The 47,920-nt window shown below is 39.0% G+C and carries 48 protein-coding genes; 31 read left to right on the top strand and 17 right to left on the bottom strand.

What is annotated here, in order from left to right; genetic code table 11:
* Positions 1-239 precede the first annotated feature (239 nt).
* The 14 genes from urtB to ACSHXM_RS07025 all read left to right on the top strand — a co-directional run bounded on the left by urtB (position 240) and on the right by ACSHXM_RS07025 (position 11,724).
* On the top strand, positions 240-1,889 hold the full coding sequence (gene urtB, locus ACSHXM_RS07090; RefSeq protein ID WP_435688051.1) for an urea ABC transporter permease subunit UrtB: 1,650 nt from the start codon (positions 240-242) through the stop codon (positions 1,887-1,889).
* A complete protein-coding gene (urtC, locus tag ACSHXM_RS07085; protein ID WP_435688050.1) occupies positions 1,889-3,091 on the top strand; it encodes an urea ABC transporter permease subunit UrtC in 1,203 nt (400 codons plus the stop codon). Before urtB ends, urtC begins: the two co-directional genes overlap by 1 nt.
* Positions 3,088-3,897, top strand: a complete 810-nt coding sequence (gene urtD, locus ACSHXM_RS07080) for an urea ABC transporter ATP-binding protein UrtD (RefSeq protein WP_435688049.1) — start codon at positions 3,088-3,090, stop codon at positions 3,895-3,897. Before urtC ends, urtD begins: the two co-directional genes overlap by 4 nt.
* A complete protein-coding gene (urtE, locus tag ACSHXM_RS07075) occupies positions 3,897-4,592 on the top strand; it encodes an urea ABC transporter ATP-binding subunit UrtE (RefSeq protein WP_435688048.1) in 696 nt (231 codons plus the stop codon). The genes urtD and urtE overlap by 1 nt, the downstream gene beginning before the upstream one ends.
* Positions 4,593-4,657: 65 nt before the next feature.
* A complete protein-coding gene (locus tag ACSHXM_RS07070; RefSeq protein ID WP_435688047.1) occupies positions 4,658-5,542 on the top strand; it encodes an urease accessory protein UreD in 885 nt (294 codons plus the stop codon).
* Between the two features lie 62 nt (positions 5,543-5,604).
* Positions 5,605-5,907, top strand: a complete 303-nt coding sequence (gene ureA, locus ACSHXM_RS07065; RefSeq protein WP_435688046.1) for an urease subunit gamma — start codon at positions 5,605-5,607, stop codon at positions 5,905-5,907.
* 37 nt (positions 5,908-5,944) lie between these two features.
* Positions 5,945-6,253 carry an urease subunit beta gene (locus tag ACSHXM_RS07060; protein ID WP_435688045.1) on the top strand — a complete coding sequence of 103 codons (309 nt, stop codon included), beginning with the start codon at positions 5,945-5,947 and terminating at the stop codon, positions 6,251-6,253.
* On the top strand, positions 6,253-7,956 hold the full coding sequence (gene ureC, locus ACSHXM_RS07055; RefSeq protein ID WP_435688044.1) for an urease subunit alpha: 1,704 nt from the start codon (positions 6,253-6,255) through the stop codon (positions 7,954-7,956). The genes ACSHXM_RS07060 and ureC overlap by 1 nt, the downstream gene beginning before the upstream one ends.
* Positions 7,957-7,976: 20 nt before the next feature.
* Positions 7,977-8,474, top strand: a complete 498-nt coding sequence (locus ACSHXM_RS07050) for an urease accessory protein UreE (protein ID WP_435688043.1) — start codon at positions 7,977-7,979, stop codon at positions 8,472-8,474.
* Positions 8,464-9,159, top strand: coding sequence for an urease accessory protein UreF (locus tag ACSHXM_RS07045; RefSeq protein WP_435688042.1), 696 nt, complete (start codon positions 8,464-8,466; stop codon positions 9,157-9,159). The genes ACSHXM_RS07050 and ACSHXM_RS07045 overlap by 11 nt, the downstream gene beginning before the upstream one ends.
* Before the next feature lie 84 nt (positions 9,160-9,243).
* Positions 9,244-9,858 carry an urease accessory protein UreG gene (gene ureG / locus ACSHXM_RS07040; protein WP_435688041.1) on the top strand — a complete coding sequence of 205 codons (615 nt, stop codon included), beginning with the start codon at positions 9,244-9,246 and terminating at the stop codon, positions 9,856-9,858.
* A 40-nt stretch (positions 9,859-9,898) separates the two neighbouring features.
* A complete protein-coding gene (locus ACSHXM_RS07035; RefSeq protein WP_435688040.1) occupies positions 9,899-10,081 on the top strand; it encodes a hypothetical protein in 183 nt (60 codons plus the stop codon).
* A gap of 183 nt (positions 10,082-10,264) precedes the next feature.
* Positions 10,265-10,726: a nuclear transport factor 2 family protein gene (locus ACSHXM_RS07030; RefSeq protein ID WP_435688039.1), complete on the top strand. Its 462-nt coding sequence runs from the start codon at positions 10,265-10,267 to the stop codon at positions 10,724-10,726.
* Between the two features lie 17 nt (positions 10,727-10,743).
* The gene (locus ACSHXM_RS07025) at positions 10,744-11,724 is read left to right on the top strand and encodes an NAD(P)-dependent alcohol dehydrogenase (RefSeq protein ID WP_435688038.1); all 981 of its coding nucleotides are present in this window, start codon (positions 10,744-10,746) and stop codon (positions 11,722-11,724) included.
* 43 nt (positions 11,725-11,767) lie between these two features.
* Here ACSHXM_RS07025 and ACSHXM_RS07020 read toward each other — a convergent pair whose 3' ends face one another.
* Entirely contained in the window at positions 11,768-12,610 is an 843-nt protein-coding gene (locus tag ACSHXM_RS07020) for an HDOD domain-containing protein (RefSeq protein WP_435688037.1), read from the bottom strand.
* Between the two features lie 177 nt (positions 12,611-12,787).
* Between ACSHXM_RS07020 and ACSHXM_RS07015 the strand changes: the two genes are divergently transcribed.
* Both ACSHXM_RS07015 and ACSHXM_RS07010 read left to right on the top strand, forming a co-directional pair.
* Complete coding sequence (locus ACSHXM_RS07015; RefSeq protein ID WP_435688036.1) at positions 12,788-13,588, top strand: alpha/beta hydrolase; 801 nt, start codon at positions 12,788-12,790, stop codon at positions 13,586-13,588.
* Between the two features lie 170 nt (positions 13,589-13,758).
* Positions 13,759-14,529 carry a DUF599 domain-containing protein gene (locus ACSHXM_RS07010; RefSeq protein ID WP_435688035.1) on the top strand — a complete coding sequence of 257 codons (771 nt, stop codon included), beginning with the start codon at positions 13,759-13,761 and terminating at the stop codon, positions 14,527-14,529.
* Here the strand turns inward: ACSHXM_RS07010 and ACSHXM_RS07005 are convergent.
* Positions 14,526-15,476 carry an alpha/beta fold hydrolase gene (locus tag ACSHXM_RS07005; RefSeq protein ID WP_435688034.1) on the bottom strand — a complete coding sequence of 317 codons (951 nt, stop codon included), beginning with the start codon at positions 15,474-15,476 and terminating at the stop codon, positions 14,526-14,528. The genes ACSHXM_RS07010 and ACSHXM_RS07005 overlap by 4 nt on opposite strands.
* Positions 15,477-15,778: 302 nt before the next feature.
* Here ACSHXM_RS07005 and ACSHXM_RS07000 point away from each other — a divergent pair, with 302 nt between their 5' ends.
* On the top strand, positions 15,779-18,982 hold the full coding sequence (locus ACSHXM_RS07000; protein WP_435688033.1) for a glycoside hydrolase family 15 protein: 3,204 nt from the start codon (positions 15,779-15,781) through the stop codon (positions 18,980-18,982).
* 16 nt (positions 18,983-18,998) lie between these two features.
* Here the strand turns inward: ACSHXM_RS07000 and ACSHXM_RS06995 are convergent, their stop codons facing one another.
* The 5 genes from ACSHXM_RS06995 to ACSHXM_RS06975 form a co-directional block, all read right to left on the bottom strand.
* On the bottom strand, positions 18,999-19,853 hold the full coding sequence (locus ACSHXM_RS06995) for a hypothetical protein (RefSeq protein WP_435688032.1): 855 nt from the start codon (positions 19,851-19,853) through the stop codon (positions 18,999-19,001).
* A 105-nt stretch (positions 19,854-19,958) separates the two neighbouring features.
* Positions 19,959-20,924: a biotin-dependent carboxyltransferase family protein gene (locus tag ACSHXM_RS06990; RefSeq protein WP_435688031.1), complete on the bottom strand. Its 966-nt coding sequence runs from the start codon at positions 20,922-20,924 to the stop codon at positions 19,959-19,961.
* Complete coding sequence (pxpB, locus tag ACSHXM_RS06985; RefSeq protein ID WP_435688030.1) at positions 20,921-21,616, bottom strand: 5-oxoprolinase subunit PxpB; 696 nt, start codon at positions 21,614-21,616, stop codon at positions 20,921-20,923. Before pxpB ends, ACSHXM_RS06990 begins: the two co-directional genes overlap by 4 nt.
* Complete coding sequence (locus tag ACSHXM_RS06980) at positions 21,613-22,383, bottom strand: LamB/YcsF family protein (RefSeq protein ID WP_435688029.1); 771 nt, start codon at positions 22,381-22,383, stop codon at positions 21,613-21,615. The genes pxpB and ACSHXM_RS06980 overlap by 4 nt, the downstream gene beginning before the upstream one ends.
* Before the next feature lie 21 nt (positions 22,384-22,404).
* Entirely contained in the window at positions 22,405-23,091 is a 687-nt protein-coding gene (locus ACSHXM_RS06975; RefSeq protein ID WP_435688028.1) for a substrate-binding periplasmic protein, read from the bottom strand.
* Between the two features lie 320 nt (positions 23,092-23,411).
* Here ACSHXM_RS06975 and ACSHXM_RS06970 point away from each other — a divergent pair, with 320 nt between their 5' ends.
* Together ACSHXM_RS06970 and ACSHXM_RS06965 are read left to right on the top strand one after the other, a co-directional pair.
* The gene (locus tag ACSHXM_RS06970; RefSeq protein WP_435688027.1) at positions 23,412-24,005 is read left to right on the top strand and encodes a hypothetical protein; all 594 of its coding nucleotides are present in this window, start codon (positions 23,412-23,414) and stop codon (positions 24,003-24,005) included.
* 17 nt (positions 24,006-24,022) lie between these two features.
* Positions 24,023-24,559: a DUF4403 family protein gene (locus ACSHXM_RS06965; RefSeq protein WP_435688026.1), complete on the top strand. Its 537-nt coding sequence runs from the start codon at positions 24,023-24,025 to the stop codon at positions 24,557-24,559.
* A 58-nt stretch (positions 24,560-24,617) separates the two neighbouring features.
* Here ACSHXM_RS06965 and ACSHXM_RS06960 read toward each other — a convergent pair whose 3' ends face one another.
* From ACSHXM_RS06960 to ACSHXM_RS06935, 6 genes are all read right to left on the bottom strand, one after another.
* Positions 24,618-25,991 (bottom strand): sensor histidine kinase, encoded by a 1,374-nt coding sequence (locus tag ACSHXM_RS06960; RefSeq protein WP_435688025.1) that lies wholly within the window; start codon positions 25,989-25,991, stop codon positions 24,618-24,620.
* Positions 25,992-26,086: 95 nt separating this feature from the next.
* Positions 26,087-26,578 carry a GNAT family N-acetyltransferase gene (locus ACSHXM_RS06955; RefSeq protein WP_435688024.1) on the bottom strand — a complete coding sequence of 164 codons (492 nt, stop codon included), beginning with the start codon at positions 26,576-26,578 and terminating at the stop codon, positions 26,087-26,089.
* A 99-nt stretch (positions 26,579-26,677) separates the two neighbouring features.
* Entirely contained in the window at positions 26,678-27,055 is a 378-nt protein-coding gene (locus tag ACSHXM_RS06950; RefSeq protein ID WP_435688023.1) for a hypothetical protein, read from the bottom strand.
* 42 nt (positions 27,056-27,097) lie between these two features.
* Positions 27,098-27,433, bottom strand: coding sequence for a VOC family protein (locus tag ACSHXM_RS06945; RefSeq protein WP_435688022.1), 336 nt, complete (start codon positions 27,431-27,433; stop codon positions 27,098-27,100).
* 73 nt (positions 27,434-27,506) lie between these two features.
* Complete coding sequence (locus ACSHXM_RS06940; RefSeq protein WP_435688021.1) at positions 27,507-28,715, bottom strand: ammonium transporter; 1,209 nt, start codon at positions 28,713-28,715, stop codon at positions 27,507-27,509.
* Between the two features lie 66 nt (positions 28,716-28,781).
* Positions 28,782-29,120, bottom strand: a complete 339-nt coding sequence (locus ACSHXM_RS06935; protein WP_435688020.1) for a P-II family nitrogen regulator — start codon at positions 29,118-29,120, stop codon at positions 28,782-28,784.
* Positions 29,121-29,307: 187 nt separating this feature from the next.
* Between ACSHXM_RS06935 and lspA the strand changes: the two genes are divergently transcribed.
* From lspA to ACSHXM_RS06915, 4 genes are all read left to right on the top strand, one after another.
* Positions 29,308-29,817, top strand: a complete 510-nt coding sequence (lspA, locus tag ACSHXM_RS06930; protein WP_435688019.1) for a signal peptidase II — start codon at positions 29,308-29,310, stop codon at positions 29,815-29,817.
* A 123-nt stretch (positions 29,818-29,940) separates the two neighbouring features.
* The gene (locus tag ACSHXM_RS06925) at positions 29,941-30,669 is read left to right on the top strand and encodes a 3-keto-disaccharide hydrolase (RefSeq protein ID WP_435688018.1); all 729 of its coding nucleotides are present in this window, start codon (positions 29,941-29,943) and stop codon (positions 30,667-30,669) included.
* A gap of 283 nt (positions 30,670-30,952) precedes the next feature.
* Positions 30,953-32,005, top strand: coding sequence for a hypothetical protein (locus ACSHXM_RS06920; protein ID WP_435688017.1), 1,053 nt, complete (start codon positions 30,953-30,955; stop codon positions 32,003-32,005).
* 149 nt (positions 32,006-32,154) lie between these two features.
* The gene (locus ACSHXM_RS06915; protein ID WP_435688016.1) at positions 32,155-32,841 is read left to right on the top strand and encodes a hypothetical protein; all 687 of its coding nucleotides are present in this window, start codon (positions 32,155-32,157) and stop codon (positions 32,839-32,841) included.
* Between the two features lie 88 nt (positions 32,842-32,929).
* Here ACSHXM_RS06915 and ACSHXM_RS06910 read toward each other — a convergent pair whose 3' ends face one another.
* Positions 32,930-34,282 carry a sensor histidine kinase gene (locus ACSHXM_RS06910; RefSeq protein WP_435688015.1) on the bottom strand — a complete coding sequence of 451 codons (1,353 nt, stop codon included), beginning with the start codon at positions 34,280-34,282 and terminating at the stop codon, positions 32,930-32,932.
* On the bottom strand, positions 34,272-35,738 hold the full coding sequence (locus ACSHXM_RS06905; protein ID WP_435688014.1) for a sigma-54-dependent transcriptional regulator: 1,467 nt from the start codon (positions 35,736-35,738) through the stop codon (positions 34,272-34,274). The genes ACSHXM_RS06910 and ACSHXM_RS06905 overlap by 11 nt, the downstream gene beginning before the upstream one ends.
* A gap of 147 nt (positions 35,739-35,885) precedes the next feature.
* Here ACSHXM_RS06905 and ACSHXM_RS06900 point away from each other — a divergent pair, with 147 nt between their 5' ends.
* From ACSHXM_RS06900 to ACSHXM_RS06870, 7 genes are all read left to right on the top strand, one after another.
* A complete protein-coding gene (locus tag ACSHXM_RS06900; protein ID WP_435688013.1) occupies positions 35,886-37,208 on the top strand; it encodes an efflux RND transporter periplasmic adaptor subunit in 1,323 nt (440 codons plus the stop codon).
* A 70-nt stretch (positions 37,209-37,278) separates the two neighbouring features.
* Entirely contained in the window at positions 37,279-37,959 is a 681-nt protein-coding gene (locus tag ACSHXM_RS06895; protein ID WP_435688012.1) for an ABC transporter ATP-binding protein, read from the top strand.
* A gap of 27 nt (positions 37,960-37,986) precedes the next feature.
* Complete coding sequence (locus tag ACSHXM_RS06890) at positions 37,987-40,500, top strand: ABC transporter permease (RefSeq protein WP_435688011.1); 2,514 nt, start codon at positions 37,987-37,989, stop codon at positions 40,498-40,500.
* A gap of 218 nt (positions 40,501-40,718) precedes the next feature.
* On the top strand, positions 40,719-41,132 hold the full coding sequence (locus tag ACSHXM_RS06885) for an MAPEG family protein (protein WP_435688010.1): 414 nt from the start codon (positions 40,719-40,721) through the stop codon (positions 41,130-41,132).
* A gap of 146 nt (positions 41,133-41,278) precedes the next feature.
* Positions 41,279-42,538, top strand: coding sequence for a DUF418 domain-containing protein (locus ACSHXM_RS06880; protein WP_435688009.1), 1,260 nt, complete (start codon positions 41,279-41,281; stop codon positions 42,536-42,538).
* Between the two features lie 63 nt (positions 42,539-42,601).
* A complete protein-coding gene (locus ACSHXM_RS06875) occupies positions 42,602-44,443 on the top strand; it encodes an ABC transporter ATP-binding protein (RefSeq protein ID WP_435688008.1) in 1,842 nt (613 codons plus the stop codon).
* Positions 44,444-44,541: 98 nt separating this feature from the next.
* Positions 44,542-45,222, top strand: coding sequence for an RluA family pseudouridine synthase (locus tag ACSHXM_RS06870; protein ID WP_435688007.1), 681 nt, complete (start codon positions 44,542-44,544; stop codon positions 45,220-45,222).
* Here ACSHXM_RS06870 and ACSHXM_RS06865 read toward each other — a convergent pair.
* Positions 45,214-46,011 carry a MerR family transcriptional regulator gene (locus ACSHXM_RS06865; RefSeq protein WP_435688006.1) on the bottom strand — a complete coding sequence of 266 codons (798 nt, stop codon included), beginning with the start codon at positions 46,009-46,011 and terminating at the stop codon, positions 45,214-45,216. The two genes, ACSHXM_RS06870 and ACSHXM_RS06865, sit on opposite strands and share 9 nt — an antisense overlap.
* Before the next feature lie 325 nt (positions 46,012-46,336).
* Here ACSHXM_RS06865 and ACSHXM_RS06860 point away from each other — a divergent pair, with 325 nt between their 5' ends.
* The gene (locus ACSHXM_RS06860) at positions 46,337-47,032 is read left to right on the top strand and encodes a hypothetical protein (RefSeq protein WP_435688005.1); all 696 of its coding nucleotides are present in this window, start codon (positions 46,337-46,339) and stop codon (positions 47,030-47,032) included.
* Here ACSHXM_RS06860 and ACSHXM_RS06855 read toward each other — a convergent pair.
* Entirely contained in the window at positions 47,016-47,720 is a 705-nt protein-coding gene (locus ACSHXM_RS06855) for a DUF445 domain-containing protein (RefSeq protein WP_435688004.1), read from the bottom strand. The two genes, ACSHXM_RS06860 and ACSHXM_RS06855, sit on opposite strands and share 17 nt — an antisense overlap.
* Positions 47,721-47,920 lie beyond the last annotated feature (200 nt).

The following is a 47,920-nucleotide window of genomic DNA, read 5'->3' as shown; positions in this document are numbered from 1 at the left end:
CTACCTACACCCCGCTTTTTGCGGGGTGTTCTCTTTAAGTTTTACCAGTAAGTTAAGTTTAACAATCACGTTAAGTTTCACAGGCAAGTAACACTTTTGAATAAACTCAGTTTATTTGCCTGTTCGACTTTTAGACCATATTGAAAATATAGGTAACAAAGAATTATGCGGTACCCAAAAAGGAAAACATTATGTTGAAAGTGATCGCGTTGAAAGAGATCGCATTGAAAAAGATCACAATGAGGCAGTTCGCATTAAGAATCGTCATAGCGTTGTTCAGTGTATTTATGTGTTCACATACATTGGCTGAAGACAATAATAATCAAGCTAATCCAAGCTCGACATTGTCTACGCTAACCAAGCAACTGCCCAAAGCTAAATTAAGCAAAATGGCGCCACTAGTAGAAAAGATTGCCGCCACTAAAACACCACAAACCCGTCCGTTATTGCAATATATGTTAGACGGCGAATTATATTACGTGCGAGGTTCGAACCTGATTGTTCGTGCTCAATCGAACCAAGATAAAAAATATGACTTAACGGATGTGCTAGGCAATACCGAATTAGCCCCCGTAAGTAAAAGCAAAATTAAAAAAGTACGGACCAATAACCGTTTACGTGGGCAAATTAGGAGCTTGTTAGCCAAGTTAGACCTAACTGCTGAAAACCCCGAAGTACGTATTCAAGCCCTAACACAACTGATTGATAAGCCAAACGATAGTGCACTGAGCCTGATTGAAGAGTTGATTAGTGCTGAAAAAAATTCAGATGTAAAAAGTTTAATGCAGGTGATTTTAGATATTCAGGTGCTAAAAAATGGTGATGTACAGCAAAAAATTGCAGCCGTTGCCAATCTAGAGAAAAGTTTAGAGCCTGCCGTTAAAAATACTTTGGTCACCCAGTTAGAAGCTCTTCCAAAGAAAACCACAGATGAAGGCGAACTGGCGCTGATTAAAGCCATTACCGATGCACTTGATACCATTGATAGCAAACGTGAATTTTATGGCGTAGTAGAGAACATCTTTTTTGGCCTAAGTTTAGGTTCTGTATTGTTATTGGCTGCCATTGGTTTGGCTATTACCTTTGGTGTCATGGGCGTGATTAACATGGCTCACGGTGAAATGATTATGTTAGGTGCGTATACCACATACGTTGTACAGTTAATCTTTCCTCACTTACTAGAATATTCGTTATTTATTGCTGTGCCTTTGGCATTTTTAGTATCGGGTAGTGTAGGGATTTTAATTGAACGCTGTGTTATTCGGTTCTTAAAAGGTCGCCCTTTAGAAACATTATTGGCTACTTTTGGTATCAGTTTGATTTTGCAACAATTGGTCCGAACAATATTTTCACCATTAAACCGTCAGGTATCATCACCAGAATGGATGAGCGGTTCATTACAAATTAACCCAGTATTCTCATTAACTTACAGTCGTTTATACATCATTATCTTTTCGTTGATGGTGTTCTTTGCTTTGTTACTCATATTGAAAAAATCATCTTTAGGTTTACATGTTCGAGCGGTGTCACAAAACCGAGATATGGCTAGAGCGTTAAGTGTTAAAAGTGATTGGGTTGACGCCATTACGTTTGGGCTAGGATCAGGTATTGCTGGTGTGGCTGGCGTAGTATTGAGTCAGTTAACTAACGTAGGGCCTAACTTAGGCCAAGCGTATATCATAGATTCTTTCTTAGTCGTCGTATTTGGTGGTGTCGGGAATTTATGGGGAACCTTAGTGGCAGCCATGTCGTTAGGGTCAATCAATAAATTCTTAGAGCCAATTACGGGTTCTGTATTAGCCAATATTATTGTCTTAGTCGGTTTGGTGTTATTTATCCAAAAACGTCCTAAAGGCCTGTTTCCACAAAAAGGGAGGTCTGCAGACTAATGACTTCATCAACTACAAATACTTCGAGTGTTCCGTCAACCGCATCAGCGACTGGCGTATTGGGTAAGTTAAGCAATTTACATGTAGTGATTGCCGTTCTGTTATTGGCTACTTTTTATGTGAGTGTATGTAACGTATTTTTTGCTGAAGGTTCTTTGTTGCACGTGAGTGACTACACAGTGAGCTTGTTTGGTAAATATTTGTGTTATGCATTATTAGCCTTAGCCGTTGATTTAGTATGGGGCTATTGCGGTATTTTGAGTCTAGGCCATGGCGCGTTTTTCACCTTAGGTGGTTACGCCATGGGTATGTACTTAATGCGTCAAATTGGTGATCGCGGTGTCTATGGAAACCCAGATTTACCTGACTTTATGGTGTTCTTAAACTGGACTGAAATGCCTTGGTATTGGGCTGGTTCTGACAGCGTATTGTGGATGGTGGCTATGGTCTTTATTGGCCCTGGTTTATTAGCCTACGTATTCGGTATGTTAGCCTTTCGTTCACGAGTGAGTGGGGTGTATTTATCTATCATGACCCAAGCCGTGACTTATGCCTTGATGTTAGCGTTTTTCCGTAACGAGATGGGCTTTGGTGGTAATAATGGTTTAACGGATTTTAAAGAAATTTTAGGCTTCTCTTTACAATCTCCAAGCACTAAATTAGGTTTGTTTATTACCACCGCTTTGGTGTTGGCCGTGGCATACGTGATTTGCCATTTTATTGTCAACTCAAGAATGGGCCGCGTGGTCACCGCCATTCGTGATTCAGAAAACCGCGTTCGTTTTGTGGGCTACAAGCCAGAAGATTATAAAGTCTGGATTTATGTGGCGTCAGCCATGATTGCTGGCCTAGCCGGTGCATTGTATGTGCCGCAAGTGGGTATCATTAATCCAGGTGAGTTTTCGCCTATTAACTCAATTGAGATGGTGATTTGGGTGGCTGTAGGTGGACGTAATTCACTCTACGGTGCGTTAATTGGTGCCATAGTGGTGAGTTATGCCAAAACCCGTTTTACCGCCATTATGCCCGAAGCTTGGTTGTTCGCTTTAGGTGGTTTGTTTGTATTAGTCACCTTGTTGTTACCAAAAGGTATTGCTGGGTTTGTTCCGTCAATAATGACTAAAATAAAAGACAAAAAGGCCAACGCCCAAGCGTTACAAGATAAACAAGCAGAAGACCATGCTGCGGAGGTGAAGTCATGATAGTCGATAAAAATGGTTCGCCGATATCTGCCACCGAAAATATTCAGCCGGATACTCGTCACGGTGTGATCCTATATGTGGAAGATGTGAGTGTGAGTTTTGATGGTTTTAAAGCATTAAACGACATGAACTTATATATCAACGACGGTGAGTTACGTTGTTTAATTGGTGCGAACGGTGCTGGTAAAACCACGTTAATGGACGTGATTACCGGTAAAACTCGTCCAGACACCGGAAAAGTAAGTTTTGGTCAGCAAGTGGATTTGTTACAACTTGATGAGTCAGAAATTGCAAACGCAGGTATTGGTCGTAAGTTTCAAAAGCCGACGGTTTTTGAGCAGTTATCGGTATTCGAAAATATTGAATTAAGTTTAAAGGGCAACAAAGGTATTTGGTCTGCATTATTCCATAAACTAAGTGGTGAACAAAACGATAGGATTGCTGAAATATTGCATACTATTGATTTAGTTGAAGAGCGTAATTACCCAGCTGGTCGTTTATCCCATGGTCAAAAACAGTGGTTGGAAATTGGTATGTTATTGGCAGCTGATCCTCGTGTGTTATTGGTAGATGAGCCAGTAGCGGGGATGACAGGTCAAGAAACAGAACGCACAGCTGAACTATTAACCTCGTTAGCCGGTGATCATTCTGTGGTCGTGGTTGAACACGATATGGCGTTTGTTCGTTCTATTGCTCGTACGGTTACAGTATTGCACCAAGGTTCGGTATTAGCCGAAGGTACCATGTCAGAAATTCAATCTAATCCAGAAGTGATCCAAGTGTACTTGGGTGAGGAGCAAGGTTAATGATAAAACTAGAATCAGTTGACCAAAGATACGGCGGCACTCAAATACTTTGGGACATGAACCTAAATATCAAAAAAGGTTCACGTACTTGTATTATGGGCCGAAACGGTGTGGGTAAAACCACCTTGTTGAAAGTCATCATGGGTATGTTACCTATCAGTGGCGGTAGTTTAGATATTTGTGGTGAAGATGCGGCAAAACGAAGCGTAGAGTCTCGTCCAGAAATGGGCATAGGTTATGTGCCACAAGGTCGTCATATATTTCCGCAGCTTACCGTTGAAGAAAACTTAAAAGTCAGCCTTAACTGTAAACGCCAGACCAGCAAAACGATCCCTGAAAATGTGTATGAACTGTTTCCTGTTTTAAAGGAAATGATACACAGACGTGGTGGTGATTTGTCTGGTGGTCAGCAGCAACAGTTAGCCATAGCCCGTGCCTTGGTGTTAAATCCAGAGGTGTTAATTTTGGATGAACCTAATGAAGGGATCCAACCTAACATAGTGCAATTAATCCGTGATGTATTACTTAAGCTAAATAAAGAGCAAGGTATGACCATTATTTTGGTTGAACAAAAGTTGCCTTTTGCTCGTGCTATTGGTGAAGAATTTATATTAATGGAAAAAGGGCATGTTATGTCTTCTGGTCCCATGGCACAATTAACCGATGAGTTGGTAGGCCAATACTTAGCTGTATAAAAAGTGGCTGTATAATAAAAAGCGGATTAGCCGTGTATAAACAAATATCATTAAGTGTTAATTAAATGAACCTAACCCAAACAATCAAACGTACTTGGTTAGCCAGGTTAGGTTTAACCTTTAGTCATTCAGACTATGGTACCCAGTTATCTCGCACCCAAAGAACTGGGCCGCTTTCAATACAAAAGGCTTTTTATCCAGAAGGCCGAGATTGCGCTCATGTTTATTTATTGCACCCACCGGCGGGCATAGTGTCGGGTGATGAATTACATGTTGATTTAAATCTACCTGAGCAGGCTCATGTGTTGGTAACAACACCAGGGGCCAACCGCTTTTATCGTGCGCGACATGATGTTGAAATTGGTAATCCAGAACAAAAACAAATCACTCATATTGATTTGGCACCTAATGCAAAATGCGAACACTTCCCTCTAGAAACCATTGTTTATGATGGTGCTCAAGGCATTAATCAGGTCATTGTTAAACTAAAATCTGACAGTGTTTATTTGGGATGGGATATTAGTTGTTTAGGTTTGCCCAGTTCGGAACAACCTTTTGAACAAGGAAAGTTTAGTCAACTTAATCAAGTGATTTGCGACAATAAATTGTTGTATCACGATAGAATTGTGATCAGCCCTGAAAATAATTTACAAAACCATATGGCTGGGCTTGCAAGTAATACCGTGTTTGCCACATTTTTGGCTTATGCACCTTCTCATTTAGTGGATCAATCTCAACAGGTTGAGCTCATTGATAAACTAAGAGAAGTGATTGAACAGCAAGGCTTCACTCAACAAGTTAGTGTCACACATATCAAGGAATTGTTGATTGTGCGATATTTAGGGCAACATGCTGAGCAATGTAAACAAATATTTATATTGTTGTGGCAAGAAATACGCCCTTTGTATGTAAAAAAACAAGGCATAGTGCCACGTATTTGGCATACCTAATTGGCCACCATTTAGCTTAGAAAAAGAGCTTAGAAAAACAGCCTAGAAAAGAGCAGGAAATTATGGATTTATTACCAAGAGAAAAAGACAAGTTACTTTTATTCACGGCAGCATTATTAGCTGAAAGACGTTTAAAACGTGGCGTGAAATTAAATTACCCTGAATCCATGGCGTATATTTCTATGGAAATTATGGAAGGCGCACGTGACGGTAAAACGGTAGCTGAAATGATGGATTACGGCCGCACTTTGTTAAGTCGAGAACAGGTGATGGAAGGCGTGCCAGAGCTTTTAGCTGAAGTACAAGTTGAAGCAACATTTCCTGACGGCACTAAGTTGGTGACTGTTCATAACCCGATCACATAACCCTAAGTGTTGAAGACAGACTTTTTAAGGAAGCAGCATGATCCCAGGTGAAATTAAAACAGACGGTGGTGAACACGCCCTAAATGTAGGCCGTGACACGATTAAAGTGACAGTCGCAAACAGCGGCGACAGACCCATTCAAGTGGGTTCTCATTATCATTTTTATGAAGTAAACGGTGCGTTACATTTTGACCGCGAAGCGTGTAAAGGATTTAGGTTAGACATCACCTCTGGCACAGCCGTGCGTTTTGAACCCGGACAAGAAAGAGAAGTGACACTTGTTGAATACGCCGGAAAAGGCCGAGTGTTCGGCTTCCGTGGCTTAGTTCAAGGAGATTTAAAATAATGGCTAGTATTGATAAACACGCTTATGCACACATGTTTGGTCCTACAGTAGGCGACCGTGTTCGCTTAGGTGATACCGATTTATGGCTCGAAGTTGAAAAAGATTTCACCGAGTACGGGGAAGAAGTGAAGTTTGGCGGTGGTAAAGTCATCCGTGATGGCATGGGGCAAAGCCAAGCATCATGTTTTGAAACCGTTGATTTGGTGATCACTAATGCCACCATTTTAGATCACTGGGGTATCATTAAAGCCGATGTTGGCGTAAAAGACGGACGTATTGCTATTATTGGTAAAGCCGGTAATCCAGACATTCAAGACAATATCGATATTGAAGTTGGCCCTGGCACAGAGGTTATTGCAGGAGAAGGTCAAATTTTAACGGCTGGTGGCATAGATGCTCACATTCATTTTATTTGCCCGCAACAAATCGACGAAGCTTTAATGTCTGGAGTCACCACTATGATAGGTGGAGGCACTGGTCCTGCAACCGGGACTAACGCAACGACCTGTACGCCGGGACCTTGGAATATTCATAAAATGTTGCAAGCTACCAATGATTTTCCTATGAACTTTGGATTTTTAGGAAAAGGTAACGCCAGTTTACCTCTCGCAATTGAAGAACAAATCGAAGCCGGTGTGTGTGGCTTAAAACTCCATGAAGATTGGGGCACAACCCCCGCAGCCATTGATAATTGTTTGTCGGTAGCGGAACGGTATGACGTTCAGGTGGCTATTCATACCGATACGCTAAATGAATCGGGTTTTGTTGAAGATACCATTGGGGCATTTAAAGGCCGCACAATTCATACTTATCACACTGAAGGTGCAGGGGGCGGACACTCTCCTGATATTATCCGTGCTTGTGGTGAGTCTAATGTATTGCCATCTTCAACCAATCCAACTCGTCCGTATACGATCAACACCATAGATGAACATTTAGATATGTTGATGGTGTGTCACCACTTAGATCCGAATATCCCTGAAGATGTGGCATTTGCTGATTCTCGTATTCGTAAAGAAAGTATTGCGGCTGAAGACATCATGCATGACTTAGGTGCAATTAGTATGATTGCTTCTGACTCACAAGCAATGGGGCGCGTGGGGGAAATGATTACCCGTACATGGCAAACCGCCCATAAAATGAAACAACAACGGGGGCCACTTGCGCCTGATACCGAACGTAACGATAACTTTAGGCTTAAACGTTATGTGGCGAAATACACAATTAACCCGGCAATTAGTCATGGCGTTAGTCACGAAGTCGGTTCGATTGAAGTGGGGAAATTAGCAGACTTAGTGTTATGGAAACCTGCATTTTTTGGTATCAAACCGTCGATGATCATCAAAGGTGGTTTTATTGCAGCAGCGCCTATGGGTGATGCTAATGCGTCGATACCTACGCCACAACCCGTGTATTACAGACCTATGTTTGGCTCTTATGGTAGTGCTTCTGCTCAAACGTCATATACCTTCATGTCTCAAGCTTCAATCGACAAAGGTGTGCCTGAAAAAATTGGTATGACTCGAAAAGTCGCTGCTTGTAAAAACACCCGTAATATTGGTAAAGACGACATGATCCACAACAGTTGGCAACCCAAAATAGAAGTGGATGCTCAAACTTATGAGGTGCGCGCTGATGGTGAACTATTGACTTGTGAGCCTGCAACGTCTCTTCCTCTCGCGCAATTGTATACGTTATTTTAAAGTTAGGAATTAGATAGAAGATGCTACAAGCATACGAACGTTTAAGTCATACCCACGACCCAATTGATGGGTCGATCACTTTAGATCATGACACCCGTAAAAAAGCGCGGATTAAAGGTCAAACCGATCAAGGTGAAAGCATTGGAATATTTGTTGAGAGAGGTCATCCACTTTTAGTGGGAGAAGTGCTCAAAACAGAATGTGGAAAACTAATCGAAGTATTAGGCCAAGCTGAACCTGTAAATACAGCCACGGCTACTGACTGGTTAACTTTTAGCAAGGTTTGTTATCACTTAGGTAACCGCCACACTGTGTTACAAGTGGGGGAATTGTGGGTGCGTTTTAAACCTGATCACGTATTGGCCGAACTAACCGAACAATATGGATTAATTGTCGACCACACCCCAGCCATTTTTGAACCTGAAAACGGCGCCTATGGTAAAGGTGGGCATTCTCACGGGCACGGGCATTCTCATAGTCACTCATCTGGTGAAAAGAACCATGGTCATGAGCACTAATACTCCTCAAGCTCTGAAGCTTAATCGGTTACTACAATTATGTAGTGCAAACTTACCGGTGGGCGGCTTTTCGTTTTCTCAAGGCTTAGAGTATGCCGTTGAGAACGATTGGGTGACTAACGTCGACACTACCCAAAGTTGGATTGAATTAAACTTGTCTGTAGCGTTAGCGCAAACTGATTTGGCGGTACTTAAACGTTTATATAGTGCCTTGATTGAAGGCCAAGAAGAGCAATTTAACCATTGGAATGAGTTAATTTTGGCTAGCCGCGAAAGTTACGAGTTACACATGGCTGATGTGGCTATGGGTAAAGCGTTAGTACGCTTGTTAAATCAATTAGACAATTTACCCACCGACAAACAACAGGTTTTATTACAAATTCAAGATATGAGTTTTGTCAGTGCTTTTGCTATTGCGGCTTTTACCTTTGATTTGGATCTATTGTCTGCCCAAAGCGGATATTGTTGGACTTACATAGACAACCAAGTGGCAGCAGCCACTAAAATAGTGCCCTTGGGACAAACTCAGGCGCAAAATTTGCTGTATGATTTGTCCGAAAAAGTTGAAGCCGTTGTCAGTGCCGCAAACTTAGTGGCTGATGATGAAATAGGGGCAAGCTTGCCTCATTTAGCCATGGCTAGTGCCTGGCATGAAAACCAATATACCCGGTTGTTTCGCTCTTAGTTCTGGCGTTCTTTTCTTACTAACTAAGAACGAAACAACTAAGAACGAAATAACCAAGATTTTAAAGAATAGATGTGGAATAACATGAAGAAAAAACAAATATTACGAATTGGTGTCGGTGGACCCGTTGGTTCAGGCAAAACCGCATTACTGCGCGAGTTATGTTTAGCTTTACGAGATAAATATAACATTGCCGTTGTGACTAACGACATATACACCCGTGAAGACGCTGAGTTTTTAACCCGTCACCAAGCCTTAGAGCAAGACCGTATTATGGGCGTAGAAACCGGTGGTTGCCCACACACCGCAATTCGTGAAGATGCTTCCATGAACTTAGCTGCTATAGACGAATTACAATCACGTCATGCTGATTTAGACTTTGTTTTAGTTGAAAGTGGTGGTGATAACTTAAGTGCTACATTTAGCCCGGAGTTATCTGACTTAACCATTTATGTGATTGATGTGTCTGCTGGCGACAAGATCCCGCGTAAAGGAGGCCCAGGCATTACTAAGTCTGACTTACTTATTATTAATAAAATAGACGTGGCAGAACTAGTAGGTGCGTCACTTGAAGTGATGGACAGAGATAGTAAAAAAATGCGTGGCGACAAACCGTTTATTTTCAGTAATATGAAAACCAAACAAGGTTTGGCAGAAATTATTAGTTTTATTGAAACCGAAGGCATGCTGAAGGTTTAACCATTTTTAAAGAGTGAAAACTCCATTTGAGGATAATGTTATGAAATTTATTTTATTGATTTGCAGTGTTTTATTAAGTTCACAAGCTTTTGCTCACCAAGACCATGCATTGGGCGAAAGCCACATTGCTTACCACATTGCTTTTTACGCTTTGTTAGCTTTGGTTGTGTTTAAAGGTGTCAGCTGGTTGAAAGCTAAAAAAATTAATCAGAAGAAAGATTAAGTAGATAAGTCTACTTAATCTTTTTGATAAAAAAGGCCTCGATTGAGGCCTTTTTTGTTTTTGGTATGGATTGCATCTATATACAAGTCGAACGGTAGATTATTAGAGGTAAATACTGTTTTAAAAATCCAGGGGCAATGTTCGAATATACACAACAACTTTTTAATTTAACTAGGAACGTGTATGAAAAAGTGGGCTGTGGTTATGCTAACAATATTAATGTCAATTAATGTGTCAGCAAAAGATATGGATTTAAATCAATTTGCCAAAGATTATTTTAAGGCTTTTGTTGCTACTCAGCAGGTTGATGCCAAAGCGGCTGACTTAGAGCAGTATCTGGATTATTTAACCGATGATGTAGGAACCATACATATTCCGTTCAATTCTGACGATAGTCGTCATAAAGGTGGCAAAGATAAATTTAAAGAAAGCATGTCTGCCATGATGGGAAAAAATACTGAGTTTAAAGCGACGATCGAAGAAATAAGAGTGTTTAATACAACGGCAATATTAATCCGTTTTAAACAATCAGCAGTTTACGTTAATAAAGAACAAAACACGGTTTCTCCTTGGGCTATGATGATAACTGAGATTTTAGAAATGGATGGCGATAAAGTTGGCTTGATCCGCCGTTACCATGATTAACATGTGACTAGAAAGTGATGAAAGCAATTATTTATACGAAATACGGCACGCCAGATGTCTTAAAAGTGAAGCAAATAGCAAAACCTGCATTTGAGCCTAATGACGTTTTAGTGAGAATTAAGGCCGTTGAAGTCACTAAGGCTGATTGTGAACTTCGTAGTTTTCGCTTTCCAGTACAATGGTTTTGGCTGCCCTTACGGATAGCTTTGGGGGTTACTAAACCGAAAAAACAGGTATTAGGTGGTTATTTCTCAGGACAAATTGAATCTGTGGGTAAAAATGTAAAGGCTTTTCAGGTAGGAGAAGAGGTATTTGGTTGTGCCGGTTTTGGCATGGGAGCGTACGCCGAATATCTAGTTATTTCTGACTCCAGCACATTACTCCCAAAGCCAGTTAATTTGAGTTTCGAAAATGCTGCGGCAGTCCCTTTAGGAGGTTTAAACGCTTTACATTATTTAAGGCGCGCTAAGCTTAAAAAAGGAGAAAAAGTATTAATAAATGGCGCTGGAGGAAGTATAGGCACCTTTGCTGTACAAATAGCGAAGTCAATGGGTGCCATTGTTACCGCTGTGGATAGTGGAATAAAAGAAAATATGTTGAGGGAAATTGGGGCTGATGAGTTTGTTGATTATACCAAGCAAGACTTCACCCAAAGCGCACAGCAATACGATGTTATTTTTAATATGGTTGCAGGGGTCCCCTATTCAGCTTCTATTAAAGCATTAAAACCTAATGGCCGATATTTATTGGCTAACCCACGTTTGTCGGACATGTTCAGGTCAGTCATCACTACTCGGTATTCGAACAAAATAGTAATGTTTTCTTTTGCTGGCGAAAAAACTGAAGAGTTATCAACTTTAAAAGATATGCTAGAAGCTGAGGAAATATCATCTGTTGTGGATATTGTTTATCCCATGGAACAAGTTGCAGAAGCCCATCGAAAAGTCGAAGCAGAAGAAAGAATAGGCAGTGTCGTTATTTCGATAAACTCAGCTTAAAAAGGTTTTATACCTCTTAGCAGGCTTCACTACCTGTGACTGACTAATTTAGGTCTTCTAATACATCATCTATGATGTTTTCTAGATCGACATCTTCAACTCCTAGAAATTCCTGAATTGATTCTGTAACCAGTTGCCATTCTTCGTTTTCGGTTTCACCAGTTGTTTTTTTAAATACTGCGTAGCGTGCGATTTTTAATATGGAAAGCAACTCCAACCCAGTTGCTGAAATTTCCCCACTTTCAAAAATGCCTTCTATATCGTGTTGATTGTAGATCACTTCTGACATCACGGCGGGCAAGGTCCACTTTTGTCCCAACATTGTACTAATAGTGGTATGAGACGCGCCAAATTTATCTCGTTCTAAATCTGTAAACTTAGACCAACCTGTGGTTTCTGCTTGTTGAAGTAATTCGCTATAACTTGGAAACTCAAGCAACATGATTGGAATACCAGCGTTGTGAAACAAACCAAGCATATAGACATGGTCAACTAACTTTGTTTTACCTAATGCTTGGGCAATCTTAGAACAAGCGGTAGCCACTAAACTTGCTTGTTGCCAAAACAGATCGAGTTGATCATTTTGAGCCATTGAGCTTTTTAGTGCCACAGATTTAACCAGTGGTAACACTCGTTTAAATCCCAGTGTCATGACGGCTTGTTGAATCGAGGTGATTTCTTTTCCGCGACTAAAGGCTGCTGAATTCACTACCTGTAACACCGAAGACGAAATACTGATATCGGAGCTGATTATTTTTGCAATAACGCTGACGTCTGGTTCGTTCTTCTTAGCTTCTGCTGATATGTCAATGAGTGCTTGGGGGCGAGGAGGAATAGCGACATCTTGTAGAATTGCTTTTTCAGCGCTGGTAAAGGTGATTGGCATAAAGGTTAAATTCCATCAACTAGGTATATTCTATTATTAGGCAGACTGAGTGCTTTGTCTAAGTAATATATTCTTTTATTGGTGTAATTACATGTGATTACCTTTTTTTATATAGAAAATGTGTTGAATCGAAGATAAGGTAAGTTTCTTAATTAAGATGAATGGAACAGTGAGTATATGAAAAAGGAATTACTGGGTATTTGGCTTGTATGTTTATTGAGTTTTAGTTCAGATATTTTTGCCGCGAAAAAAATGGCAATTGAATATCCGATAAAAGAAACCCAAGGTCAGATTTTTTACAATAAAAGTTTTACATCCACAGTGACAGGTGTGACTTACCCCTATCATGTTTATTTACCGTCTGGTTACAGTAAACAAAGTGATAAACGTTTTCCAATCATCTATGCGACTGATGCCCAATGGGTGTTTAATAAGTTTGTACAAGATGCAGAAAAAAGTCAGGCGCAAATTATTATTGTTGGTATTGAAGAAGGCCCGAGACGAAGCAAGCGTAGGCGTATTGATTATACTTTTCCTGGTGTAGACAGGTATTTACAGTTTTTATCTACGGAGTTTTTCCCGAACATTGAGAGTGAGTTTAGAGTCGACTCGCAAAATAGAACCTTACAAGGCGCCTCTTTTGGTGGATTGTTGGCGTTAGCGGTTTTGTTTTCGAAGGATAATTCTCCGACTATGTTTAGGCATATATTATCTTTTGATCCTAGCGTGCAATACCAAACTAAACATTTGCAAAAGCGCATTAATGAATTTGCGACATCTGGCAGCAGTACACAGGTAAATTTACTTTTAACTGGCGCTGCAAAAAGGGGGAATAACAAAGCTGTAATGAAATTTGCTAGCTGGCTAAAATCTAAAGAGATAAAAGGGATTAAAATAGAAGCTATAAGTTACGATGTAAATCATGGTGGTATTTCTCATGCTTCGTTTTCACAAGCACTGCAAAAAATATTGAAGTAAATAACCTGATCTTATACGAGTCTTCTTATTCCTAGTTCAGGTTAAATGCATTGGTATTTAATCTTTGATTTAGAATTGGCTTGTTTGGGCTTGATTTTATCTGCTGGTGATGTGATTAAATCAAGGTAGAATGTTGTTTCTAAGTTTTAACAAGTTAAGGTATTCCCAAGATGGAAGAACTAAAAAATACACTTGCGCTATTGTCCTTGGTTGATTATGCCGGTGTGATTTTGTTTTTAAGTTGTTGGATGGGATACCGTTACGTATTTGAGCGTGGGGCAATGGGTCGAAAAGGACTGATTGGCATTACCCACGAATATCGACTGCAGTGGGCTATGGAGTCGGCGGCAAGAGAAATCCCTGTTGCCTGTGCTGGCTTGGTAAACAATCTAATGTCCAGTGTGTCATTTTATGCCTCCACGACAATTTACATTATTGCAGGTTTGTTTGCCTTGGTTGGTTCAGTAGACCGTCTGCTGAGCTTTTCAGAAGATATGCCTTTTGCTCAAGTGGTGACGAGTGGATTGATCGAATTAAAATTAATACTACTGATATTCATTTTTGTGAATGCTTATTTTAAGTTCACTTGGTCACTCAGACAGTTCAATTTTTTATGTATTTTGATTGGAGGCAGTCCTTATGAAGAGAATATGCCATCAGAAGAATTCCGAGTAAAGACAGCAAAAAGGATGGCTAGAGTAAACTCTTGTGCTGGTAATGAATTCAATCGAGGTATTCGTTCATATTATTATGGAATTGCAGCCTCCACTTGGTTTTTACACCCTATCGCATTTATCGTAGCGACCCTATGGGTAACTTATATTCTTTATGTTCGTGACTTTAAATCCCCTGTTTTAGAGATACTACGAGATACCTATCCGCCAGAGTTAAGAGAATACAAACTAAAGGCTAAGCCTGCTGCTGAAAATAACGCCAGCTAACTGGTCTTAATTAAATCGCCTGCAGCCTGTTTTTTTCGTTTTTTATCTAAGCGCTTTTTATCAGATTTTTTGGCATGTTTTGCAATCCAATTGGTCATCTTAGGCATTAAAAGGGCTGGAAAATCGTGGCCCATGCCATCGACTATTTTTAGTTTTGATTTTTTTATTAAAGCTGCGGTCGTTTTTCCATCAGACACTGAAATGATTGGATCCTCAGTACCGTGTATAACGAGAGTCGGGGCTTTTATGTTTTTCATGGTATGCCGTCTATCACCGCTAGCTGTGATAGCTGCTAGTTGACGTTTAAACCCTGCTGGGTGGTAACCTCTATCAATACTATGAGTGGCATTATGAAGTAATATCGATTCGTCCGTGGGGTAAGCAGGACTGCCGATTAAACGATTCATTTTTACATTGTATCGAATCGCTTCTTCACGGTTAGACTTTCTCGGACGTTTGGCTAACTTCATTAATACTTTTAGATTAGTGCCAAACAAAGATGAATGGGAAGTGGTAGACATGATTGAGGTTAAACTAAGTACTTTCTTTTTATGATTAGCTGCGATTATTTGGGCGATCATGCCGCCCATTGACGCGCCAACTAAATGGGCTTTTTTTATCTTAAGTTTTGACATAAGTGCTAACACATCTTTGGCCATATCTTCTAACTTGTATGGTGTGTTTGCATGAATAGGCAAACGTTTACTAACCCAAGCTTTAAACAAGTTTGGGTTACCTAAGTCGTCTAATTGGCTAGATAGTCCTACATCGCGATTATCAAAACGTATCACTCTGAAGCCTTTTTTTACCAGTCCAAAATAGAGTTCGTCTGGCCAAATAGTCATTTGCGCCCCTAAGCCCATAATTAAAATCATGGTTGGTGAAGACTTTTTTCCAGCATCCTGATAACTAATGGTGATATTGTTTTCGAGGTTAACAGTGCGCATCTTGATAAATAAATCGACCTTATGTCATTTGGCAATCTAACTTTTAACCGTTGCACATTAATGTGAAAATTTAATGAATAAATGGTGACAAACATTACTGGTGAATTTTTATTGTTAAATCTCAGTATTAATTTAAACAAGTCATTAACATTAAAAGGTTTTTTATCAATTTTGATGGCTTGTATCTCGCTTAACTTTCATAATTATGGTAGATAGTTGTTCAGCATATTAAATTCATCTCCACCCGTTTTTCGCGTCTTGGGTATTCAAAATGTATAAGACGTAAATAATAAGGATAAACAGTGAAAAATCTTGATTTACAGGCCAGTCTAGAAACTTACTATCAACAAATTAAGACTGTGATTTTAGACAAACAGCATCCTGTCTCTGGTCTTTTACCTGCCAGTACAGCCATTACTGTCCATGGAAATTATCAAGACGCTTGGGTACGAGACAATGTATACAGTATTTTAGCTGTTTGGGGCTTAGGCTTAGCTTATCGTCAACTAGATAATGACAATGGTCGTGGCCATGAGTTAGAGCAAAGTACAGTGAAACTCATGCGAGCCTTACTGCGCTCAATGATGGCACAATCAGCTAAAGTAGAAGCATTCAAAAAAAGCCGCAGCCCTATGGATTCGTTGCACGCCAAATATGATACTGCAACGGGTGATAATGTGGTGGCAGATGATGAATGGGGGCACTTGCAGATAGATGCAACGTCGGTATTTTTATTAACTTTAACTCAAATGATTGGTTCTGGATTGGATTTAATCTGGACTAACGAAGAAGTCTGTTTTATTCAAAACTTAGTGTATTACATCGAGCGCGCCTACCGTACCCCTGATTATGGTATTTGGGAGCGTGGTGCAAAAACCAATAGTGGGAGTGTTGAATTAAACTCTAGTTCTTTGGGCATGGCAAAAGCTGCATTAGAGGCATTATCGGGCTTTAATTTGTACGGGGCTAAAGGAGGCCAAAGTTCTGTAATTCATGTGGTTCCAGACAATATTGCTCAGGCAAATATTACTTTAAGCGCCTTATTACCTAGGGAGTCCAACACTAAAGAAATTGATGCTGCTTTGTTAAGTGTGGTGGGTTTTCCTGCTTTTGCTGTGCCAGACAGGGTTTTGTCAGACAAAGTTCGGAACGAAATTATTGGTAAATTAGAAGGACGTTATGGTTTAAAACGATTCTTACGTGACGGTCATCAAACTGAGCCTGAAGAAGAAGGGCGTTTACATTACGAAGAACAAGAGCTGAAACAATTTGAACATATTGAGTCAGAATGGCCATTATTTTTCTCTTATTTATATTTAGACGCGATTTTTCGAGACGATAAAAAACAAATTAAACATTACCGAAAAAAGTTAGATGCTGTATTGGTTGAGCAAGATGGGCAGTTATTGCTACCAGAGCTGTATTATGTGCCACAAGAAAATATTGAAAAAGAACGAGAGAATCCGGGCTCTCAAGACCGGATACCCAATGAGAATGTGCCATTAGTCTGGGCACAAAGTTTATTTCTATTGGGAAAAATGTTGCAAGATGAGCTCTTGTTACCCAGTGATCTAGACCCCTTAGGGCGAAGTAAAGTTAAACCTAAAGCCTTGCCCGTTGTGCAATTGGTGTTTTTAGCTGAAGATGAGTCTTTACAACAAGAACTAGCGAGTCATGGGGTAAACAGTCAAAGTATTGAGCACATTGCTCCAGTAAAAGTTTGCCGCCCTGAAGACATTGCTAATGTTCATGCGCAAGTAGGGCAATGCAGTAGTTTAGAGTTAAGTGGTAGAACGGCACGTATGCCAAAAAGTTTAACCACTAGCCGAATATATAAGTTAGAACAATCCAAAGTATTGTGTTTAACCCCATCTTTTACGCAGCAATCGTTTTTTCTAAGTTACGACCTTGAATTTTTAATTAGGCGCTTCAAAAGTGAATTACGTTACTTGCACCGTAATTGGACTGAAATAGGTAGGCCAATTGTCACGGTTTTATTGACTCGGAATTTATTGGATGCGGATCGAAGTTCGTTCTTTGAATTAATGAAAGAGATAGCAGCTGGTGAAGTGGATAATACACCTGTATTACAAGGCACATTAGCTCAATTAAGCCCTATGGCTGCCCAAGAACGGATTGATGACTTGCATGGTTATTCGTTACCAAACAAACCATTGGCGTGTCTATTTTCTCAATTTGGCTGCTTATCTACCAAAGGTGAGCAGAAACCACTTAGTCAGGCACAAAGTGTTGAAATTGGACTCAACACTAACACTGATAATTTAGTGATTCGGTTAGGCGTAAGTCGAAATATACATGAACAGATTGCTTTATTAACTAGCTTGGTTCATTTACACGACCTTAATTTTACGCTTAATATTGTTGGCGAAAATTATCAAATTAGAGAATTAATCGAAGAGGTTTATCGTAACGCTGGAGATCTTAAAGCTTGGTCTACTTTACGCCAAGCATCAGGTTTGTTAGGTAAAACTGATGGTGATTTAGATTTAGCAGTGAGCGCGCTGTTAGTGGCACAAAAAATTATCCAAGTGGGGAGGTCATACAGTAATGATTCGTTAATTACCCGTCCTCTTGCAGATGACGAATTATTAAACATGATTCATTCTTACTGCCGTGAAGATGTCAGAGATCAAATTTTAACGCAGGAAGTATTACTCTGCTTAGGTTCGTTGATTAAATCTAAACCCGAGTTATTCAGTGAGTTATTGACCATACGTGTGAGTCACATCATTACTTTATTGACCAGCCAAATCGTACGTGCGGATAAGGTGCCTGCGGACCTTGCATATGACTCTCTCATGGCAATGTCTCCTTCGGCTATTCAGCAGCGCATTGAAGCCGTGCTGCAGAATTATCAGTCTCTGTTAGATTTACCTCAAAGCGTTGAAAAACTTCATGCAAAAGGAAGTTATGGAAAATTGAGCTGGAAGCAAGATTTAGGACTAGAACAGTTATCTGAGCCTACTGATGGTTGGTTAGCATGGAGACAACACCAAGGTATTATTGACCGCAGATCTGCCGATTTTAACGACCGAATTTGGTTGATATTACATCACACTACAGGATTGGTGATTGGTAATAAAATGGACAAACGTAACAGGCTTATGAGCGACTTAGTGTTAAGTGATATGACGCCTGGTGAAACAGCTTTTGCCTTATTAACCGAACACATGTTGAACAACATTCATTCAGCGGAGTATCGTCAATTAACGGTTGAAGCCTTGAATGTCATCGCAAGTTTCTTTGAGCAAAATAGTGGTTTAATTATTGATGAAGCCATAGTGGTTGACGTTACCATTGGACATGCAGTGATGTTAGCTTATCTAGAAACGCATCCGGGGCAGCAAGCTAATTATGCTGAGCGTAAAACTGACGCTTGGACTCGCTTTTATGAGCGAGCGCCACAAGAAACGACCGCTTTTATTGTTTCGGCATTAAATCATTTGTTAGTTGAAAATGAGATCGATCAACAAGCGTTAGTTTAGTCGTTTTAACAGTTGATTATGTGGTTGGATGCATATTTAGATCTAACCACAACTCTTTTCGCGATAAGGGAGTCTTAGGCGGTAAGTGAGGGTTGGTTAATTGATATGTTTTACGAAGGGTTTGTTTAACCTTATTAATCTGCTCGCCATAATGTTGATTGAATAATTTATCAAAACTGCCGTCTTTGATAGCGGATTCTAATCCAGAAGTGATGTCTTTTATTAGACGTACATCTTGATAATTAACATAAAAGTAATAGGCGGAGGGGTAATGAATCAACGTATGTTGCTCAACCATTATATCCAGTTGTTTATGTCTTTCCATGTCGGACCAAACTTCTAATATTGATCGAGGAAAATAGTCAAACCTCCCTTTATGTAACATTTGGTACATGCCTTTCACGTTAGTTGCTTTATGTACTCGTATATTATTACTTTGTAAAACGACGACATCACTCCATAAGTGAAACTGGCCTGCGAGTAATTGTTTGAATTCTTCAGTGGAAGATAGATTTTTAAATATATTTCCATTTTTTTTGTTGACTAAAGGAATACGCCAGCCATTTAAACCTTTCAATAAGGGGATCCTAATCGCATGATTTAATTGTTCTCGTTCGATAGTTGCACCACCAAAAACCACATCAATTTCTTCCTGATTCGAAAGATTAAGATAAGCTCGTTGTTTTGGTGCGTATCCGGTATATGTTTTTACTAAGTAATTTGTGTGCTGCTGGTAAGAAAGGGCATGGTGTAAAATTTGATGGTTATAACTATTCTTATCGCCGCCATAAAAAATAATGTCTTTAGCTTGTAGAGGATTCGCCAGAAGAGCGATAAAGCAGATTAATATTATACAAATACGTTTTAACATGACCAAGAATTAAAGTATTACGGCGAAGTGATTAAGTGTATTTAACTGGTTACTAAAAAGCAATCTAGGCCTTTGTTTAAATAGTAGAACTTTAGTCCAATTAGCTTATTCCACATGTGGTATTAGAGTATCTAGCCATGATCTTTGTTGTTTTAACAACTTGTGTGCTTGTTCGACGTTCACGTTTATAAACTGAATTTGGTCGCCAGCAACCAGTTGGCCAAGGGTAAATTGGTCTGCACTAATCACGTTGGCTATACGCGGATATCCACCAATAGTCTGGCCATCTACACTGGAGATTATGGGTAAACCATTAGGTGGAATTTGAATGCTACCAGTCAATAGTCCGCTTGATGTTATATCGGGTATGGCTAAGCTTTCTAGTGATTCACCTTCTAAACGTAGTCCCATTCTGTTTGATGCGCTGCTAACGGTATACTTTGTTGAGTAAAAGCTATTTATTTGGTGCTGCTTGAATAGGTTAGTTTCGACACTGCTGGTACAACGTAGTATATATTTTCCAGAATATTGTGGTGCAGTTAACAAGGCTGATGAAGGTAATGGAGCTATTGTTTGTTCAGTTCGAACTTCACAATCGTACATATCAATTACATCATGTATGTTTAACGCTCGGCCATGATAACCACCAAATTGAGCTTGAAAATGGGTTGAAAAACTATTGAAGGTTTTAGTTAGGTTCACTTTTCCTGAAAAAGCTAAATAAGCTCTCGCACCTTGTAGCCGTTTTCCAAAAATAAGTTTGTCACCCGCTGATATTTTGATATTTTGGTTATTCGATATGACGTGACTGCCCTTGTCATTTTCAAGGACTACTTTAAATTCTGCTCCACAAATGGCGATAGACATGGCTTGACTGAATAGCAGTGAGGGACCAATTAAACATATCTCTAATACAGGGTGATTATCTGGATTAGCAATGATCTTATTAGCTAACACCATAGATAATCTATCCATGGCACCGGTATTTGCAATTCCCCAATGCATTAACTTGACTCGACCTATGTCTTGAAGTGAAGTTTGCATTCCAGGCTTGATACACTGAATACTCAAGAATGTTCTCGTTTTAATTCTTGGTATTGTGATCCAGTTATTGATTCAAAAATGACTACGTCGAGTGCTTGGGCAATGCAAGGCTGTGCTCTGTTTATGTCGAATAGCGTAAAAGGAGTCTGTCCAATAATCTGCCAACCTCCGGGCGACGTATGTGGGTAAATACCTGTTTGAGCTCCGCCAATACCAACACTGCCCGCAGGTACTTTTAAATCGGGAGAGGACTTTCGTGGACAACTAAGTTCGTCGGACATTCCGCCTAAATATAAAAAACCGGGGGAAAAGCCTAACATATGTACAAAGTATTCAGTTTGAGTGTGTTTTTGAATGATTTCGTCACGTGTCAGTTGAGTATGTTGTGTGACTGTGTGCATATCTAATGAAAATGCCGACTCGTAACATACTGGTATGACTATTTTGCGAGATTGAGTCCGGTCAATTTCTATTGGGTTTTGTAACATTAACTCAAGTTTGTCCCATAATACTTTGAAGCTAATTTTATCTGGTAGATAACACAAGGTTAGACTTTGATACGCGGGAATGACTTGGCTTAATTGCGCCGCAAACTCCTGCTCACATAGCTTAGCTAATGCACTAATTCGTCTAGACAACAGTTGGCTAATTTCCTGTTTGAATAGGATAGTAATGCCACTATCACCATTAGTGACTAACTGGTAGTTACCTTGAGTCATGCTATTTTATAACCCGTGTCACTTAGTTGTTGGTGTAATTTTTTCGCTAAAGAGTATGCAATCGGAGAGTCGCCATGTAGACAAAAAGTATCGGCTTCGATTAACACTGAATCTTGCTTAGTATTGTCTTGAGGCAGAGTGTTGATTGGTTTTCTAGCTATCATTGATAAAGCTTGTTGAATACAGGTTTTAGACTCTTGATAGACTGAACCAGCAAGTACTCTTGGTGCTAGTTGGCCATTAGATAAATAAGCTCTATCGATAAACCCTTCTCGTAGAAATGATAGTTTATGTTGTGCCGCGGCTCTTTCCATTTGGCCTTTACTTAAACCAATCAAGCTCAAATGATTAAATCTAGATGCGAACTCTTGGCACAATGCGTCAGCCAGTTTGGCTGATTTTTCTGCATCATTGTATAAAGCGCCGTGTAACTTAATATGGCTAAGAGGTTGGCCTAAAGACTTAGCTAAGGTGAGTAATGTTTGTATTTGGCTGGTCACACTAGTTAGTAAATCATCAACAGGTATATTTAAAGAAACGCGGCCAAAGTTATCTGGATCAGGGTAGCCAGGGTGAGCACCACAAATTAACTCGTGATCTAACGCTTGTTTTAAGGTTTGAGCCATAGTGTCGCGATTACCCGCATGTCCACCGCAAGCTATGTTACATCTAGATATGAAGGGCATTAAAAGTGCATCTTGCTGGCAATCTTCAATAGTTTTGCCTTCGCCCAAATCACAATTTATATCGACGGCTTTAGCTTTCATTTGTCGTTAACTTTCCTGAGATCAATGTGTTGCAATGGGACGTAGCGTTCTATTTTGTAGTTTAACTTTTCCAGCTTTAGTTAACGCTTGTAAGGCGTTAGTTATTTGAGGTACTAAGGCTTTATGCTTTTTGTGAAGGTAGTGATACAGCAACATCTCTCTTTCAAAGCCTTGTAAGACTTTTAGTTTAGTATTGCGGGATTTGGAAATAATATATTTTGATTCAAGTTTGGTTAAAAAAATGACGTCAACACGATCACGCATTAACATTTCCAGTAAAGTGTTATTTTTAATCACCCTAGTGGCGTTAAGTTGATATTTTTCCACAAGGTTTTCCTGATCTACATAACCTATGGTGATACCAAATCTGTATTTTTTTAAGTCTTCATATGTGGTTGCCATCACTCGTTCGTTGGCAACCAATATCGATTCAATACTACAAATAGGCACTGGAACTTGAATTAAGTTAGGGTGGTGTATTTCAGTATCAGCCACCCTTAACATTTCTCCATCTATCTCTCCAGAATTTGCCATTCTTAGGCCACGTTTATTAGGTAGCGTTAAGAAGTTAACCTCGATATCAAGGTTTTTATAAGCCTGAATTAATGCATCGTGAGCGCAAGTAAAGGTTTCACCTAATAAGGTTCTAGATAAAACGAGTGGATTAGGGGCGGCAAACGATTTAATTGAGATCAAACTAATTAGCAATAGGCTAATAAGCCTAGTGTAGGAAATTGAATGTGCTTTATTAAGTTGAGTTTGAATATTAATAATTGATTCTCTTTTTTAAAATCAAATGCTAACTCTTGTTCGAGAGTGTATCGAATATTGCTCTATTTTAGCGGTTTAATCAATTTTCAGTCTAGATTAGTCGTGACAAACGTCAATTATTCGTCGTAGCTTAATATTTTCATGTTAATTTTTTTATCTTATTGAATTTTAAGATGAATTTATCCTTGGCGTAAATCCTGCTTTTAATATTTTGATAGAAAGATTTTGATATCAGTATTTTGACAAAGGGGATATGTGTGCCAGATATAGCTTTATTAGAAATTAAAGTGCCTATTACACCGAATTTAGCCGTTTTTAAACACACTCAAAGCGTTAAGGCGAACAGTGCTGTACTTGAAAAGTTATTCCCTCAACTTAGTAATCAAAGTGGAAAGCTTACTAAGTTTCATAAGCCATTAAATAAAATAGACAGCTACATGCTTCAAGAAACACAGAAGTTGATAAGCCTAATTGAAGAACAATGTAGCCGAGTTAACATGCCAAATAATATAGAATTTAATCTTTATTTTGATCAAATGGGATGGCGTAGTCGTGGATTAATTAACAGTGGTGAACGTATTACTCGGGGGCTGAATCAAGATAAATGGATTCTTGATGTATCGGAATGGTTAACACCTAATTATAATGCTTTAGCTTGCTCTCAGGAACTTGTCGACTTTTCTATTTCGTATGCGAAAAACAAACGGTTAGCATTGCAAGAATATAAAAACTTATCGACTACAACCAAAGGTTTTGAAAGTTATATCCATGTTTCTGTACGCAATGGTTTAGTGGACATTAAATTCTATGTAGAATCTTCCCTTAGTCGATATTTAGTGAAATTGAATTAAGGTTTTTTAAAAATTATATGGTGAAAATAAAAGTCATTGGAACGTTATTTTTATTGTTGTTTAACACGATTGATAGTCATGCAAAGAGCATAACTGATGACTTAATTGTCGCTCTTGTAGAAAGCCATCTACCGCAGGTTTTGTACACTGAAAAAGATAAAGCTTGGCAATTAGGCATTTATGATTTGACGGTTGAAAAAAAGGGCAAAGCAGTTTTTTCCAGTACGCACAGGTTTTTGAGTTTAACTGTTCCCATAAAAGTTAAAATAAATGCGCAAGTCGACCAAGCGTTTTTAGGAAAAAGGGTTAAAGTAAACTGCACAAGTACCATATTGAGTGAGTCAAGGTTTGATGTAGAGCCTTTGATTGAACCTCAAAATAGTCGAGCAAATATCGAGATATCTGTGCCAGTTCCTCAATCATTTTTAGATTGCGAAGGCCTTAGAGTAAACATTACGCCGCTTTTACAAGGCATAGTGGCTAAAGAAAAACAAAAGTGGCAACAAAAATTTGAGCAAGAGTTATTAAGGTTACTTAAAAATGTTGGCTTATAATTCGTTTATTTTTGTCTAAGCGTTAATAAACTCTGCGGACTGATGTAAAACCCCTAATTTATTGAGGCGCCTTTTGTGGAAAACAAATATCAAAAATAACACCTGATGGTTTGTTCTTGGATATTTTGATAGAGCCAAGTAAGGTTTGTTTAATTAAATTATAAACAATGTTCATGCCTAGTCCTGTACCGCCCTTATTACGTTTAGTGGTATAAAAAGGTTCAAATATTTTTTCCGCTACTTCGTCCGTTAAACCCACGCCGTTGTCTGAATATACGATATTTACATTTTCGTTTTGTAGACAGATATTTAAAGTGATATTGGCATTTTGTGTATTGGCAAGACCATGAATACAGCTGTTAGTGATCAAGTTAACTAAAATTTGAGCCAAGGCTCCTTGGTCGTGAAAAATTTCTATATTTTCGTCACAGTTTAGTATGAGGTTTACTTGAGCTTCTTCTAGCGCAGGTTGAACTGATGCAACTATTTCTTCAAGGCTAGTTTTTAATATAAATACACTACGACGACTGGCAGTGTTAAGCACTGCAAGGTTTTTAAAATCACCAATCAAATCGGCAGCACGTCTTAAGTTTGTATCAATTAGGGCGCTACTTTGAATTGAGGTTTCGATGAATTGATCAAGTTCTGATTTTCTTATATTTCCCAGAGCTACATTATTTTTGATTTCCTTGGTTTTATCTTGTAAATGACTCGCAGCGGTTACTGCTATTCCTACCGGAGTATTTATTTCATGAGAAATACCTGCGACTAACCGCCCCAGTGAAGCCATTTTTTCAGCCTCACTTAATTGTTTATGGGCGATATTAAGTTCAACTATTTTTGCTTCGAGTTCCTTTGTTCTTTCTGCGACATTTTCTTCCAATTTGTTTTGGTGACTATTTAAATGGCTGAGTGCATTCGCTAAATCTGTACCGAATTTACCTAAGGTAAAAGTGATCAAAACAAAAATGAGCAGGGTGAAGGAAGCGGTTAATAACCCCCCTTTAGGTGGCACGTGATTTACTATTTCATACTCGTTTAAGACTCCAAGTAGAATAATGTTAATGACCATTATTAAAAGAATCACTCTTAGAAGTTTGATTGAGCCAAACAGGATAGAAAAGGCGGTAATTAATGGAAACACCAACATGACTTCGTCATTTAGACCGCTATTTTGCCAAACAAATGAAAGTAACAAAAAGGTAGAAATGATAATAATCAGGTTAGTGGCAGGAATTATTTTGTCTTGTTTTGCTAGGAGGTAGGGAGCGACAAAAAGGCACATAAATAACACAATTAAGGCGTTAAACGGGGTTAAAAACTCTGGCTCAGGGATGGATAGTAATAAAACCAACCCTAAACATGCCTCTACTGCCCAAAAAGCCTCAATGATCCTTTTCTTTTTATTAACGAGAGCCACTTCCTTAAACACGCGTGATATCTTCCATTTGATAAAGCATTAAATTCAGATTAGCTATAAATATTTATTGACGCAATAGTACTGATGGTTATTTATATAAAAACTGATTACGTTGCTGCGATTTGTTTTTGCCAAAACATAGCTTTTCCTTTTGCTGGATCGAGTTCGTAACCTGCAAACCCATGTTTTAAATAAGCTTTTTTAGCTAAATGATTGCCCTCCAATACTTCCAGAGTTATTTTACAACACCCCTTTTGCTGAGCAATTTCATCGACTTTTTGTAACATTATTTGGCTTATGCCCAGTCCTCTGAATTCTTCTAATACCGCTAAATCATGAATGTTTATTAGTGGCTTACAAGAAAATGTCGAAAAGCCTTCTACACAATTGACTAAACCCGCTGGTTTATCGTTTACATAAACAAGCACACTAAATACGTTAGCTTGATTGGCTAATGTAGGAACCAAATTTTGTTGAACGAGATCTGAAAGTGGTTCACCTCCACCCATAGGATCTAGTGCATAAGCATTTAACAAATGAACTAAATCGGCACCGTGTTTTTTGTTTGTGTAATCTGCAATTACTGTTTCAACTTTCATATTTACCTTAGTGTCAATGGGTGTCTGATTCAGACGTTATGCTTATTATGTGAATCTAGGAGTTAAAAAGAATGGGAATTTGAATATAATCTATTTCAATTAGCCGCCTAACATTTCTCGTAGCTTTTTTTCAGCTAGCTCAGCTGGAGATAATGATGAATCGTCTTCCGTTTTCTTTGGAATAGGATCTCCAAACAGCTCGGCGAGTTTAGCTTTAGCTGCTTCAGATTTCTGATTGATATTTGAACTAGCGGTCTTTGAGCTAGGCTTAAAATAATCACAAAAATTAGCTCTTTCAGTATCACTAATATGTTCAGCCCTTTCTTCATCACAGCCTGACTTATCACTATAAAAACTACACATTTTACAAACGTGTTGGTCAACTGAACATTGGCTGCATTCTTCCCGTCTAGACATAGGTAAAATAACATCAATGAGTTTGTGGCCGCACTTCCAGCAATTAAAATCTGACGACATACTGATATTTCCTATTATTGTACGAGTGAAGTATTGCAGATATTAAAATTGGTCGAACATAATTGTATTGCCGTCGGGGTCTTTTAAAACACAATGAGTCGGGCCCTTGTCACCTTGGGTCGGCGTATCTATTGAGATGCCGTTTTGTTTTAAGTGTTCTTCTATGAAGCGGGCGTCGCTAGGATTAAAAGTAAGTATGTTTTTATCAAACATACCTTCAAACAAACCTATTATGGTGTTGCCTTGTTCCATTATTAGCCATTTGTCTTTAACTGAACCGCAATCTGGATGTGTTTTAAAACCTAAGGTTTCGTAAAACTTTTGAGATTGGACAATATCTTTTACGTTTAAACTGACTGAAAATCTACCAAGTTCCATGTTAAATTCTCCTGTTAATCATAAAGATAAAATGGGGCGAGTGCCCCATTTTTGTTTATTAATACATACGCTGTTAGTCGTGATTCACTGAGCCAATACTATGAATGCTTAAATCAGCTCCATGGTATTCCTCTTCTTCACTCATGCGTATAGTGCTTAATTTGTTAACTAAACCATATACGATAAAGCCGCCCACTAAAGCAACAATAATTCCTGCCGCTGTGCCTATGAGTTGTGCGGTAAATGATACTCCGCCTAGCCCGCCTAATATATCCAAACCAAAGATACCGGCTGCAATACCCCCCCAAGCACCACAAACACCATGTAATGGCCAAACACCTAATACATCATCAATTTTTTTGCTTTGCTGCATTTTGGTAAATAGGTACACAAAAATTAAGCCAGCAATAATACCGACAAATAAAGAGCCAATTGGATGCATCACATCAGAGCCAGCACAAACTGCCACTAAACCTGCAAGAGGACCATTGTGAATAAAACCTGGATCGTTTTTACCTGCCCATAAAGCAGCGATAATTCCGCCAACCATAGCCATTAACGAGTTCATAGCTACAAGTCCGCTTATGCCGTCCATACTTTGAGCTGACATTACATTAAAACCAAACCAGCCAATACATAAAATCCACGTACCTAAAGCTAAGAAAGGAATATTAGACGGAGCAAATGCAATTAACCTATTGTCTTTGATGCGACCTTTTCGTAAACCAAGAAAATATACGGCAACAAACGCTAACCAACCACCTACACCATGCACAACTACTGAGCCTGCAAAGTCGTGGAAAGGTGCACCGGTTGTATTTTCTAACCATGTTTGGAAACCATAATTTCCGTTCCAAATAATGCCTTCAAAAAAGGGATATACGAAGGCAACTATCAGTGCAGAGGCCATTAAAAATGGATAAAATTTAGCTCTTTCAGCAATACCACCAGAGATAATTGCAGGAATTGCCGCTGCAAACGTCATTAGGAAGAAAAACTTCACTAGGTCATAACCATTATTTGAAGCTAATTCACTGGCGCTGCTAAAAAATGTGGTGTCGTAAGCTATCCAGTAACCAATAAAAAAGTAAGCAATGCAAGAGATTGCAAAATCAGTAATGATTTTTACTAAAGCATTCACTTGGTTTTTATGGCGAACGGTACCTACTTCTAAAAAGGCGAAACCAGCATGCATGGCAAACACCATGATGGCTCCAATAAGTAGAAAATATGTATTTGAACTTTGCACCAAGGTTTCAACGGCGCTATTAATTTCTTGCATAGTTATTCTCAATCTATTTTTTGTTTATTTTATTTGTATTTTTGAGTGTGATTTAATAAATACTGACTAAACAGCTTCGTCATCTTCTTCGCCAGTTCGAATACGAATGGCATGACTTACGTCCATAACAAAAATTTTTCCGTCTCCAATTTTTCCTGTATTCGCTTTACTTACTATCGCTTCGATACAACGTTCTAACTGATCATCACTGACTACTATCTCTAACTTAAGTTTTGGTAAAAAATCTATGTTGTATTCGGCACCACGATACATTTCAGTGTGGCCTTTTTGACGTCCAAATCCTTTCACTTCAGATACAGTCAATCCTGTGATGCCAATTTCCGTTAAACTCTCTCTTACATCATCTAGTTTGAAAGGTTTAATTATTGCTTCAACTTTTTTCATATGGTGTTCCTAGTTATGTTTAGTGTGAATAATTTAACATGATTTTTACAATTGAGCATTCGACAATTAATAGATTTTAGTTATTAAACATGAGTTGATGACGATCTCGCTCGACTACTTTGGGCATTACGTGAAATAATCATTAATACAAATATCAATTTTGATGATAAGAAAGGCTTTTAGACAAATGACAATGATTAAACGAGTGTGGATGGTAACGCTTATTACTTTTGTAAGTGTGGCACTTGACCAAGCAACAAAGTGGTACGCGTCTGCTCATTTACCCAAATTTAAAATGACCAGTTATTGGGGGGACACTTTACGTATTGGTTATGCAGAAAATACCGGAGCATTCTTAGGGTTAGGAAGCAGCATGAGTGACGAAGCTAAATTTTGGATTTTTGTCTGTGCGGTTGGTGCGATTTTGTTGGGTTTATTAATTTATATTTTTAAAACAAAAACTCAGCCAACAAAAGGCTTAGTGGCTTTATCTTTAATTTTCTCAGGTGGGATCAGCAACTTTTATGATCGAGCGACCAATAATGGCGCGGTAATAGATTTTTTAAATATGGGCATTGGAAGTTTGCGTACAGGCATATTTAATGTGGCCGACATGGCCATCATGTTAGGGGTGTTTATGTTGTTGTTTGTTAAAAATATAGAACCTGATAACGAGCAAATAAAAGATAAGAGCTAGATCCCTCGATAGTATTTTTCGTTATGTAATTTGTCAGTAAAATTATGTTTTATGCAATTTCTAAATTTTCATTAGGCTTAATAAGTTAGACTGTTAAAAATTTATTAGGAAAAGATTAAGTTTATGAATAAAACAAAGGCTTTATTGACACTTTCTATTTTAACAACAAGTGTCTTTGCTCAAAGTAATAAAGATATTGATCCAAAGTTAACTGAATTTTGGGAGCCCGTACCTGAAGTGGTGACTCCCGGTCCCGTTCCTTCTGACGCCATTGTTTTGTTTGACGGCACTAATTTAGATAGTTGGACTGGCCATGATGGAGCTGCTCCCTGGACAGTCAAAAATGGTTATATGACGGTTGCACCAGGTAAAAAGGGCATCAGTACTAAACAAAAGTTTTGTGACATGCAATTACATATAGAATGGCGGGCGCCTGAAAAAACACCCGGTAAAAAAGGCCAACAGCAAAATAACAGTGGCGTGTTTTTACAAGGCCGTTATGAAGTTCAGGTTTTAGATTCCTATGAAAACCGTACTTATTCTAATGGCCAAGCGGGTTCGGTTTATAAACAAAGTTTGCCTCTTGTGAATGCAATGAAACCACCTACACATTGGAATACTTACGATATTATTTATAAAGCGCCGCGTTTTAATGATGCCGGTAAACTTGAATCAAAAGCTTATGTGACTGTCCTGCACAACGGAGTGTTAGTACAAAACCATACTGAAATTCAAGGTGGTACAGTGTACCGTGGTAACCCAAGTTACAAAGCTCATGGCTGTGCACCTATCTTTTTACAAGATCATGGCAACCTTGTGAGCTTCCGCAATATCTGGGTACGTGAACTGTAAACCTGAGCTAGGGCTAATCAATCACCAATAGAAAAAGCCCGATTAGGTTTGTAGACATTTAGAAATATTAGCTACAATAACCGTATCTCTAATGGATACGGTTATTGAGGTTGTTAAAAGTTTTATGGAAGAAACAAGCACACATTCAAATAAATTCAGATCTTGTCCCCACTGTTGTGAATCAATTTCAGCTAACGCTTCTAAATGTAAACACTGTGGCGAATCCTTACTATCATCGCCAATCTGGCAAAAAATTATAAATAAATCCGTTACGTATATTGGTGTGTTCACCGCCGTTTTAAGCGTGTTTTATGCCTGCCGTGAAGGGTATTTTTACGTGCAAGAGCAACAGCAAATACGCGCAGATAAAGCCACGTATATCCAAACTGCTGACGCTTTTATCAAAATGGATGCGTTAGATTATGCTAAACAAACCTTGAACAAAGCGTTAATACTCTCTCCAAATGATATTAAATTACAAAGGCGAGTGTTTCTATTAGAAACTGACGACTGGTTAAGAGATCTCGGCTGGCAGGGAGAAGAGGGACAAAAACGTCAATTAGAGCGGTTAGTTGTAGAAGGTTTTCGGTTATTAAATGTGTCACAAACTAATAAAGAGATTGCTCATATTCAATTAGTGTTAGCGCAACTATTATCATTTGATCAAAATTGGAATGATGATCTCGCCATCACGAATATGTTTAAACAAGCGAATAAAGCGCTGCCAAATAATCCAGAGGCGCTTTTTCAACTAGGCTCTTGGTTGGCATACAGTGAAATTGATCAAACCCTGGGTTTGAATTTAGTCAAACAAGCCGCTGAAACAGACAAAGATAATGCGATTTATTGGTCGGAATACGCTGAAATCGCAGTTAATCAGCAGCAATACTTAGCAGGCTTTAAGGGCTTTAAACAAGCCATAGCGTTAAAAGATAAACAAAGGGCTATTCAGGCTATTAGGGCATCGAATCAAGCTAAAACTAAATTACGTCAATTATTGCGACAAACAGATCAATTGTTTGATTTTTCTGAAGGGGAATTTTTAGGATTAAGCCATCAACAAAGAACAGAGTTAATAGAGTTGGTGGCAAAACAAAACCCTAAAGACAAAGAAATAGCCAAGATAGCTGTACGTTATTTTTATGCCCAAAATAACTTTGAAAAAGCCTATTCATACATTCAATTCGCATTTTCTAAACATGACCTCAATGCCAGAAAACAGAACAGTGATTATCTTATGTTTGAGAAATACAAAGAAGTACTCATAAAAGTAGGCAAAGATCCTGAGTTACAACGGCTGCTCTCGGAGCAACTAGTAGGTTTAAAAGATAACTGAAACCGCTAAGGAGACAGGTCATTAATGTCCGATTATTTTACACTTTTTTTATAACTAATTTTTTTCGTTAATAAAATCAATTGCTTATTATCGGGCTTAATATTTGCTTCAAGCCTGAATGTTGAAATTATTTATAAAAAGGAAAAGTTTTGAATAAATCACTCAAATTAAAAAGTATTTTAATCACCATTGGCCTAACCATGTTTGCATTAAACAGTCATGCAGTGTTGATTAAAGGCGTAGAATTCCCACAAGGTGACATCTCTTTTGCAGATGCTGTATTTGATTATTCTCCAGTCATCAATTCGGGGGAACCGACTATTCCTCACCAAAATTTTAATAGTGCGCTAGGCCTTCCTGATTACTCAAGCGGTAGTTCGTGTAACACCATTGCTGATGATGCAATTGATGCGGAAAATTGTTCATTTGTGTCATTAGGTGATGGTGGATCTATTACTCTTCAATTTATCAATAATGTACTCACAGGAAGTGATAGTGATGCTTTAGATCTATGGATTTTCGAAATTGGACCTGATGTTGAAGATACCTTTGTTGATATCAGTGTGGATGGAAATATTTGGCATTCAGTGGGGGCAGTAGGTGGTTCTACGTCAGGTATTGATATTGATGCATATGGATTTACCTCTGCAGACTCGTTTTCTTTTGTTAGGTTAACAGATAACGCCAGTGAGGGTGGGCAATCTGGTGCTACGGTGGGAGCGGATATTGACGCTGTAGGTGCTATTAGTACTCGCCGAGTGGATGTTAATACTCCTTCTACTATAGGGTTAATGCTTCTTTCATTGTTTTTTGTCTTGAGAAGAGTACGTAATTAATCATTGTATTGTTGTCGAGTGGTTAGCTTTTTAATAAAGGTAACCACTCTTTTTTATTTATTGGACGTGATTGCACTGCAATTATCTCCTAAAATCGTAAACTAAAGGTCGCTCCACCTTTAGAATTAGTCATATATTTTACATTGCCGTTATGTGCTAACATGATTTGTCTGGTGAGAGCTAAACCGACGCCTGAACCGTTTTGTTTTGTGGTAAAAAATGGCACAAATATTTGTCTAGCAGTTTCATCATTAATACCCGTGCCATTGTCCGACACCTCTATTACAACATGCCCTCTAGGGTTCAAAAATGCGCTAATACCTACTTGAGCTTGAGGCTTATTTAACAAAGCTTGTTCTGCGTTTTTTAACAGGTTGAGTAATACTTGAGTCAACATATCTGCGTCTGCGCTTACTTCTAATTCACTTGGGCTGAGTTGAACATCAAGCTTTATATTTTTCGATTTCCAGTCTTGGCTGGCTAAAGTGGTGACGTGATCAATTAACGTTTTTAACCGAATGTTTGTTTTATTGGCGGTAGGTAATTGAGTAAGTTTACGATAACTGCCAACAAACTGGATCAGGCCATCACTGCGTCTTGCTACTGTATTTACAGCGTCGCTTATATCTTGCAGGTCTTCAGCTAACTCTGGTTGATTTTTGGTTTTAAGCTCAGTATTTTTGACTAAACTGACAGCGGTATTTGCCAACGACGCGACTGGGGTAATACTGTTCATGATCTCGTGAGTTAATACTTTAACCAAATCTTGCCAAGCCTGAAGTTGAGCGCCATCCAATTCGTTTTGAATGTCTTGCATACTGACTAAGGTTTCTTGATTATCTGGTAAGGTTATCTTGGTTGCGGATAAACTTAATTGATACTGCATACCATCTATTGCAAAGTTAACTAAACGCCTTTCTCCTGGTTTTATTTTAGATAAATGTTCTGCAAATTCTTGTCCAAAGGACTGTAAGTCGGTTAGTTTAGTCACATGATTAGCACCAAATAACTTGCGAGCTGCATGGTTCCAAAGGGTTAAATTACCATTCGACTGGATACTGATGAGTGGCACAGGTACATGTTCGACTATGGCTTTAAGGTGCCTTTGTTGAGATTCTTGTTTAGTTCTTTGCTGGTTGAAACGCTCAAGTATTTCCGCAAAGGCATTACCTAATTCTCCGAACCCTGAACCTAAAGTGTCCATATCGAATCGTTGGGCAAAATCTGCGTAACGAATAGCGTCTAAAAAGCGGGTTAATTCTTGATTTGTCTTGGTTACAAAACTAATCAATAAATAACATTGGATAAGCAATACAGCTACAGCGACTATGCAAGTTACATGGTAACCAGAAGCCGAAACTAAATAGGTTAAAATCACTAAGTTGAGAATGATTAAGCCTGTTCTTAAGGCTATAAGAATCGAAAATCGTTTAAAGTCCATGTTTTTCCATCCTCCTATATAAAGTCGCACGGGTTAAACCTAATGCTTTGGCTGCATGACTAATATTGTATCGATACTTTTTCAGCACTGTCTCAATTGTGGACTTTTCTAGCTGGTCTAAATTGAATGTTTGTGAAGCGTTATTTGTGTCAGCTAAGGTCGATTCTGCTTTGTGAGTTTGCTCAGGTATAGACTGGGTTGTAGTCACAGTTTGTTGATTAAGTTGTAAGTCTTGAGCCGTTAATTGTTCGGTGCTACTTAATATCACAGCCCGCTCCATAGCATGCCTTAATGCTCTCACATTGCCAGGCCAAGTATAATTTAGCATGGCATTAAGGGCATCAGTGTTAATCGAACTGATCTGCTTATTGTATTTTTTGTTGTATAACGTTAAATAGTGCTCAGCTATAAGCGGTATGTCTTCTGGTCGTTCTCGCAAAGCAGGTAAGTTAATTTCAACGGTATTGAGTCTGAACAATAAATCTTGACGAAAGTGACTCTCATCAGCCAACAATATTTTACTCGCATTGGTGGCGGTGATGACCCTCACATCGATATTAATTGGCTTATTACTGCCTAAAGGTGTAATGGTTCTTTGCTCTAGCACAGTGAGTAGTTTTGTTTGTAAATGTAATGGCAGGTTGCCTATTTCATCTAAAAACAATGTGCCTCCATTTGCCGCTTGAAAACGCCCAACTCGCTCTTGAGCGGCACCAGTAAAGGCGCCTTTTTTATGGCCGAATAACTCACTTTCAAATAATGTTTCAGACATAGCGCCCAAATCAACAGACATAAACACACTATCTGCTCGTAAACTTTGAGCATGTAAGGCTCTGGCTACTAGCTCTTTACCGGTTCCGTTTTCTCCCAAAATTAGCACGTTAGCGTCTGTCGGAGCACATTTTTCGATGAGAGAGTTCAGACCCATCATCACATCAGATTGCGCTAACATGACTTGTTGTTGGTTGTTATTGGTTTCTTTCGCTAGAAGTTTATTGGTTTGCCTTAAGCCTGACACTTGGTTACGGGTTTTGCCTAACAAAACGGCTGTGGTTAGAGTGGCAACCAGTTTTTCATTTTGCCAAGGTTTGGTCACAAAATCCGTTGCGCCGAGTTTCATCGCCTCTACGGCTACATCTATTCCACCGTGGGCAGTAATCATTACCACAACCATTTGTGGGCTGATATCTAGTACTTTCTTAAGCCAGTTGTACCCTTGACTTCCTGAGCTTTCACCTGGGCTGAAATTCATGTCTAACATCACTGCATCAAACTGATTTTTTAGCAATAAATCAGGAATGTTATCCGGAGAGTTACAGATAGTGATTTGGCTAAAGTGTTGTTTTAGTAACAGTTTCGCCGCTGTCAGAATGTCGTAGTCATCATCTACAACCAGTATATGCCCTTCAGTTGTCATACGTTTTTCACCTAAACCCAAGTGTTGAATATCGTACACCTAGTGTTCATTTTCGTACAGTTTAATTGTTGTTAAATACGTTGGATGTAATAAAGTCTAATAAAAACAGTAAGATAAAAGTTGGAACGATACTTGTAATACTGTTTTATAAATAACAGCCATTCTTACATTTATAAGGTAGTGACATTGAAACCGACCAATACAGATAAATTACAAGCGGTAGAAAACAAAGGTGTCGCTTCACTTTCCAAAGGCGCTGTATCGGGAGCGGGCATGGATCGTAAAGTCGCAACCAAAAACAATCCTTTTAAAAAGTTTGTTTGGCCTATTTTATTGGTGCTATTAGTTCTTGCAGGTTATTGGTTTATTAATCAACAAGGCGGAAAAGCATTATTTGTTGACTCTGAACGTATTGCTATTTCTAAGGTGCAATTAGGCACATTTGAAGATTTCATTCCAGTTCGAGGTCGTATCACTCCAGCAAAAACAGTGTATTTGGATGCAGTAGAAGGTGGCCGAGTTGAACGTATATTAGTGGAAGATGGCACAGCACTCGATGCTGGTGATTTAATCGTAGAGTTATCAAATGCGTCTTTACAATTAAGTGTGCTTGGCAATGAAGCTAGGGTAGCAGAACAGCTAAACAATATGCGTTCTATTGAATTAAGTTTAGAACAAAATAGATTGCAGCATAAACGTAATTTAGTAGACATCAGATATCAAATCAAACTGTTAACACGTCAATTGGCAAGAGAGCAGGCCTTAGTTGAAACCGGTGCCGTAAGTCAGTCTGCATTTGATGATACTCGCGATACATTAGCTTGGTATCAAAGTCGTTTGGATCTGACCTTAGAAAGTCAACAATCTGATACTAAAATGCAATCGGAACAACTGACATTTCTAAAAAGTACTACCAAAAGATTGGAAGGTAACTTAGCTATTTCTAGACAAAATTTGGACAATATGAATGTCAGAGCACCAGTGCAAGGCACGTTATCTGGATTCAATATTGAAGTGGGGCAAAGTATAGGTAAAGGTGAACGTTTAGGACAAATAGACACGCCCAATGATTATAAAGTCACCGCCTATATTGACGAGTTTTATTTAGGACGAGTAGACATAGGTCAAAGTGCTTCCTTTCAAGATTACGCGTTAACGGTTTCAAAAATATATCCTCAGGTGCAAAACGGCCAGTTTGAAGTGGATTTCAAATTTGTAGAACAGCAACCTAAAGACATACGTCGTGGCCAAACTATTCAAACCAAGTTGACCTTAGGCGATGCAAGCCAAGCTTTACTCATCCCTAATGGCGCATTTTATCAAGATACAGGTGGCAACTGGTTATTTGTTGTCACTCAAGAGGGTAATCAAGCTGTGAAGCGAAATGTGAGATTGGGAAGACGAAATAGTCGATTTATTGAAGTGATTGAGGGATTAGATGAAGGCGAACAAGTGATCACCAGTCCTTATTCCAGTTACCAAGATATGACAGTGCTTAAGTTGAACTAAGTCACACAAATTAAACTAGCTCATACAATTAAATTAAAAATAAAGAATAGAATTTAAAAGGAATATAAAAATGTTGAAATTGCATAACTTATCAAGAGTTTATCGTACAGATGATGTTGAAACAGTAGCCTTAAATAACGTCAATATCGAAATTGGCCGTGGCGAATTTGTCGCCATTATGGGGCCATCGGGTTGTGGAAAATCTACCTTGTTAAACCTTATTGGAATGTTGGATTCGCCAAGTGACGGGCAATACTATTTTAATGAAGAAGAAACCTCTGGATATTCAGAAAAACAACTCGCGGTCATTCGTAAACATAATATTGGGTTTATTTTTCAAAACTTTAATTTGATTGAAGAATTGACCGTTGCCGAGAACATTGAGCTGGCCTTGTTATATCACAAGATCCCAGTACAAGAACGCAAAGAAAAAGTAGCTGAGGTAATGGACATGGTAGGTATTGCCCATCGCTCAAAACATATGCCTAGTCAATTGTCTGGAGGGCAACAACAAAGGGTTGCTGTGGCAAGAGCGGTTGTAGGTAACCAAGGATTAATTTTGGCTGATGAACCGACGGGTAATTTAGATAGTGCTCATGGTCATGAAGTGATGGAAATGTTGCGTTCTTTAAATAATAGCGGCACTACGATTGTCATGGTGACACACAGCCCTGCTCATGCAGATTTTGCTAATCGCACCATCAATTTATTTGATGGAAAAGTTGTCACTGAAAGTGTTAGAGCGGCATAAGAGCTAGGTTAATGACGAGACAAAATTATGTTTAAAAATTATTTGATAACAGCGTGGCGCAACATTATTAAAAATGGCATGTTTTCAGCCATTAACATTGTTGGTTTGGCTTTAGGTTTGATGAGCTGCATTTTAATTATGCTGTTTGTTCGAGAAGAAACGGGGTTTGACCAATGGCTACCCGATAGTGAACGTATTGTGCGTATGCATTCGGCTTATTATGTCGCTGGCAATCCGCCATTTGAAACAGTGCGCTCTGCTGGCAACATGATGGAAGCAGTACGGGATTATGCAACCAATGAAGTGGAAGAGGGGGTTAGATTAATCCACTTTGGGGCCACAATACGAAAAGATGAGTCAGCACTGGCGGAACAAATAGTTTTGGCTGATGGCAGTTTTTTTAATGTTTTTGACTTACCGTTTGTGCATGGCTCGGCTGAGGCCTCTTTCAAAAAACCTTATGATTTGGTCATTACAGAAGACATTGCGATTAAATACTTTGGTAAAACCGATGTAGTGGGTGAAATCATGACAGTGTGTTGTGTTGGCCCTCAACCATCACCAGTACCCGTTACAGGTGTGATTAAAAACCTACCAGACGAAACACATCTAGAGCTCGGATTATTAGCCTTTATAGATCCTAAAATCGTTGAGAATAATCCCGGCTTAAATACTTGGACCAGCGTTAACGTATATACCTATTTTAAAATGCGAGCGGGTATCAAAATAGAGCAGCTGCAAGAACGACTCACCTATTGGGTGAATAATGAAAGCCCATTATTAGACATGTACTTAAAAAATGTTGGCGAGCTTGCACCAGGAGCTAACGTTAGCGACAACATGCAACATAAATTAATGCACCTTGAAGATTTACACTTAAAAGCCAAACAAGATGCTGGAAACATGGGCGATTTAACACCCATGGGTGATCACAATCTGATTGTAACTTTTACCATAGTGGCAGCTTTGATTTTGCTCATTGCATGTATCAACTTTATGAATCTATCTACGGCTAGAGTCAGCCATAGATCGAAAGAAGTGGCAATGCGGAAAGTGTTAGGCGCAAGTCGATCTCAAGTGGTTGTGCAGTTTTTAAGTGAGGCAGTCGCCTTGGTTTTTATATCTTTAATCTTAGCTTTAATGTTAGTGGAGCTAGTACTGCCGTTGTATAACCTCGCCTTAGGTCGACAACTAGAGTTAGAGCTGTTCTCTGATTTGACCTTGTTAGTGGGACTTTTGGTTATTGGTGTGTTGATTGGTCTGGGCGCTGGAATATACCCTGCTATGTTTTTGTCACGTTTTTTGCCGGCAGATTTACTGCGATCGAGTAAAGGGGCTGAGTCTTCAAATGCTTCCCACCTAAGAACTGGATTAGTTATTGTTCAATTTGCTACTTCAATAGCTTTAGTAGTTTGCACTGCGGTGATTTACGCACAAACAATGTTCGCGCAATCAGTTGACGTAGGTTACGTCAGCGACGATAAACTCGTACTTAGTGTTGGCAGAGCGGGAGATAACCGTGACCGTTTAAGGCATGAGTTGTTAACACTACCCGAGATTACTTCAGTGGTATTTTCGTCTGAAACGCCTACTCAAGATAACGAAAACAACAATACATTTACCTTAATCGATGGTGAACATGTTACAGGTGAAAACCCTTCTATATTGCTCAACTATCATGATACAGGTTACGGTTTTTTCGAAGCATATGGGGTTACCCCTTTAGCTGGTCGTTTGTTTGATGAAAAATATGGCAGTGACATGATCCAATTTGAGGGTCGTCAAGAAGGCGAAAAAGGCCGTGCTAGCGTGATCTTAAATCAAACCGCTATTGATAAATATGGTTTTAGTTCACCAGAACAAGCAATAGGAAAAACCTTAGATACTGCCATGGGTAATGGCAATTTAATGACCATTGTTGGAGTGGTACCTGACATATATTTTCGTTCCATTAAGTTTGGGGTACGTGCTACCGCTTATACGCTAAATCCTAATCGATTACGTGTAGCAAGTTTGTCTTTTAAAACCCAAGATGTTGGCGACTTGATGAAAAAAGTAGAAGATGTCTGGAAAACCACAGTGCCTATGCAACCCATTGATTTGCAGTTTTTAGACCAAATGATGAAGGCACAATATGCCGAAGAAGATATTCAGGTCAAAATGTTCTCTGCTTTTTCAATATTAACCATTGTTATTGCATGTCTCGGTCTATATGGGTTGGCAGCCTATACCACTGAACGTCGTATTCGCGAAATTGGTATTCGTAAGGTAATGGGAGCCAGCATTAGAGATGTAGTTACCTTATTAGTGTGGCAATTCTCCAAACCAGTGTTAATCGCTAATGTGGTTGCTTGGCCTATTGCTATTTATGTGATGTTAACTTGGTTGGAGTCGTTTTCCTATCGGATTAGCACTGGCTGGTTATTGCCAATTTGTATTGCGGTCGGAGGAAGCTTGTTATTAATGGCATGGGTTACTGTAGGTGGCAATGCCGCCCAAGTGGCCCGAGCTAATCCAATTAAGGCTCTAAGACAGGAGTAATAATTTACAAACTCTGACAAATGCAAAAACTCAGTGCGCAGACATAGTTCGCAGACACAGTGCACTGAGTTTTATTTGTTTATTTCAACGTCTTGATAAACATTCAGTTTTTTAACTTCTAACCTCTAACTTCTAAAAGCAGATGCACAAAACCCATAGACGGATTCATTATCCTAGTTGTACACTGGCTTAACTGTTTTTATTAGGGTTGATAAATTATGAACGCGACTATTATTGCTGTTTTGGGTTATATAGGATTATTAGTATTTTGGCTGGTGTTTTTAGGGGCTTATCGTACCTCATTGGTTTTAAACAAGAGTATGGCTCCTAACAAGTTTAAATCTGATGGGTCTAATGTGCCTGCTCTAGGGCAACGTTTAACACGGGTTCAAGCAAATGCGGTGGAGAGTTTTCCCTTTACCTGTGGTGTGATGATACTTGCTCTAGCCACTAATTCCTCAAACATTACTGATGGGTTAGCCTTATGGTTGTTAGCCGCCCGTTGTGGCCAAGCTTTAACTCATATTCTTTCTACTAGTGTGCTCGCGGTGCAAATTCGTTTCGCATTTTTCATCGCACAAGTAGGCATAAGTGTGTATTGGTTGGTGATGTTAGGCACTAAGTTTATCTAAGACTTTGCTGGTGTAGGTGAGGGGGATAGGACTGGTTGTAGGAATAGATTTACATTTTCTAACATTTTTAAAAATGATTGTTACAACACTTCAATGGGCAAGTCGCTAGACTTGCCCTTCTATTTTGTAAAAGGATTTAATTTCAAATGGAACACCCAGAAAAAGAACGTTTTGAGTCCATTGACGCCCTGCGAGGTTTTGCCTTATTGGGCTTGTTAACCATGAACTTTTTGACCTTTTCCATGCCATTTTCAGCCTATATCAATCCGTTGGCTTACATGCCCGATGCTAGTTTAAATATGACGATATTTAGTTTGACTCATGTTTTTGCAGATCAGAAATTTATGGGCATATTTTCTTTATTATTTGGCGCCAGTGTTTTACTTGTCATTCAGAGTGCACAGCGAAAAGGTCAGACTGGAGCCAAACTGCATTATGTTAGAAATATATGGTTAATCGTATTTGGTTTACTTCATGCTATTTTTTTATGGGACGGCGACATCTTATTTATTTACGGCGTATGCGCACTGTTTGTCTACTTGTTTCGCCACCTGCCTGCCATATTGTTGTTGGTATTGGGTGTGGGAATTTATCTCAGTTCCATACTTTATTTTGTCAACGGAAGTGAAGCGATCGCTAAGTTAGATCAAAATAGTTTTGATTGGTTGATGGGTTATTGGGCGCCGAACAGCGAAGCCATAGCTAAAGAAATAGGCATTTATCAAGGTAGTTATTTGGAGCAGCTGCAAAATCGCTTAGGTACTGATGAAAGTGAAGAAAATGCTGGGCAAGACTTGTTTATGTTAGGACTATTATTAGATGGTTTTAGCCGCTCTTTTGGCATGATGTTGATTGGTATGGCTGCCTATAAAACGGGTGTTTTGACAGGGAAAAAGTCAGAAAGGTTTTATCGCATAATGAGTATCCTTGGATTGGTTGTGGGTACGCCGATTGTAAGCTTGGGTTTGTACATGTCATGGGCAAATGGATTCAGTGCCACTTATGGGTTATTTGAGGGGCGCATTCCTAACCACATTGCTAGTTTATTTATGGTAGCTGGTTATGTGGGGGCTATTCATTTGATAGTGCTGAAAAAACAGTTTGTTAAGCTCCAAAGCCATTTAGCTGCAGTAGGTAAACTCGCATTAACTAATTACCTGGCTCAATCTGTGATTGGAAGTGTGGTGTTTTATGGTTGGGGTTTAGGCTTATATGGAGAAGTCAGTCGTGCCCAAGTATTTCTGATTATTCCGGTTGTTTGGCTAGTACAAATTAGTTTTTCAGTATTGTGGTTGCGTTATTTTAACTATGGACCTGTTGAGTGGGTATGGCGTTCACTCACCTATTTTCGTTTGGCTTCCATTAGAAATGTCACAGTCGTTCCTGTAAAAAACCTAGAAAAATAACAACTGTATAGGTTTACATGGGTTATCATATCCACACTGTTTATTGATAGTTATTTATATTTTATGTTTTCATTTTTTGAACGGTTAACCAAACCGTTTCCGGCTGAACACCCAACCCAGCCGCCTAAAACACTGGTCGCTTTTTGTCGTCACTATACTCAAGGTATGTGGCCAGCAATTTTTACTGTGTCTATTTTGGCCGCCAGTATTGCTGCCTTGGAAGTCTCGTTATTTGGGTTTTTGGGCCAGCTGGTGGATTTACTTGCAGCCAGTGATCGCCAAACGTTTCTAGCTGAAAATCAATCACAACTTATTTGGATGGGAATATTAGTGTTGCTGATATTGCCTATTTTGGTGATCACCCAATCTTTGGTGTCTCATCAAAGTTTAATGGGCAATTTTCCAATGAAAATACGTTGGCAAGCCCACAGATACGTGATTGGCCAAAGCCTAGGATATTTTCAAAATGAATTTGCTGGGCGAGTCGCCACTAAAGTCATGCAAACTGCGTTGGCAGTGCGTGAAACGGTAATGAAAACGCTGGATATCATGGTGTATGTCAGTGTGTATTTTGTGAGCATTTTGTTTTTAGTATTCACTGCTGATTGGCGATTAACCGCTCCGCTTATCATTTGGTTTGTGGTGTACTTGTGTATATTGCGAGTGTTGATTCCTAAGTTAAAACGGGTGTCTCAAAAACAAGCTGATGCAAGATCTATGATGACAGGGCGGATCGTAGACAGTTATACCAACATCACTACGGTTAAGTTATTTGCCCACACTAGCCGTGAAGCAGAATATGCCAAAGAAGGCATGTTTGGCTTTTTAAAAAGTGTCTATCCACAAATGCGTTTGGCCACAGTATTGTATGGCTGTGTTTGGTTTAGTAACGCCTTATTGGTGTTTAGTATCAGTGCACTAGCTATTTATTTATGGATGTTAGAACTGGTTACTCCCGGCGAAATCGCCATTACCGTCAGTCTATGTTTACGTTTAAATGGAATGTCACAATGGGTCATGTGGGAAGTGTCTTCGTTATTTGAAAATATAGGTACCGTGCAAGATGGCATCAATAGTTTATCGGTACCTGTTGAAGTCAAAGATCATCCACAAGCCAAGGCGTTAACTATGCAAGGTGGAGGGATTCATTTTGATAATGTCAATTTTGGTTATCAAGGAGTGGGCGATATACCTATTAGCGTATTTAAGGACCTAGATCTAAAAATAAAACCCGGTGAAAAAGTGGGGTTAGTGGGGCGTTCTGGGGCAGGCAAGTCTACTTTGGTGAATTTATTGCTGCGTTTTTATGATGTGCAAAGTGGCAGTATTAAAATTGACGGACAAGATATTAGCCAGTTAAAGCAAGAATCGTTGCGCGCTAACATTAGTATGGTCACCCAAGATACCTCGTTATTACATCGTTCGGTACGTGACAATATTTTATATGGTCGATTGGAAGCTAGTGAAGAAGACATGCTCAATGCTGCCAAACAAGCCGAATCTCATGAGTTCATTCAAACCCTGTCAGATCTTCAAGGTCGAACAGGTTACGATGCCCATGTAGGAGAGCGTGGTGTCAAACTTTCTGGTGGGCAAAGACAAAGAATCGCTATCGCCAGAGTAATGTTAAAAGATGCGCCTATCCTGATATTGGATGAAGCTACTTCAGCCTTGGACTCAGAAGTCGAAGCCGCTATTCAGCACTGTTTAAATAAAGTTATGGAAAACAAAACCGTATTGGCTATCGCTCATAGGTTGTCGACCATTGCCCAAATGGACCGGTTATTAGTATTAGATAAAGGCAGTATTGTTGAATCTGGCTCTCATGCTGAGTTGTTGGCCAAAGGCGGAATTTACGCTAAATTGTGGGAACATCAAACCGGCGGGTTTATTGGTTTAGAATGATTTGGTTACCAAAGTTTTGGGGCGAAGGCCTTGGTTTAGGATGATTTGGGGTGGAAGGCTTTGATTTGGAAGAAAAGTGTCGATGATGAGTATTGCCTTTGAATAGCCCAATTCAAGATGATTTTGTAGTACCTGTTTGTGCTGAACAAATAGAAATTTTGTTTGAAGACGAACATATTCTGGTGATCAATAAGCCAAGTAAATTACTGAGTTTGTCTGGTAAAAATCCGCTAAATAAAGACTCAGTGCATTTTCGATTAGTGCAAACCTACCCAGAGATCACCTTGGCCCATAGGTTAGACTTTGGTACGTCAGGTGCACTTTTATTGGCAAAAAATAAAGGTATTAACGCACAGCTCACCAAACAATTTCAGAACCGAACCATCACCAAACGATATGAAGCCATCTTAGACGGCCATGTTACTCATGACGAAGGCGTTATTGATTTTCCTATCTCAAAAGATAAAGCAAATTTTCCCCGTTTGAAGATATGCCAACAAACCGGTAAATCAGCCCAGACCCAGTATCGAGTGTTAGAGAGGCTGCATGAACCTAATCGCACTCGGGTGAGTTTCACGCCCATTACTGGCAGGACCCATCAATTAAGAATTCATAGCCAAGCTATTCAACATCCTATTTTAGGTTGTGACTTATATGGCACAGAAACCACGCTTTCGAAGGCTTCTAGGTTGTTGTTACATGCAGTCGCATTGGAATTTGAACATCCCGTGTCTTTAAAGCCCATGCAGATAACCAGCCCTTGTCCTTTTTTATTTTAAGTGAATATATTCTGCTTCATTGTCTTTAAGTGAGTTTTCAGCAAAATAATCCATGGCGTCAAAGTAGTGTTTGGCCATGCCTTTTTGATAGGTTTCATAAATATCGACCACTACCTTGTCTTTTTTTCCTTCTTGGTTAACGATCTTTAGAAATTTGTAGGTGGCTCCTTTAAAATCATCAACCGTTTTGAAGTGCATATTATTTATCATGATGTACGCTTGTTTTGCTAGAGCCTGCACATTTTCATCACTGACGGACAGGTGAGTGACTTTCATATAGTTCTCAGTCCATTCATCAGCGTCTTGTTTAATATCATGAATTTCATCACTAGATACCTTGCCGTACGCTTCGTAAAACTCTTCACCGTTTTCACCTTGTTTGAGTTGTGCTTTCCACTCATCTACTTTCGCCTGTGGTAGGCCTTTTAATATTACATCTAGGTTTTCTTCGCCTTTAGCCATTTTCATAGTTGCCTCAATTCGTTCAATCATTTTGTTGGTGTCTTCTCGACGTTGGATTAGCAGTTGGCGTTGCGTCTGCAAAGCACTTAACAAATCAAAGTTCTCAGAATTTATGATGGCCGAAATTTTATCTAATCGCATATCCATTTGTCGGTAGATGAGAATTTGCTGCAACAGCGCTGCATCGTAACTATTGTAAAAACGATAGCCGTTGCTGCCCCTTTTGGCTTTCAGTAAATTTTTTTCGTCGTAGAGATGCAAAGTACGTACACTTACTCCACTTAATTTACTTAACTGTCCAACGCTGTATTGGTTTTTTTCAGCCATTATTAATTTTGATTACTCATGGTTGTTATTCGCTAACGAAATTATCTTGAAGTATCACCTAAGGTGAGGGTCAACATTTTTTGAACCTAATTTTATCGCTTTGCTTAAAAATAACTTTGGACTCGTGGTTATCAGTTGTTGTTACTTGCCCAGCCGCCTTAAGTCTCGATTTTTAACAGCCTATGGAAATAACCTGTCTTTGTCCATGTTAACCAAAGCTCTAGTATAAGTATGGGCGGGATACTACTTAGGTTTAATATGCAAGGGGAGGGCTTTGTGGCAAGCTTTGCTGTAATACACGGGTGGCAAACTAATCAGGAGTACTATGTCAAAAATACTTGTTCTATTGATTGGGCTATTATCTCTAAATATTATCAAATTAAATGCTCAGGATTATCCTGAAAGCATGACATTTTCTTATGTTAATCATCCCGTTATCGTTAATAAAGTCATTCCACTTATTGAAAAAACTTACCTTAAATTGGATATTAAAACTCGTTTTATCCTGCAACCTTCGTTACGAAATTTGAAAGCGGTTAATAATGAGTTGGTGGATGGGGATGTGGCTTATAGTGACTTATTACTTAAAGGTTATGATGAACTGATAAAGATTAGGCCTAAATTAATGGATAGCGTGTTTGTATTGTTATGCAAACCCTCAATAGTATGTAATCAGCAGGTTTTGTTTGATTCAAAACAAACATTTGCAGCTACCGATAGTTCTAAAAGTGGTCTTGATATTTGGTTTGATAACACTCTTTCGGCTTCGTTTTATGCAATCAATGACTTGTCTGTTATCCCTAAATTGATTTCTGAAAACCGAGTACAATACGGTGTGTATGTATTAGGTAAAGATCAACAAGTGCCTTTTGATGTGCAGAAGTTAAACCTAGCACCTCTTTTTACTACGTCTACTTTTCATACCGTGCATAAAAAGTATGCTTTTATGAAAGATGAAATTGGCCAAGCGTTAGCCATTTCTATGCAAGAAATGGCTAATGAGATTAAACCTGCAAACTAGCTGCTATTAACCCTATCCCCCCCCCAAACACTCCCCCCCAAACGACTAACCAGCCTAGGTGTTCTTTAATCATTTGTTGAATGATATCTTTTACCATTTTAGGTGTTAATTCGTTCAAGCGTTGTTCTACTATATTGCTAATTTTAAGTTGTAAGTCGTCTTGAATTTCAGGTTGAGATAGTTGCTCTTGCATGATGGCCTGAAACTCAGGTTTTTGGCTGATGTCTTGGATAGATTCGCCCATCTTGTCGATAAAAGGTTGGCGAAGTGGCTCAAGGGCTTCAACTCCGCCGAACATGCCTAACATTTGGCCGAATGAGGAAGCTTGAATTACCGCTACCAGTGAATCAAAGGTGGGAGATAGGTCAACTTTTTTAATAATTGGCGCTAAATCTAATTCAAATTTTTGTTGGCCATCTGCCATAAAACGTTGAATATTTTCGGCGGTAAAAAATTGCTGCATGATTAATTTACGAATACCCGCTTTAAAATCTTGAAATTGATTTGGAATGACGCCAGACCCATATAAGCCAGGTACTTTTTCAAACAACATGTGGATTGCTACCCAGTTGGTAATCGCACCAGATAGCGCAAATAAACCTACGGTTTTAATAATTGGGTTTTCTAATATAAATCCACTGGCAACCAATAATATGGCTACTCCATTGGTTAGTATGTTTTTGTTCAAAAGTTTAAATCCGTTGAATAGGTGATCTGGCTGGATTTATAACAAGATTTGGGAGCCTGTCAATATTAAATCGATTTGAAAAAGTTTCTGGTTAATATTTTCTAGTTCATATATTCAAGTGACAAACAAAAAAACGGCCTCAAATGAGGCCGTTTTTTATGGTCGATACATTACCAAAATAAAGTATCCACCTCCATGTT

It is taken from the genome of Paraglaciecola sp. (genome assembly GCF_051252315.1).
Taxonomy (GTDB): domain Bacteria; phylum Pseudomonadota; class Gammaproteobacteria; order Enterobacterales; family Alteromonadaceae; genus Paraglaciecola.
This window is presented reverse-complemented; position numbering and strand designations above follow the sequence as displayed.

What these genes read in the sequence shown, in the direction of transcription:
- urtB (WP_435688051.1), top strand. Translation starts at nt 240, where the DNA reads ATGAGGCAGTTCGCATTAAGAATCGTCATAGCGTTGTTCAGTGTATTT.
- urtC (WP_435688050.1), top strand. Translation starts at nt 1,889, where the DNA reads ATGACTTCATCAACTACAAATACTTCGAGTGTTCCGTCAACCGCATCA.
- urtD (WP_435688049.1), top strand. Translation starts at nt 3,088, where the DNA reads ATGATAGTCGATAAAAATGGTTCGCCGATATCTGCCACCGAAAATATT.
- urtE (WP_435688048.1), top strand. Translation starts at nt 3,897, where the DNA reads ATGATAAAACTAGAATCAGTTGACCAAAGATACGGCGGCACTCAAATA.
- ACSHXM_RS07070 (WP_435688047.1), top strand. Translation starts at nt 4,658, where the DNA reads ATGAACCTAACCCAAACAATCAAACGTACTTGGTTAGCCAGGTTAGGT.
- ureA (WP_435688046.1), top strand. Translation starts at nt 5,605, where the DNA reads ATGGATTTATTACCAAGAGAAAAAGACAAGTTACTTTTATTCACGGCA.
- ACSHXM_RS07060 (WP_435688045.1), top strand. Translation starts at nt 5,945, where the DNA reads ATGATCCCAGGTGAAATTAAAACAGACGGTGGTGAACACGCCCTAAAT.
- ureC (WP_435688044.1), top strand. Translation starts at nt 6,253, where the DNA reads ATGGCTAGTATTGATAAACACGCTTATGCACACATGTTTGGTCCTACA.
- ACSHXM_RS07050 (WP_435688043.1), top strand. Translation starts at nt 7,977, where the DNA reads ATGCTACAAGCATACGAACGTTTAAGTCATACCCACGACCCAATTGAT.
- ACSHXM_RS07045 (WP_435688042.1), top strand. Translation starts at nt 8,464, where the DNA reads ATGAGCACTAATACTCCTCAAGCTCTGAAGCTTAATCGGTTACTACAA.
- ureG (WP_435688041.1), top strand. Translation starts at nt 9,244, where the DNA reads ATGAAGAAAAAACAAATATTACGAATTGGTGTCGGTGGACCCGTTGGT.
- ACSHXM_RS07035 (WP_435688040.1), top strand. Translation starts at nt 9,899, where the DNA reads ATGAAATTTATTTTATTGATTTGCAGTGTTTTATTAAGTTCACAAGCT.
- ACSHXM_RS07030 (WP_435688039.1), top strand. Translation starts at nt 10,265, where the DNA reads ATGAAAAAGTGGGCTGTGGTTATGCTAACAATATTAATGTCAATTAAT.
- ACSHXM_RS07025 (WP_435688038.1), top strand. Translation starts at nt 10,744, where the DNA reads ATGAAAGCAATTATTTATACGAAATACGGCACGCCAGATGTCTTAAAA.
- ACSHXM_RS07020 (WP_435688037.1), bottom strand. Translation starts at nt 12,610, where the DNA reads ATGCCAATCACCTTTACCAGCGCTGAAAAAGCAATTCTACAAGATGTC.
- ACSHXM_RS07015 (WP_435688036.1), top strand. Translation starts at nt 12,788, where the DNA reads ATGAAAAAGGAATTACTGGGTATTTGGCTTGTATGTTTATTGAGTTTT.
- ACSHXM_RS07010 (WP_435688035.1), top strand. Translation starts at nt 13,759, where the DNA reads ATGGAAGAACTAAAAAATACACTTGCGCTATTGTCCTTGGTTGATTAT.
- ACSHXM_RS07005 (WP_435688034.1), bottom strand. Translation starts at nt 15,476, where the DNA reads ATGCGCACTGTTAACCTCGAAAACAATATCACCATTAGTTATCAGGAT.
- ACSHXM_RS06995 (WP_435688032.1), bottom strand. Translation starts at nt 19,853, where the DNA reads ATGTTAAAACGTATTTGTATAATATTAATCTGCTTTATCGCTCTTCTG.
- pxpB (WP_435688030.1), bottom strand. Translation starts at nt 21,616, where the DNA reads ATGACTCAAGGTAACTACCAGTTAGTCACTAATGGTGATAGTGGCATT.
- ACSHXM_RS06980 (WP_435688029.1), bottom strand. Translation starts at nt 22,383, where the DNA reads ATGAAAGCTAAAGCCGTCGATATAAATTGTGATTTGGGCGAAGGCAAA.
- ACSHXM_RS06965 (WP_435688026.1), top strand. Translation starts at nt 24,023, where the DNA reads ATGGTGAAAATAAAAGTCATTGGAACGTTATTTTTATTGTTGTTTAAC.
- ACSHXM_RS06955 (WP_435688024.1), bottom strand. Translation starts at nt 26,578, where the DNA reads ATGAAAGTTGAAACAGTAATTGCAGATTACACAAACAAAAAACACGGT.
- ACSHXM_RS06950 (WP_435688023.1), bottom strand. Translation starts at nt 27,055, where the DNA reads ATGTCGTCAGATTTTAATTGCTGGAAGTGCGGCCACAAACTCATTGAT.
- ACSHXM_RS06945 (WP_435688022.1), bottom strand. Translation starts at nt 27,433, where the DNA reads ATGGAACTTGGTAGATTTTCAGTCAGTTTAAACGTAAAAGATATTGTC.
- ACSHXM_RS06940 (WP_435688021.1), bottom strand. Translation starts at nt 28,715, where the DNA reads ATGCAAGAAATTAATAGCGCCGTTGAAACCTTGGTGCAAAGTTCAAAT.
- ACSHXM_RS06935 (WP_435688020.1), bottom strand. Translation starts at nt 29,120, where the DNA reads ATGAAAAAAGTTGAAGCAATAATTAAACCTTTCAAACTAGATGATGTA.
- lspA (WP_435688019.1), top strand. Translation starts at nt 29,308, where the DNA reads ATGACAATGATTAAACGAGTGTGGATGGTAACGCTTATTACTTTTGTA.
- ACSHXM_RS06925 (WP_435688018.1), top strand. Translation starts at nt 29,941, where the DNA reads ATGAATAAAACAAAGGCTTTATTGACACTTTCTATTTTAACAACAAGT.
- ACSHXM_RS06910 (WP_435688015.1), bottom strand. Translation starts at nt 34,282, where the DNA reads ATGGACTTTAAACGATTTTCGATTCTTATAGCCTTAAGAACAGGCTTA.
- ACSHXM_RS06895 (WP_435688012.1), top strand. Translation starts at nt 37,279, where the DNA reads ATGTTGAAATTGCATAACTTATCAAGAGTTTATCGTACAGATGATGTT.
- ACSHXM_RS06890 (WP_435688011.1), top strand. Translation starts at nt 37,987, where the DNA reads ATGTTTAAAAATTATTTGATAACAGCGTGGCGCAACATTATTAAAAAT.
- ACSHXM_RS06885 (WP_435688010.1), top strand. Translation starts at nt 40,719, where the DNA reads ATGAACGCGACTATTATTGCTGTTTTGGGTTATATAGGATTATTAGTA.
- ACSHXM_RS06880 (WP_435688009.1), top strand. Translation starts at nt 41,279, where the DNA reads ATGGAACACCCAGAAAAAGAACGTTTTGAGTCCATTGACGCCCTGCGA.
- ACSHXM_RS06875 (WP_435688008.1), top strand. Translation starts at nt 42,602, where the DNA reads ATGTTTTCATTTTTTGAACGGTTAACCAAACCGTTTCCGGCTGAACAC.
- ACSHXM_RS06865 (WP_435688006.1), bottom strand. Translation starts at nt 46,011, where the DNA reads ATGGCTGAAAAAAACCAATACAGCGTTGGACAGTTAAGTAAATTAAGT.
- ACSHXM_RS06860 (WP_435688005.1), top strand. Translation starts at nt 46,337, where the DNA reads ATGTCAAAAATACTTGTTCTATTGATTGGGCTATTATCTCTAAATATT.